This is a genomic window from Psychrobacillus sp. Z3-81, assembly GCF_056620325.1.
Window position 1 is genome coordinate 230,687 of sequence record NZ_JBWQPU010000001.1, and the last position, 54,217, is coordinate 284,903.

Consider the following 54,217-nt stretch of genomic DNA (forward strand, 5'->3'; position numbering starts at 1 on the left):
ATTATCTATTACGATTCATCCAGAGGACGAAGAAGCATATGCTATTTGGAGAGATGAAATTGGAATTCCTGAGGAGCGTATTATTCGTTTGGAAGGAAACTTCTGGGATATTGGGGAAGGACCAAGTGGGCCGAACTCTGAAATATTCTACGACCGTGGCGAAGAATATGGCAATGATCCAGAGGATCCTGAATTATATCCAGGTGGCGAAAATGAACGCTATTTAGAAATCTGGAATTTGGTATTCTCCGAGTTCAATCACAATCCTGATCATACGTATACTCCTCTTCCGAAGCAAAACATTGATACAGGAATGGGCCTAGAGCGTATGGCGAGTGTCGTACAAAATGTTCCTACTAACTTTGACACAGACCTTTTTATCCCGATTATCTCCAAGACAGAAGAGATCTCTGGGAACAAATATGGAGAGGATAAAGAAGCAGATGTGGCTTTCAAAGTTATCGCAGACCATATTCGTACGGTTGCTTTTGCAATTGGAGATGGTGCACTTCCATCCAATGAGGGAAGAGGCTATGTATTAAGAAGATTATTACGTCGTGCTGTTAGATTTGCCAAGCAATTAGGTATTGACCGTCCATTCTTACACGAGCTTGTACCGGTTGTTGGAGAGATTATGAAGGATTTTTATCCGGAAGTTACTGCGAAGCAGGACTTTATTATGCGAGTAATCAAGACAGAGGAAGAACGATTCCACGAAACCTTGCATGACGGCTTAGCAATTCTTGAAAAAGTAATAGAGGAGCAAAGAGCAAAGGGAGAATCCTTCATACCTGGTACTACTACCTTTACGCTGTATGATACGTACGGATTCCCAATTGAGCTTACAGAGGAATATGCAGAAGAAGCAAGCATGACTGTAGACCATGAAGGCTTTGAGAAAGAAATGGAAGCTCAGCGCTCAAGAGCTAGAGCAGCTCGCCAAAACGTAGATTCTATGCAAGTACAATCTGAGGTGTTCAGCAATATTCAAGATGATAGTGAATTTGTTGGATACGATACGCTAAGTGTTACGACGACTATCTCCACTATTGTTCTAGGGAACGAAGTAGTAAGCATTGCTCATGAAGGAGACGAGGTAAAGGTTGTCCTAGAGAAAACTCCTTTCTATGCAGAAAGTGGAGGTCAGATTGCAGACCATGGAGTAATTGAAAATGACAACTTCCGTGGATTTGTAAAGGATGTGCAAAAGGCACCTAATGGACAAAACCTTCATACCGTGTTAATAGAATCTGGTGAAATCACAGCTGGTGGAGAAGTGACAGCATCTGTTGATCAAACACTTCGCGGACATACGATTAAAAACCATTCTGCTACTCATTTGTTACACCAAGCGTTGAAGGATGTATTAGGAGGACATGTTAACCAAGCAGGTTCCTATGTAGGTCCTGACAGACTTCGTTTTGACTTCTCTCACTTTGGACAAGTTACAAAAGAAGAGCTAGAAACGATTGAACGAATAGTTAATGAAAAAGTGTGGGATAATATATCGGTAGTAACGGGCTATCACAGTCTCGACGAAGCAAAAAATATGGGCGCTATGGCACTATTCGGTGAAAAGTATGGTGATATAGTACGTGTCGTTCAAATGGGCCGCTATTCACTAGAACTATGTGGTGGAGTTCACGTTAAGAATACTTCGGAGATTGGCTTCTTCAAAATTCTATCAGAGAGTGGTATTGGAGCTGGTACTCGTCGTATAGAAGCAGTAACTGGCAAGGCCGCTTATGAAGCAGTAAAAGAAGAAGAGAAATTACTTCTAGAGGCTGGAAGCTTATTAAAGGCACAGCCAAAGGACTTACTAACAAAAGTTAACCAATTAATGACAGAACTAAAAAATGTTCAAAGAGAAAACGAATCATTGTCTGCAAAAATCGCAAACAGTCAAGCTGCTTCTGTTCTGGCTTCTGCTCAGACAGTCAACGATATAACCGCGCTTTCAGTGAAGGTTGATGCGAAAGATAATAACCAATTGCGTCAAATGATGGATGACTTAAAGCAAAAGCTTGATAAGGCAGTTATAGTATTAGGTGCAATAGATGGAGACAAAGTGATGATTTCTGCTGGAGTTACGAAGGATTTAGTTGGTGGAAGCTACCATGCAGGGAATATCGTAAAATTCGTTGCAGAGCAATGTGGAGGGAAAGGTGGAGGACGCCCTGACTTTGCTATGGCAGGTGCTAAAGACCCAGAAAATCTTGAGGCTGCATTAAGTTCTGTTTACGAATATATCAAAACTGTTTAAACTATTTTCAAAATAGGGTATAATTATAAAATAATTTCGTAACCTTGACAAAATTTTGAAAGCGAGGTGCTGATCATGAGTTCATTTGATAAAACGATGAAATTTAACTTTCCTGAAGAATCCATGGAGCAGGAAGTAAAACATGTGATGCTACAAGTTCATTCCGCACTAGAAGAAAAAGGGTATAACTCTATTAATCAAATTGTAGGCTACCTACTCTCTGGTGATCCAGCTTATATCCCTCGCCATCAAGATGCACGCAATATGATACGCAAATTGGAACGAGACGAAATCCTAGAGGAATTGGTAAAGTTCTATATCAAAAAGAATAACGAGGCATAAGCATGAGAATTATGGGATTAGATGTAGGCTCCAGAACAGTTGGAGTTGCAATAAGTGATGCTCTTGGGTGGACAGCCCAAGGAATTGAGACCATTAAAATCAATGAAGATGATTCAAACTTTGGTTTGGACCGAATTGATGAATTGGTAAAAAAACATCAAGTTACTGAATTTGTTGTCGGCTTTCCAAAAAACATGAATAATTCAGTGGGACCAAGAGCGGAGGCTTCCGAAAGATTTGCCGAACTATTAACGGAAAAATACAATATGCCTGTTACATTGTGGGATGAACGTTTGACAACAATGGCTGCTGAGCGTATGTTAATAGATGCGGACGTTAGTAGGAAAAAGCGTAAGCAAGTGATAGACAAGATGGCTGCAGTGATGATTTTACAAGGCTTTCTTGACAGAAAAAATAGATGAGGTGACGTTAAATGGATCACGGACAAGAAAATATTACAGTAGTAGACGAAAACGGAAACGAGCAGCTTTGTAACGTATTGTTTACTTTTGAATCAGAAGAATTTGGGAAATCATATGTTCTTTACTATCCAGTAGGAGCAGAAGAGGATGAAAACGAAGAAATTGAAATTCATGCTTCTTCCTTCACTCCAAACGAAAATGGAGAAGACGGAGATTTACTTCCAATCGAATCAGAAGCAGAGTGGGATATGATTGAAGAAATGCTAAACACTTTTTTAGCTGAAGAGGAAGAAGACGAAGAATAAGCCAGCTCCTTTTAAAGGGTGATGAGAAGGGATTCCTCTCATCACTCTTTTTCTTTTGGTTTTATTATTTGTTTCAAACAGTTTGAAATTAGAAATGTAGCTAGAAGGCTAGAGGAAGGAGACTTAGGTCTTCCTTGTATGACTATGTATTCTTGAACACAGTTTGCTGTTTTTCGAGTGAAATGGAGATTAACGAACTTTCTAAGACACTACCCTAACTTTGACTTAGAACCTTTCTTTTTAGCTTTTATTATGTATAATATAGGAGGACAAAGGGGGAGATCCCATGGAAAATGATAAGAAAAAAGAAATCATGCTGGAACGAATGAAACACAAGAAAAAAGAAGTGAAGCTTGTGAGAAAAATTGTTCTGATTATATCACTGGTTTTGTTCTTGATAATAGGTATTGGTGGCTTCCTTGGCTATAATTATGTAAAAAGTGCACTGCAACCAGTGGATCCTGAATCAGGAGAAAAGGTTACAGTTGAAATTCCAATCGGTTCTGGAATAGATAGCATTTCTTCTATCTTAGAGAAAAATGGAATTATTAAGAATGCAAGGATATTTAAATACTATGTAAAATTTAACAATGAATCTGATTTTCAAGCAGGAACGTATGACTTATCGAAGGATATGACGTTAGATGAAATTATCCAGAGTCTTAAAACAGGGAAAATATACAGAGAGCCATTATTTACACTAACGATTCCAGAGGGTCTTACTCTCGAGCAAATTGCTGAAGTGGTTGAGAAAAAGACTGGGAATTCCTCGGAAGACTTTTTTAAGCTTGTAACAAGTGAAAAATTCGTCGATGAAATGATACAGGCACATCCTGATTTACTGACTGAGGAAATTAAAGGGGAAAATATTCGATATTCTCTAGAAGGATATCTATTCCCATCCACCTATCCTTTTTATGAAGAAAATCCATCCAATCGGATACTTGCAGAAACAATGATTAAACAAACAAGCAAAGTAGTTGCAGAGTATCATGACATATTAGAGAGTGAAGAAAAATCTGTTCATTGGTTATTAACCTTTGCATCTCTTTTAGAAGAGGAGGCAACATCCAAAGCAGATAGAGAAATTATAGCCAGTGTCTTCTACAATCGCTTGAATACAAATATGCCATTGCAAACAGACCCTACCGTTCTTTATGCGCTAGGCAGTCATAAAGAAAGGGTACTATTTGAGGATTTGGAAGTGGACAATCCGTATAATACGTATAAAAACCAAGGTCTTACACCAGGTCCAATCGCAAATGCGGGTAAATCTTCTATTGAGGCAGTTTTAAACCCAGAGAGCACAAATTACTTCTATTTCCTTGCCGATAAAAATGGAGAAAATCATTTTGCAGAAACGTATGATGAGCATCTTCAAAATATAAACAAGTATCTTAAATAATATATGCAGGAGAAGGAAACGATATCGCTTTCCTTCTCCTGCTATGTTATTATTAGATGTGTTTTTTGTACGGTAACAATCTCAATTCTTTAAAAAGGGGGAAACCTTATATGCAAGTTAGCGATGAATTTCTTGGGAATTTAATAAAATCTCGCGATCCCATTTTTTTAGAGATGGAGAAATTTGCAGCTGAAAACCATGTGCCAATTATGCAGCTGCCTGGAATGGAGTCGTTGCTACAACTCTTGTTACTCCAAAAGCCTACTTCTATCCTAGAGATAGGTACAGCTATTGGCTATTCATCCATGCGAATGGCTAAAAAGTTAACAAATGTTCATATTACAACGATTGAAAGAGATCAAGAAAAATTTGAGATAGCAAAACAATATATTGCAAGGGAAAATCTTCAAGATAGAATTAATACGATTCATGGGGATGCTTTAGAAATAACTGCCGATAATTTAGGTAATCAAAAGTTTGATGCTATTTTTATCGATGCAGCCAAAGGTCAATACAAAAATTTTTTTGAAAAGTATGAGTCTTTTCTAAATGACCATGGAGTTATATATTGTGATAATATTCTTCTAAATGGACTTTCAGAGCTGCCATTAGAAGAAGTTCCAAAAAGGAAAAGAACAATGGTGCGAAACCAACATCATTTTATGAAATGGTTACTAGAGCATCCAAATTATGAAACAGCCTTCTTTCCAGTTGGAGATGGAATGCTAGTAAGTATAAAGAGGTGACAGATATGAAAAAAGCAGAATTACTAGTTACTCCAGTAAATGTAGAGCATATAGAAGCATTAATCGAAGCAGGAGCGGATGCTTTTCTAGTTGGTGAACAGTTTTTTGGTCTGCGTTTAGCTGGTGAATTTTCACTAGAGGATATCAAAAAAGCATCAGTTTTAACGGAAAAGCATGGTAAAAAGCTATATGTAGCGATGAATGCTTTATTTCATAACGAAAAGGTAGACGAGCTAGCTCCTTATATGCAAAAGCTTCAAGAAATCGGGGTAGATGGTATTGTATTTGGAGACCCTGCTGTAATTATTGCACGAAGAGAGGCAGGAGTGACAATTCCTTTACACTGGAATCCTGAGCAAACTGCAACGAACTATTTCACAGCAAATTATTGGGGTAAACGTGGAGCGACAAGAGCTGTTCTAGCACGTGAGCTTAGCTTAGAAGAGGTAATAGAAATAAAAGAAAATGCAGAGGTTGAAATTCAGGTGCAAGTTCATGGAATGACCTGCATGTTCCAGTCTAAGCGTTCCTTAATCGGAAATTACTTCTTATTCCAAGATAAAGCGATGAAGATTGAAAACAAAGAGCAAGGTTTTATGTTCTTGTATGATAAAGAGCGTGACAATAAGTATCCGATTTATGAAGATAAGAATGGTACTCATATTTTTAGTCCAAATGATATGTGTATGATCGATGAACTAGATGAGCTGTTAGATGCTGAAATTGACAGTTTGAAGATAGAGGGCGTCTTGCATGATCCGGACTATATAACTGCCATTACAGCATTATATAGACAGGCTATAGATGCTTATTATACAGGGCGTTCCACTTACCGCGAAATCAAGAAAGAGCTGTATAAAAAAGTGGAAGAGATACAACCAGCACTTAGACCATTGGACACTGGTTTTTATTTTAAGGAAACTGTTTATTAAGTCCAGATTGAGTATGTAGAAGGGATAGGTTAAGGTGACTATAAAAATCGATAAAATCAGCGAGCTGATAGATGGTAAGCGGGTTATTACAAAAAAGCCAGAATTATTAGCTCCCGCCGGCAATTTGGAGAAGCTGAAAATAGCCGTTCATTATGGTGCGGATGCCGTGTTTATTGGTGGTCAAGAGTTCGGCTTACGATCCAACGCTGGAAACTTTACGATAGAGGAAATGAAGGAAGGCGTAGAATTCGCAAACCGATATGGAGCGAAAATCTATGTGACAACCAATATTTTCGCGCACAATGAAAATATGGATGGGTTAGAGGAGTACTTACAGGCACTAGAATCAGCAGGAGTTACAGGAATCATCGTAGCGGACCCACTCATTATTGAAACCTGTCGAACTGCTGCACCGAAGCTAGAGCTTCATTTAAGTACACAGCAATCACTCTCTAACTGGAAGGCTGTTCAGTATTGGAAAGAGGAAGGGCTACATCGTGTAGTCCTAGCACGTGAGACAACAGGCGAAGAAATTCGCTTAATGAAAGAAAAGGTTGATATAGAAATTGAAACCTTCATACATGGTGCTATGTGTATCGCATACAGCGGGAGATGTACTCTTTCTAATCACATGACGGCTAGGGACTCCAACCGTGGAGGCTGCTGTCAATCCTGCAGATGGGATTACGATTTATACGAAGTAGCAAATGGTGAAGAAAAAGCACTTTTTGACGAAGATGACACTCCTTTTGCAATGAGTCCGAAGGATTTAAAGCTAGTTGAATCCATCCCTAAAATGATTGAAATGGGAATCGATTCCTTGAAAATAGAAGGCCGGATGAAATCTATCCATTATGTAGCAACGGTAGTAAGCGTATATCGAAAAGTAATTGATGCATATTGTGCAGATCCTGAAAATTTTCAAATTAAACAAGAGTGGCTAGATGAATTGGAAAAATGTGCAAACCGCGAAGCGGATACTGCCTTTTTTGAGGGTGAACCAGGCTATGAGCAGCAAATGTATGGAGTACATGACAAAAAGCTAGGCTGGGACTTTGTTGGGTTAGTATTAGATTACAACGAAGAAACGCAGGTAGTGACACTTCAGCAACGCAATTACTTTAAGCCAGGTGACGAGGTTGAATTTTTCGGTCCGGAAATTGACAATGTGCGTCTAACAATGGGCGAAATAAGAGATGAAAAAGACCAAGTATTGGATGCAGCAAGACACCCGTTACAAATTGTCCAATTTACTTGTCCTGTAAAGTTATACCCAAATAATATGATGAGAAAGGGGTTAAAATAATGAAAAAGCGTACTCCACTTATCATCGGAATTACTGGTGGTTCAGGTTCTGGTAAGACAAGTGTTACACATGCGATTAGTGAGGTCTTTAAGGATCATTCTGTGGTAGTAATAGAGCAGGATTATTATTATAAAGACCAAAGTCACTTAGAATTTGAGGAAAGATTAAATACGAATTATGATCACCCTTTTGCTTTTGATAATGATCTATTAATTCAGCACTTAACAGACTTGTTAAACGATAAAGCAATCGAGAAGCCGGTTTATGATTATGCACAGCATACACGCTCAAATGAAACCATCACCATTGAGCCAAAGGATGTTATCATTTTGGAGGGTATATTAGTGCTTGAGGACGAGAGGTTACGAAATCTGATGGATATCAAGCTATTCGTAGACACCGATTCCGATTTGCGAATTATTCGCCGAATACTAAGAGATATTCACGAACGTGGCCGCACGGTGGAATCTGTTGTAGAGCAATATATTAATGTAGTGCGTCCAATGCATAATCAGTTTATTGAACCTACCAAAAAATATGCAGATGTGATTATACCAGAAGGCGGTCAAAACGAAGTTGCGATTGATTTAATGGTAACAAAAATAAAAACTATTCTTGAAACTAATGCAATTGTATAATATGATGATGAAAGATTTACAAATATTTCATTGAATTCATATCTACTCATCATTTGGCATATGAATAAAAAATGATTATTGAATAGTGGGTATTTAAAGGAGTGTATAGAATTGTCAACAGAGAAACAATATCCGATGACTGCTGCGGGGAAGAGAAAATTAGAAGAAGAACTAGAAGTTCTAAAAACGGTTAAAAGAAAAGAAGTCGTGGAACGTATTAAAATAGCGCGTAGCTTCGGCGACTTATCTGAAAACTCGGAGTACGATTCAGCAAAAGAAGATCAGGCGTTTGTGGAAGGCAGAATTTCAACACTTGAATCAATGATTCGTAATGCAGTAATTATTGAAGAAGAAGATAATAACGACGTTGTAACACTAGGAAAAACAGTTACTTTTGTCGAAATTCCGGATGGCGATGAGGAAACTTATACGATCGTAGGATCGGCAGAAGCAGATCCTTTAGAGGGATTAATTTCCAACGATTCTCCAATTGCTAGAGGACTACTCGGAAAATCCACTGGTGACAAGGTTAAAATCATCACACCAGGTGGAGAAATGGATGTAGAAATTAAATCCATCTCTTAAGCGAACAATTAGAGATATGTAAATATGCAAGAAGCATATTTACTAATTATTTATTCACAGTTTTAGATGTAAGGTATTGATAGGCAATTATTTGCTCTCAATGCCTTTTTTCTTTGGAACAATAATGGTTTCTATTCACCTAAGGTGTGGAAGACTTTTTAACTATTTTTTTGTATGATAGGTTGAAATTATTGGTACAAGGAAACTTGTTTAAGGCTAAAGCGTCGCCATATGTAAAGAAGTTATTTTGAAAGTCTTGGTTTTTTCCTGGGAGTTATTGCTTGGAACCAGCATCGAAACTAGCCATTTTATTGGTAACTAAACCAAGATTATTTCGTAAACAACGTGCGTACCTTTTTGTTTTCCATGAAGCCCAAGGTGGTGTAATATCGTGTATATTAATCTATTGAATCATGTTTAGGGGGATTTCTATGTCACAGAATAGTAGGATGCTTTCGCGTCATAAAAGAAAAAAATCAAATACTATATTAAATATTCTTATTGGAGTTTTTTTAGTACTAATTGTAACGGTGGTATGGAACATTGTATCGGGTGATGAAAAGACGGTTAAAGAAGTAGAACAAGAAAATACCTCAGTGGAACCTACTGAACTAGAAAACAAAACTGAGGAGGAAGAAGAAAAGGAGCTTGTAACAGAGGAAATAAAAGAAGAGGAAGAGGAATCTACTTCAGAATCAGAAGAATCAGCTTCAGAATCAGCTGATACATCAAGTCAAACACCAGCCGAAGAGGAATCAATTCTTACAGAGGGCTCAGACGATCCGAATGTTATAGAAGTAGAAGTCGATCAGAATTGGCAGCCGATTGGAACCTCCCAATCTGGAGAGCATGTATCTATTTACGATAAGGATTCTATTGATTGGAAAGAAAAAGTTAGTGCGATTGCTTATGCAACTAAGCTAAATGAATCAGATATGTATATTAAGTATTTAGGAAATGGTGGTAGCCCACAAAAATCAGTTGGAACAGTCACCTCCAAAGATAGCAAAGAAATCTACCGTGTCTATCTTGAGTGGGTCGACGGTCAGGGCTGGAAGCCGACTAAGAAGGAAACATTAAAAACTCTGCCATGATACAATAAGAACATACTTTTCGTATAGAAAGCGGTGCTTGACGTATTGTACCGCTTTCCTATATTTTTAAATAAGTGTTTTAGAGAGGGGTAATAAAATGAAAATAGCAATTATCGGAGCAATGGAAGAAGAAGTGGAACTACTAAGAGGAAAACTAGATAATAGCGACTCTCAAATTATTGCAAATAGTGAGTACACTGTTGGAAGCTATAAAGGAAAAGAAATAGTACTTTTAAAAAGTGGGATTGGAAAAGTAAATGCTGCAATGTCAACGGCTATTCTTTTGCAGGAATATCAGCCTGATTATGTCATTAATACTGGTTCCGCTGGTGGCTATGACCCAAACTTAGAGGTAGGGGCAATTGTTATTTCGGATGAAGTAAGACATCACGATGTGGATGTGACGGCATTTGGATATGAAATGGGTCAGGTTCCTCAACTACCTGCAGCCTTTAAGGCGGACGCTGATTTAATGAAATTCGCAGAAGAAGCTGTGAAGGAAATTGGTGAGCACCAAGCTGCAACCGGTTTAATAGCTACTGGTGATGTATTTATGCATAATCCTGAAAGAGTGGAAGAGGTTCGAAAAAATTTCCCGCAAATGAAGGCATGTGAAATGGAAGCCGCAGCTGTTGCTCAAGTTTGTCATCAGTTTAACGTACCCTTTGTTGTAATTCGAGCATTGTCTGATATAGCAGGAAAAGAATCTTCCATTAGCTTTGATGAGTTTTTACCAACAGCTGCTAAGCATTCAACGGAAGTCGTTTTGCATGTGATAGAAAAGCTATAATATGTCATTAAATGGACAAACAGAAGAAAAAAATCATATTATTTGGCTCTACCCTATATGCTATGATGGAGAAAGAAGGAAATCATTTCGATCGTAGGGGGAAGGATTATGGTTTTTATTATGGCTATGTCGATTTTAGTAACAGCAGTGTTAAGTTTTATTATGATTGCAGAGACAAGTGAAGACTAAGTAAGCTTAGACTCTTTTGGTGTTCGCATCGAAAGAGTTTTTTTCATGGATATAAGATTGGTAGAGCTTGACTAACGCTCTCTTTTCAATACGAGATACATAGCTTCTAGATATTTTTAACTGCTTGGAAATTTCCTTTTGAGTCATTGGCTCATGTCCCTGGAGCCCATACCTTCTCACAATAATATCCAATTCCCTTTTATCTAAATTAGATAAATGAGTGTATAGTCGATTAGTATCTTCTTCATCTACTAATTGTTCATCTGTACTTTTTTCTAATCCTTGCAGCAGATCAGTAATTTCTAGGGAATGTCCATCCTTATCTGTTCCAATTGGCTCGTGCAAGGAAATATCTTTCTGTACTTTTTTTAAGGAACGCAGATACATTAGTATCTCATTTTCAATACACCTAGCTGCATAAGTGGCTAGCTTGGTTTTTTTGGTAGGTGTATAGCTATTAACAGCTTTCATTAACCCGATCGTACCGATAGAAATATAATCATCCAAGAGTTCATGCTTTGGATGAAATTTTTTCACAACGTGAGCTACTAGGCGCATGTTCCGCTCAATTAATTCATCTCTAGCAGTCATATCTCCATCTAAGAATCGTGCAATCATCACTTGTTCTTCTTCGGGCGTCAAGGGCTGATGGAATGCCTGGCCTTTCAAATAACCAAGAACAAGCGGAAGGTCTACAACAATATTGATAAATGCAGTCAATAGACCAGCGATCGAATTCACCTCCCTTTGCTTTAATGACTCATTATATGTCTAAAAAAGTCGGAATATACCCTGAGATAAAGCATAGGGAATAAGGAGATCTATTCAGGGAAAATAAAAAAGAGTGTCCAGATAGCAAAAATCTGAATACTCTTTTGCAATTTACACTTTCCGTAGAGTAAAAGTGCTAATCATTAAAAATGCTAAAATAATAAATAAGAACATATATGTCACCGGAGGAACATATTCAATAGCAAAATACGATAAGGTTAAGAGGACCCCTGCCACCGTAATTGGTAAGCCGGTAAAAAAACCATTTGATTCTGTAATGTTAAATCTTGCTAAGCGGAAAGCACCACATGCAATATAGATGACGGTTACTGCCATACCAGCAAAATTGAAATTTTGCAGAACTAGTGAATACATAAGTAATGCAGGCGCTATTCCAAATGAGATAATATCACTCATGGAATCTAACTGCTTACCAAGCTCTGATTCTAATTGAAAACGTCTTGCTACCATTCCATCAAAACGATCTAAAAGACCAGCTACAAATATAAATAAGACGCTAAATGAGTAATATTCATTCAAGGTAGCCATAATAGCAGCTCCACCAAAGGCTAAATTCCCTATCGTAATCATATTAGCGGTATGTGTTTTTAACTTTTTTATGGTTTGACTCATTGCATTCTGAAGGTACACTAAAAATCAACTCCTTTACAACTAGCATATTTGTTCATTATACTTCGATTAAGTAAAAATTGTAAGCATTATAAGGGAGAAAAAAAATGAAAGATAAAATTTATCAATCGATGATTGAACTGACGAATGGAAAGTGGTCATCAACTTTATTAAAGCATTTTGCTCATTCAAAAATAAGTAAAATGGTTATCCCTTTTTATATGAAGCATTTTAATATTACCACTAACGATATGATATGTCATGTGGACGATTATGCATGCCTTCATGAATTTTTTATTAGAGAAATTAACAAAGAAAATAGAAAAATCGACCTTGCTATTGAAAGTATCACTTCTCCTGTCGATGCCACCGTTGAAATATTTGGAGATATAACAGAAGAAGGTCTCTTTCTAGTTAAGGGGAAGACGTATACTCTAGCGAATATATTAGGCTCTGAAACTATTGGTAGACAATATACGAATGGGAAATACATCATTTTATATTTAAGTCCAGCCGAATATCATCGCATACATGCCCCTGTTGATGGGAAAATTAAAAGACAGTATATACAAGGAAATAAATCGTATCCAGTAAACAAATGGGGACTTCAGTATGGGAAAGAAACAATAAGTGGAAATTATAGACTCTTAACAGAACTAGAAATGCCTAATGGAAAAAATTGCTTTCATATTAAAGTTGGAGCTATGTTTATTAATTCAATCGAGTTAACTTGCTTGGACAAGCAATGGAAGAAAGGCCAGGAAGTTGGGTACTTTTCCTTTGGCTCCACGGTAGTTCTTTTGTTTGAAGAAGGCAGTGTTTGTTTTGCTGGAGACTTAGTTCCTGGAAAATTTGTAAGGATGGGTGAGAAAATAGCTAATATGCTATAATGGAACAAGAAATTGTGGAATTGGAGTGTTTTTAACTTGATCAATAAATTTATACCCAGTGAATTTGTGAAAAGTGTGTTTCACATAACCCCTGAGATGCTCCAAGAAAAGGGGATTAAAGCAATTATCACAGATTTGGACAACACACTTGTGGAATGGGATAGACCGGAGGCGACTCCTATGCTAATTGAATGGTTTGCTTCCATGAAGGCTGCAGGCATCCAGGTGACAATAGTCTCCAATAATAATGAATTAAGGGTAAAAACCTTTGCAGACCCTTTAAGTATTCCATTTATTTATAAAGCAAGAAAGCCATTTGGAAAAGCCTTTAGACAAGCACTTTCTATTATGTCTGTGAAAAAAGAAGAGGTTGTAGTAATAGGTGATCAATTACTTACGGACGTTTTCGGAGGAAATCGTCAAAAGCTACATACGATCTTAGTGATTCCAGTGGCAAAATCAGACGGCTTTGTTACTCGTTTTAATCGAATGGTTGAAAGAAGAATATTTAGTTACTTAGATAGAAAAGGTAAAGTGACATGGGAGGAAGAAGCGTGACAGAAGCGTTAAAATGTATCGGATGCGGTACTGTTATACAAACAGAATTTGTAGGTGAACCGGGATATGCCCCACCATCCTCTTTAGAAAAGGAGGAAATCATTTGTCAGCGTTGTTTTCGGTTGAAAAATTACAATGAGCTTCAGCCTGTCTCTTTAACAGACGATGATTTTTTAAGAATATTAAATGGCTTAGGAACTCGTAAAGGACTAATTGTAAAAATAGTAGATATTTTTGATTTTAATGGAAGCTGGTTGCCAGGTCTCCATCGCTTTGTAGGAAATAACCCCATCCTTTTAATTGCAAATAAAGCTGACTTATTACCAAAATCGGTGAAAAAAAATAAAGTAATCAATTGGATTAAGCAGGAATCAAAAAAATTAGGCTTGTCACCAATTGATGTTTTATTTGTAAGTGCGCATAAAGGCACAGGTATGCCTGAGGCAATGGAAGCTATTGAGCAATATCGAGAAGGCGAAGATGTATATGTGGTTGGGTGTACAAATGTAGGGAAATCTACATTCATCAATCGCATTATTAAGCAAGCTACCGGTGAAGATGCTATTATTACAACTTCTCATTTTCCTGGAACAACATTAGATATGATTGAAATTCCTTTAGATGATAAGAAGGCCCTGCACGATACTCCAGGTATTATTAATCATCATCAAATGGCTCATCATATTGATCCCTCCGAGTTGAAGTTCATTACACCGAAGAAAGAGATTAAGCCAAAAGTGTTTCAGCTAAACAGTGAGCAAACGCTGTATTTAGGTGGCTTATCGCGTTTTGACTTTATAAAAGGAGAGCGTGCGGCCTTTACTTACTATATTTCAAACGATATTCCAATTCACAGAACAAAACTTGAAAATGCCGATAAGCTCTGGGCAGAGCACCGTGGAACATTACTTTCTCCACCTTCGGAAAAGTTTGTAGAGAAGCTACCGCCACTTGTACGTCATGAGTTTAAAATTAAAGACGATAAGACGGACATTGTGTTTTCAGGGTTAGGTTGGATCACTGTACAAAAGGGTGGGTGTGTCGTAGCTGCTCATGCACCAGCCGGAGTACAAGTCTCCATTCGACCTTCCCTTATTTAGGAGGTAGTTCCATATGAAAAAATGGTTTGCAGTAATAGGCAACCCAATTAGCCACTCGCTGTCTCCTTTTATGCATGATACTTGGCTAAAGGAACAAAATATAGAGGCAAGCTATATTCCCATTCTGGTGGAAGAAAACAAGCTGTCTGAAGCAGTTCAAGCACTAAAATTATTAGGCTGCAGCGGTTGGAATGTGACAGTGCCATACAAGGAAGCAATTATTCCTTTTTTAGATGGAATAGACGAGTCGGCTCAAAATATCGGTGCAGTAAATACAGTTGTGAGAACAGAGCAGGGGAAGTATATAGGTTATAATACAGATGGTCTTGGCTTTCTCCATTCTATAGGATCTGTTCCCATAACTAGCAACATTCTATTAGTAGGGGCGGGCGGAGCAGCAAGAGGCATTGCCTATGCATTTAAGCAATCTGGTTATCGTTCTATCACTATTGCCAATAGAACATTAACGAATGCAGAAAGACTAGTACAGGAGCTTGGGGTAGGAAAAGCTGTTTCCTTGCAGGATGCAGAGAATCAGGTAGCGCAGTATGACTTAATCGTACAGACCACCTCTGTAGGTTTGGAAAAAGGACAACAGCTCCCTATTCAACTAAAGGGAGTCAAACAAGATGCAATTGTAGCGGATATTGTATATAATCCATTGGTTACTCCGTTTTTAGAGGAAGCAGCAAAATATCAAGCACGAACACTTAATGGTCTTGGAATGTTGGTCCATCAGGGGGCATTAGCCTTTTCTTATTGGAATGGCGTGCTGCCGGATGTTGATTCAATGATTGAAAGACTTACAGGTTTTTTAGGAGGAAATTATGTTAACAGGTAAACAAAAACGTTTTTTACGCAGTGAGGCTCACCATTTGTCACCAATTTTTCAGGTTGGTAAGGGTGGTATTAATGATGCAATGATTAAGCAAATAGGGGAAGCTTTAGAGGTCCGTGAATTAATAAAGGTGAGTATTTTACAAAACTGTGAAGAAGATAAACATGAAGTGGCAGAAACGTTGGCTAAGGGTGCAGATGCGGAGCTAGTTCAACTAATCGGTTTAACAGTTGTATTGTACAAGCCATCTAAAAATAACAAACGAATCGAGCTGCCAAAAGCAGGGCGATGAAAAAACGAGTGGGTATACTAGGTGGCACCTTTAATCCCCCCCATATAGGACATCTAATCATTGCGAATGAAGTTTACCATGCCTTAGGTTTAGAGGAAATCAGATTCATGCCGAATGCTATCCCTCCCCATAAAAAGCAGGACTTCCGGGTAACGGGCAAGCAAAGAGTTACCATGCTTGAGCTAGCGATTGGTAATTGTTCTTTTATGAAAGTGGAAGATATGGAACTAACAAAAGGCGGTACTTCTTATACATTCGACACAATAGAGCTGTTAAGGCAAAGAGAGCCCGACAGCGAGTTCTTTTTCATCATTGGAGGGGATCAGGTAGAGTACCTGCCTAACTGGTACCGTATTGATGAGCTTGTACAAATTGTTCAGCTGATTGGTGTTGCAAGACCGCATACAAGCTTGCAAACAGCATATCCTATCAAGATAGTAGAAATTCCTCAAATAGATGTTTCCTCTACCGAAATACGTCGTCGTTTTGAAAACGGAAACACGACTAAGTATCTGGTTCCAGATGCCGTAAGGGAGTACATTGAAAGGGAGAAGCTATATGAAATATGAACAGCTGCTGGAAGAAATGAAGGAACGCATGCCGGAGAAACGTTGGATTCATACGAAGGGTGTTACGTTAACAGCGATAAAACTAGCCCAAAAGTATGGAGTTGATCAGGAGAAGGCGGAGATAGCTGGAATTTTACATGATTGTGTAAAGTATGCGGAAAAAGAATGGTTAAAGGAAAAAATCATTACAGAGGGCATGGATCCTTTATTATTAGAGTTCCATCATGAGCTTTGGCATGCCCCGGTTGGCAGCTATGTTGCGGAGCATGAATATGATATAAAGGACCAGGACACCCTAAATGCTATTAAATATCACACGACAGGACGAGTAGGTATGTCGGATCTTGAAAAGATTATCTATATAGCGGATATGATTGAACCAAACCGACAGTATCCCGGGGTAGAAGTTCTTCGGGAAATAGCAGAAAAAGATTTAAACGACGCCATGCTTCAATGTGTTCAACACAGTATTGCGTTTCTGATAAATAAAAAACAATCGATATATCCAGATTCATTTCATTGTTATAATGATTTGGTAAGAAGAGAGGAAAAGTGAAAGAATGGATTCAAAAAAACTAGTGGAAATCGCTTATAAAGCCGCAGACGATAAAAGAGCAGAGGATATAGTAGTACTTAACATGCAAGGGGTGTCATTACTTGCAGACTATTTCCTTATCTGCCATGCAAATTCTGATCGTCAAGTTCAAGCGATTGCAAAAGAACTCTCTGAACAAGCGTTACTTGCTGGTTACAACGTGAAACGCTTAGAGGGCTTTGACGAAGCAAGATGGGTTCTAGTGGATATGGGAGATGTCGTTGCACATGTTTTCCATAAAGATGAGCGTGCGTATTATAACCTGGAAAGATTATGGGGAGATGCACCAATGATTCAAGTTGGGCAGGATGCATAATGTCTTCCTACCATCAATTCGCCTATATTTATGATTCCTTAATGAAGGATATTCCATATTCTAAATATGCAGAATGGGTAGCGGCCAATGCGCCTGCTGAAAAGGGTGCCAAGCTATTAGATGTGGGCTGTGGTACCGGTGTATTAAGTATGGAATTTGCTAAAATGGGTTATGAGGTCATCGGAGTGGATTTGTCAGAAGATATGCTTGCGGTGGCTCAGTCCAGATGTATAGAAAACAAGGTAGATATTACTTTCTTATGTCAATCTATGTCCAGACTAAATGGTCTAGGAGAAATAGATATTGCGGTAATTGCAATTGATTCCTTGAACTACCTGGAGGATTTGAAAGAGGTAAAAGAAACCTTTCAAGGAATATATGAATCACTAAACGAACATGGACATCTATTTTTTGATGTGCATTCCTTATATAAAATGGACGTCATCTATCCAGATGGCCCTTTTACTTATGAGGATGAGGATGTAGCCTATATATGGCATACGGAGCCAGGAGAGGAACAGCACTCTATCTATCATGACATCACCTTCTTTGTAAAAGGCCACTCAGGATACTATGAGAGATTTGAAGAATCACATTATCAAAGAACATTTCCTTTAGAAGAGTATAAGGAACTTCTAAAGGAAGTTGGTTTTCGTTCTATCTCTATAAGTGATTCAGTTTTTGAAGATTCCCATGAAGATGTACAACGTTATTTTTTCCACGCAATAAAATAATTCTTTTCAACAAGAGGTAAATTTGGTATATTTTGTATAACTCCATATAATTTACCTCTTTTGAAAGAGGATGATCCCCTTAAATAAACAATTCTTTCAACGTTATAAGAAACTCCTTTTCCCATTGGCTATCCTTCCGATTATCGTCCTATTATTTTTTTGGAAGAATACAGAAGCAGAACGTACACCTCTTACTAGTCCTATAGAAGTTCCCCCACCAAGTGTCATACAAGATGAACAAAATGTATCAGAAACGGAGAGCACTACTATTTTTGTAGAAATTAAAGGTGCTGTTCACAAACCAGGAGTATATGAGCTTGAAGAAGGCGAAAGAGTTTTAGCTCTTATACAGCTTGCAGGTGGCTATCTTTCCACAGCCAATAGCAGTACCATTAATCATGCTGAGCGTTTGACAGATGAGATGGTTCTTTCTATTCCTCTCATTGGAGAAGAACCAAGCGAAGAAATTGCTCCTCAGGAGAAGGAGCGTCTACTCAATTTAAACAAAGCAGATGCTATTTCCTTGACGTCTCTTCCAGGGATAGGGCCATCTAAAGCAGAAGCGATTTTGCAATATAGAGAGGAAAATGGTCCCTTTAAAGATGTAAAAGACCTCATGAATGTTCCGGGAATAGGGGAAAAAACCTATGAGCATCTAGAGCAGCTAATTACCGTAAAATAAGCAATATTGAACTTTGTCTTCTAAACTACTAAACTTAGTATAAAGCAAAATTTGGAGGTATTTATATGGAGCGTATAACATGGGACCAGTTTTTTATGGCACAAAGCCATTTATTAGCATTACGAAGTACTTGTGTTCGATTGGCGGTAGGGGCTACTATTGTCCGAGACAAGCGGATTATAGCAGGCGGGTATAATGGCTCTATTTCAGGTGGAGACCATTGTATTGATAACGGCTGCTATGTAGTGGACAACCATTGTGTACGTACGATTCATGCAGAGATGAATGCATTATTGCAATGCGCAAAGTATGGGATTGGTGCTAGTGGAGCTGATCTTTATGTAACGCATTTTCCGTGCCTACCTTGTACAAAATCTATCATTCAAAGTGGAATTGCTCGACTGTATTACGCACAGGATTATAAAAATAATCCCTATGCAGTAGAACTTCTGGAAACTGCTGGAGTAGAAGTATTCCATGTTCCTTTTGATCAAAGAAAAATTGATTTCCTTCAAGAAGACAAGGTTTCCTTATATATGGAGCTAATGGAGAAATTAAGAGAAAAAGGGGCTAGCCCTGAGGAGCTACAACCTTATGAAGAGAAGGTGGCAAGCCTATTCGGACTATAATTTTTAGAGGGACATGGATTTACGGAGCTATTTTTGTTCTATTAGGAACCCTGCTAGCTTATGAATTGAACGAATATTTAATTTTACTGATAGTATTATTACCCTTTCTGCTATATAAAAGGATGCACCTGGTTGTCTTATCTACCTATATCTTTCTTGGATTGCTTACTTTTGGACTTGTCAATGAAAGAATCCACCTCTCTGCAGAAACTGATATAAAAGAACTGACCTGGACAGAAGTTTATAAAATTAACGGCCAGACCATCAGAGGCTTTGCAGTTTCAGAGCATGGACAGAAGTGGTATGTTAAATGGAAGCTGAGAACGGAGGAGGAAAAAGTGTACTTTTCTTCTTATTCTCTGGCGGGCTCTCGTTTTGCTGTAGACGCATATCCTACTATGGAGGCTCCATATGCTCATCAGTATGCTTTTCGGATGGATGACTATATAAAGAGTAATGGAGCTTCTGGTCAGGTTGAGGTCGAGAATTATACATATATCGACAAGAATAATAGCTTTAGAACAATAATGGCCGATCAGCGCTTTCAACTGAAGGAGCACATTGGTAACACCTTTCCAAAGACGCTTCAAGCCGAGGCAGAGGCTCTTTTAATTGGAAGTAGGGAAGAGTTAGACGATGAGCTACAAGTTGCCTATCAAACGCTGGGGATTACTCATTTATTTGCAATCTCCGGTTTACATGTCGGTCTAATAGTGATGCTTTTATATGAAACTCTCTTGCGTGTTGGTGTTAGAAAGGAAGTTGCAAGTGTCCTTTTAATTGTCGCCTTGCCTCTTTATGCATTTATTGCTGGTGGAGCACCCTCTGTATGGAGAGCTGTTTCGGTTTCCTTAATTATACTAATCAGTGGGAGGGTCCGTAAGAAAATCCCGATAGAGGATGCCTTTGCAATAAGTATAATCGGCTTTATCTTTATAACTCCTTGGGTGATTTTCCAAATAGGCTTCCAATTATCTTATTTAGCAGCGTTTTCTTTAATTTTTTCTTCCAAGCTACTTCAACGTCAATCCTCCTATATCATTCAATCTTTCTTTATCACATTCCTTTGCCAGCTGATCGTCTTCCCCTTGTTACTCTTTCATTTTTTTGAAATTTCGATTTCCTCTTTTTTAGCAAATTTATTATTTGTACCTCTATTTTCTTTCATTATTCTTCCGATTAATCTGCTACTACTCTTTATCAGTTTTCTTTCTCCCCTTATTACTAGCATCTTGTTATCTGTTTATGAACCTTTTCGGTTGTTTCTGCAAGATGGGATACTCTTATTAGGAAGTCTGCCCTATCAGATGTGGAAACCTATGATGCCTCCTATTCCGATTGTTATTGCTGCATATATTGGTCTACTCTCTTTTTTGGTTATGTTCGAAGGGAAGAAAAAATGGAAGAGAGCTTTCTGTGTGCTCGTAATACCTATTATCCTTATACAGATTTATCCTTCTCTGGATTCTTCTACGAGAATTACCTTTTTAAATGTTGGGCAAGGTGATTGTATTGTTATCGAGCTGCCTTATCGGAATAAGACGATTATGATTGATACAGGAGGGCTACTTCGCTTTCAAAACGAAGAGGCGTGGAAAAACAGCAAAAACGAATATAAAGTGGGAGAGCAGGTAGTAGTGCCATTTTTGAAAGGAAAAGGAATTCATCAGCTGGATGCTTTGATCCTCACACACGCAGATGCAGACCATATGGAGGGAGCAGATGAAATTTTAGAGGCTATCAAGGTGAAGGAGATTCATATAAGTCCAGGCTCTTTGGAGGAAAAGACAATGGATGAGTTAAGAAAAGTAGCAAACCTTCACCAAGTGCCCATTTTGGAGAAGAGGGCAGGAGATTTTTTTCAGCTAAGTCCTTTCATCTTTACTTATCTATATCCGGAGAACAGCGATTATGAGGGAAATAACGATTCTTTAATCCTATCTATGTACAATAACTATTTTCATGGATTATTTTTAGGGGATTTAGAAAAGGAAGGGGAGCAGCGTTTACTTGAAATGTACGGAACATCCTTAAACGATCTCACATTAATCAAGCTAGGACATCATGGTAGTAAAACTTCGAGTGACCAGCAATTTTTAGAACACACGAAGCCAGATTTAGCAATTATTACAGCGGGCTTTCAAAATAGATATGGTCATCCTCACAAGGAAGTAACAGATAGATTAGATATGTTAAGCATCCCCTATTTTCAGACAGGAGAAGTAGGTGCGATAGAAGTAGAGATAACGAAAGAGGGGAAGGTCACTTATTTCATACATTAAAGCACTCGATATGTAGGCAGGTAAGTATCCGGTCTCATGGGAATTTTGAAAGGAAAAAAGAGTTGTCCCAGAAGTAAAAAACTCATGGGACAACCCTTTTCTATGACATTAGATATCTGCTATGTGGCATTGATCGTGCGGTGATCGCATTACAATGCCACCATCCTTGTCGTAAAGAGACCATCTCAACAAACTGTCCCTTTCTGGTTATTATCGAGCTAAAAACTCAATAACTACTGCAATTATAAACATAGTTGCAAAAAATCCAAAGGAGACTACAAAGCCTACGCCTGAGTCGATAGCGTCATTACGCTTCGACTGTACATTTTGTTCAAACTCATTCATTGCTACCCCTCCTATTTCCACCTAATTATATCGGATAGTACAAGAAAAATCTATATACATTACCTTCTTTTTCATCTAGCTGTCATTTTTTTCGCAAAACTTTCAACTGAAATACGTTATAATATACATATAATAAAAGCAAGGAGCTACGCAATGATCACAGAAAAATGGATGCAAATTGGAAAGGGAGAAATCTCACCGATATACTTATTATTTGGCTCTGAGGGCTATTTTATAGAGGAAACAATCAAAAGGCTTAAAGCTAACTTCTCTAAGGATTCAGAAAGAGAAGTTGTTACCTTTGATTTGGAGGAAACAACCATTGAGGAAGTAATATATGAGGCAGACACATTGCCTTTCTTTTCAGATAGTAAGCTTATTATTGCCAAAAATGCTTTCTTTCTTAAAGCGACAGAAAAAGGGAAGGAAAAGGTAGTACATAATCTTGCAATGCTAGAAGATTGGTTAAAAAATCCGTCTCCTACTGCTGTTACTGTATTTATAGCTCCTTACGAAAAATTGGATGAAAGAAAAAAAATTACGAAATCAATGAAACAGTATTCCAATGTAATAGAAGCTATTAGCCTTCAAGAGCATGACATAAAAAGCTGGATTGTCCAGGAAGCCGGTCGCCATGGAAAAACTATCTCGGATTCAGCAGTGCAAAGCTTGCTAGAGATGGGAGGCACTAACTTGGTCCATCTTCAAAATGAAATAGAGAAGCTAGCTACGTACATTGGAGAAGAGCATGAGATTGATGAGCAGACAGTTAGATTGCTTCTCGTTAGGACGCTAGAAGAGGATGTATTCGCTTTGGGGAATGCCTATTTATCTGGCAATAAAAGTGTGGCAATCGAGATTTATCATGATTTATTAAAAAGAAAAGAGGATCCGCTGAAGTTAAATGCTTTAATCGCCTCGCAAGTACGCTTGATGGCACAAATTAGTCATTTAAAGAAAAAAGGATACCATGCACAACAAATTGCCAACCAGTTAAAGGTGCATCCATATCGTGTGAAGCTTCTAATGGATCATCCTATGTTGCATCATGAACAGAAGCTTTTAAAAGCATTAAATGATATCGCAACGGTGGATTTACAGCTGAAGACATTAAGTGGTAACAGAGAGCGGATTCTAGAATTATTTCTATTAAGCTGAGGAAATGTTGAAGCAAGTGGTCCTTTAAAAAGAATTATAAATAAAGACTGGTCGATAAAATCGACCAGTCTTTTTTCAACTTACGCTTTTTTCATTAATTGAGCTTTTTTACGACTAGCTGCGTTTTTATGAATTAAACCTTTTGAAGCTGCTTTTTCAACTTGTTGAATTGCAACTTTAATAAGTTCTTTTGCGTTTTCATCGTTGTTAAGCACTGCAGTATCAGCTTTTTTCACAGCAGTACGCATAGCTGATTTAGCTTTTGCATTTTGAGCGTTTACGCTTTCCGCTTTCTTAACACGTTTAATAGCAGATTTAATGTTTGGCATACCTTTCACCTCCTAATAAGGTCTGAGATGATACAAGTTTTGTATACAGTTTTATACAACAAGCATTATTTTAACAAACGAAAAACTAAATTGCAATATATAAAGCCAAGAATATTTACTTGACAGTTAGACCAAACTAAATTTGAGGTGAAAATATATGTGGGGACGTACAGATTTATTAGATGAATCAGATGAAATGGTTAAACATCGTACGAAAAAACAAAAGGAAACATTAAAGGATTCTGAGGGTATAAAATTAGAGGAAACTCGTGATGGTGCAGTTCTTATCACATCTATTGAGGTAGATGAGGAAGGAGAAAAGAATATTGGGAAAAAGAAAGGGAAATATATTACCCTTACAGATTTAACCCTTTCTCCGGAGGATGAAAATAGTTTTAAGAATATCGCAAGAATATTTGTGGAAAAGCTGCATGAGCTTCAAAAATCCCTAAAGCTGAAGAAAAACCCAAAAATACTGATCATTGGCTTAGGAAATGCTTCAATAACCCCTGATGCAATTGGTCCGAAGGCTATTGAGTATTTGCAAGGCTCTGACTTAACCAACCAAGAGAACATGAAGGTTGTCATGTATGCCCCTGGTGTTACTGGTCAGACGGGATTTGAAACAAGTGATTTTGTGAAAGCGATTAGTGATGCTTTTCAACCAGACTTGATTGTCGTGATGGATGCTTTGGCTGCGAGAAACAGTGAAAGGCTTTGTAAGACAGTTCAAATTACGGATACAGGGATCCATCCGGGTTCAGGTGTTGGGAATCAAAGAAAAGAGATTTCGAAGGAAGTATATGGGGTTCCGGTAATAGCAATAGGAATACCAATGGTTGTAGACGGACCGGTTCTTTACGCGGATGCGATGGAGCAGGTAATACACCATATTGCTTCTAAGGTGGAAGAATCAAGCAAGCCATCTGCGGCATTGGCAGTTACACCCATGACTTCTAGTAAGAAATCTAATTTGGATAAGAAGGTGCTACAGCCAATTTTTGGAGAATGGGTACACTGGTCAACAGAAGAGAAGCGAAAATTATTTGCAGAAGTTTTTGCTGGAAAGAATCCTTCTTTATTCGTTACTCCCAAAGAAACAGATGCTTGGGTGGAAAACTATGCATATATGCTTTCAAGCAGTTTAAATACTTGGTTAACAGCTAATTAAGTTCTAAAATTCTCGCTCTCCTCATACGATTGTGTGAGGAGGGTGGATACTATGGCTAATTCCGTTAAAAAATTGATCAGTATTTTGTTACTTCTATTTTTGGCTCCTATTGTAATTGCGACACTCCAGACACCGCTTTCTACTGAACAGGTAATAGAAAAAGAGACGGTGAGAGAGAAAAAGAGCGAGGAGATACCTGTAGTCTATGCAGCACAAATTGATGCAAAACCAAAGGTAGAAGCTGTGGCAGAATTTATTCCGCCTAAAAAAGCGTTAGTCTATTTTACGCATTGGCAGGAAGCATTCAAGCCTATACTAGAGGACAAAGGTGAAAAGATTGCTACCTATCATCAAGAAACAAATATATCTGCCTTCGCAGAGCAAATAACTGCACAGTTTGCATTTAACCAGTTGGAAGCAGACTTTGTAGAAATAGATAAGCCATTTAATATTAAAAACTATCATGATATTCGACCTTATGTACAAAAAGCAATAGAAAAGGAACAATATGATTTTGTCATAGATTTTCATAGAGATGCCGCTAAGAGAAATATTACGACATTGCAGGTTGGGGAAGAATCCTATGCAAAGGTTATTTTTGTCATAGGTGAGGAGCATCCTAATTTTAAGTGGAATGCACAGATAGCCAAAGCAGTGTCAGATGAGATGAATAGACTCGTGCCTGGTATATCGAGAGGAACTTTGCCTAAGTATGGCAAGGGGGTAGATGGAGTTTATAATCAAGATCTTTCAAAGAATGCACTGTTAGTAGAGCTTGGAGGTCCCGATAATTCCGAAGTAGAATTAAATAGAACAATTGCAATCCTAGCGAGGGCTTTGTCAAATGTGTTTAATGAAAAGGTAACTTCTTAGGTATACGACCAATAATAGAGACAAAATACATGCAGAGGTTTTAGCCCTTGATGTATTTTGTCTTTTTTATATCTGTCTAGGGAGAAAATTATATAGCAGTGTTACATACTAATATCCACCCTTATATCCGCTATTTCCTGAAGTGATTACTGCACCTACAATAATTAGCAGTATGAAAAGCACAACAAGTAACGCAAATCCAGAATTGTTGTTCCCATACCCACTACGATTAGAATAGTTTTCTCCGTAGGACCCGCCTTGGTTATTTGACATAATTTAACACCTCCCAAATACTAGATATGATATAGTACGCAAATTATTTATAGTGAAATAGTTAATTAGTTTAGAAATGAGAGAGAAAATATAGATTTATATATGGGATAAATATTTATGGCTGTTTATTTTTGTAAAGTAGCCGGTTGTAATGACTGCTGGGCCAGCCATTCAATGAACTGTAAGGCATCTCTTTTTCTAGCTGTTGTAATATGCATTATCTTCATAGTATAATTCATAATAGTTTAATTTCCTCAAAAACCCTTATACATCAAGGGTTGAAGCCGTTAGGGCTATTGATTAGCCCCATTTTTAGCCCCAGCTGTGGCTAAGCTTTGGCTGAACAGTGAAACGGATTCCTGTTCCAACTCGATTAATACATGACCGTATATCTTATAAATCATATCAACAGTATTGCCTAACCTTTGGGCAATCTCTTTTACATTTTGCCCTTGGTTTAACAAAATCGTTGCATGTGTGTGTCTTAAACCATGAATAGTAAGATGACCAAGATTTGTTCTGTTCTTAATTTTGTTAAAGTGATACATACAATTGCTATTTGATATAGGCTCACCAGAGTCATGGTTTATAAATACAAAAGAATCATCATTTAATCTTTTTTGATTTTTCAGCAGAACCTGTTTACTCCAGACCTGATATGCTTTTAATTGTTTGATTACCAAATCGTCAACTAAAATAGTTCTATAACTATTTCGGGTTTTAGGTGGACGAACGCTTTTTTCATCTCTCGTCCTTTCAATGGTGATTGTTTTTTTCTTAAAGTTAATATTTTTCCACTGTAGACCTAATGCTTCCCCGCGTCTTATTCCTGTATAGGCAATTAATTGAAATAAACAATACATGTGTTCAGAGTGCTTTTTAGCATCATCAAGGAAAGTTATTAATTCCGATGGTGTTAAAAAGTTTTTTTGTTGTTCAGGGATAGAATCATCGGTGGATGTAATAGTTATTTTTGTGAAACGGTTACGAGAAAGTATTTCTTCTTCCACAGCTGCATTGATAGCAATTTTGAAGATGTTATGCCATAGATGTATGCTACTCGCCTTATATTTACCTTCTAAGGCGTTTAAAAACTCTCTTTGATAAATAGGTCTATCTAATTTTTGGAGCTTGTAATGGCCTAAAAAGGGCTTTAAATGAAGCCGTATAATTGTTTCCCTTTGTATCCGAGTGGTTAACTTCCATTTATGTTCATTCATTTCATACCAAATATCTAACCATTGCCCAACAGTCATAGCATCTTTTTCAATAATTTTTGATTCACCACGTAAAGTAGCTGCTTTTGTTTCCAAGAGGGCCATTAAAGCTACTTTTTCAGAAGTAAATCCACTTTTCTTCTTTTCTTTACGCCTTCCACTGGAATCAATATATTTATGTCTATACATCCACAATCTTTCTTCATTTGCATTTAGATAGGAATATAGCTCTGGATCCTTATTTGATTTTTGTAATTTCATTTATTACCATTCCTTTCATCACTTGGCGGCGCAATGTACAAGAATGGAAAAGAAACAAATGTTCTATTTATGTGTAAAAAAATATCGAATTAAAGATTGTTTTCTAATAATTTTAAGGGTACTCCATAATGCTGTACTGCCTCTTGAATAGTCAATCCATCACTAAAGTGTTCTTTAGAGAAAATCAATTGTATTGCAAAATAATTGGCTTCTAGTTCAATTAGGTCTGTTGAAAAGAAAGTATTTCTTCTCATAAAAGGTGTATGTGCATCTGGATGTAATAAGGCATGGCCTAGCTCATGCCCACAAATAAAGATTTTTTGCCCCTCAGTTGCATTTTCATTAATGTGAATGGATTTTATTCTATACGCTTTATTATAGTAGCCTAAGGTGTTCCCAAGATTCTCAGAAGTAACTTGGATATCCAAATAGGCTGCTATTTTAAATGGGTCATTAGTCTGATACTTTTTTATTAACTCATTAACCAAAGTAATGATAGATTGCATTTAACTCATTCCTGTTCGCGGTATTTATTAGGGGTGAATTTTTGTTTTGCTATTTTTTTTGCTACTCTTAATGAATTTTCCAAAGAAGATATTAATAATTCTCTATCCTCTTCATCCATATCCTCTAAAGTAGTCCCATCAAATGCTGCGAAACTGTTAGATCCTACTTCTTGAATCATTTTTTGTAGTTCTTTTTGGATATCTCTTTCATCTTTTGCTGTAAGTTCAATTTCCTTATGTTTCTTAACTTCTTCGCCGTTTGCCATTCTTTCTAACTCATCAGTAGTGATGTTTAGCTTTTTGCAAACTTTAAGAACGTTATCAACTGAAGCATTCCCGATACCTCTTTGAAGCATAGATCTTAGAGTTGTGTATGGCATATCTATACTCTCAGCAAAGGCTTTTTTATTAGGAAAGTTTTCTTCAATTAATTTTTCAATAATTTCAGTTCTAGTGTCTCTCAAAATTGTCTCCTCCGATTAGCAATGTACGATATTTCGTATTAACTAATTTCATTATATACATAATTATATGTTTGTAAACTAAAAAAATACGAAATTGAGAATTATTTTTAACTATTTAGTTGACTAAATACGAAATTGAGTATATTATGGTGTCAAGATACGAAATTGAGTATCAAAATTTGTAAGGAGGTGTCGAAGTGTTAAGAAATTTAAAGGCGGAAATGGTTAGAAACGGGATTAAAGCGAAAGATATTGCCGAATTTTTAGGTGTTAGAGATGCAACAGTTTATGACAAATTAAATGGGCACTACGTATTTTCTTTTAACGAAGCATTAGCCATTAAAAGACGTTTTTTTCCTGAACATGACCTGGAATATCTTTTTGCTAATAAAGAAAATAAGTCAGCATAAAACGGAAGGGGGTGATGATTCTGCCGATTGCTAATGTGCAAATAGAAGTTAACCAATCAGAGATTCGTGAGTACATTATGAAAAAAATTGATGAAGAAGCAAGAGAAACTCTGTGGTTTGTTGATGTAGACAAAATCGCCGAACTCACTTGTATGTCTAAAAGATATCTGGAACAAGAAATTCTATCCGATGTGCGTATGAGAGCTATTGAGCGCAGAAAAAATAAAAAGCGTTGGTATCCGGCAAAACAAGCTTTTGAAGTGATAGACGAAATTACAGCTAGTTGGTAAAAAATAATGCTTGGCGGCGTGATTATTAGAGGAAGGGAGAAAACTAATGAAAATAAAACCAAGTGAATGGTCAGCATTGTCACTGGAACAACGTCTTGCACTAATCAGTAATGCTATTAACAAGTCAGGGGGATTCAAGTGATGAAGAATACCATTTGGGAAGTCACTGTAAACACAGGTCAAAAATTCAGAATTGCTTCTGAAGGGTTCATGATTGATGAAGCTTTAAGCGAGTTCAGAAGGGTGCATGGTTATGAAGCAGTCATTTGTTCCATTAATTACTTTGCAAAGTTAGGTGAAATCAATGGTCCATCCACAAATTGAAAGGGCAATGCTAACCGGATATCCGACCAAGGAACATTTGGATTTTGAAAGAGAGGACCATCCTATTGAAGATTTCATGGGTACCGAGTTACAGGCTGGTGATCGTTACTTCCAGATAGATGATGACATCATCTATGAAGAGAATTTGGAAGATTACTTTATTGAGACATTAGGTGCACGTGCTTACGTAGCAAAATAAGGGGAGGTGAGTATGTGAGAACAACAGCGAAAGAGTGGTTATCTAAACCAGGTATTGAGCGCTACATGTTAATTTATGATGCTTATGTTAAAACACAAAAGAAAGGAAAGTGAAATTAATGGAACCAAACATTCCTACTCCACAATTCCTCGCTGATATATCAGAAAAGGGAAAGCGTGACTTCGAGCAAGAGGTCCTGAACGGTCCTATCTTTAAAAGATTTGTTAGAGCAATAGAAGATTCAGCGTTAGAGGGTTATACAGGTTATAAGCACCGGATCTATCCAGGAGAGGATATCAGAGCATTAAAAGTTATCCAAAAGGCATTAAAGGCAACTGGGTATCATTGTGAATTCGTGGATGTGAAAAAGAAAGGGCTCGTGTCAGATTATACTGAACGTTATTTTCATATCAAATGGAACAAATAAAAAGAACCTCTTGGCAGAGAGGTCCTTCACAATAACATTTTCCACAACATTATATCATAAGGAGGATAAATTATGAACAAACTTCAAGAAGTTGAACTTGCTGAAATGGAAGGTATCGATTTCTCAGCTAATGAGAAACCATACGAAATTAATAGCCTATCAAGTTTGAATTGGGCTTTCCGTATGTTGTCTGCATTGAAAGCAGAAGAAAAAACAACCAAACAACTCGCAGAAGAAGAACGTGCCCGTATAAATACTTGGGAACAAGGTGAGTTATCCAAATTAAACAGTCGTATTGAATACTTCCAGTTTGCTGTTTCTCATTATCACGCTAGACAGCTTGAAGAAAACCCTAAAGCAAAAACTATCAGTACACCTTACGGTAAAACAAAATCGACTACTAGCAAAGCTCAACCTGAAAAAGCTGATGAAACCCAGCTGCTTGCATTTGTGGAAGAGAACAAATTACCTTTCGTGAAAATAAAAAAAGAATTAGCATGGGGTGATTTGAAAAAGACACTGCAAGTCGTTGAAAAAGAAGGCAAACAAATTGTTATCAATGAAAATGGACAAGTCGTTCCAGGTGCTGCAGTAAAACCTCAAACTACTACTTTTAAAGTAGAAATAGAATAGGAGACAAATTCAAATGGCGAAAAAAATGTTATTTCAAAAAGAGCGTTGGTATGCAGATTCACATAAAGAAGCCGAGGAAATTGTAGCTGATGCAAAGCAAGATGAAGCATTAACTATGCAGAAGATCCATGAAAAGCATAACTCCAAAGGCTTCTATTACTTAGTGGATTTAGAACGCACATACAGCACTGCTAAAGAAGAAATGGAAAACCGTCCTGAAAAGGATGATACTGCAGAAGGTCAGTTATCTATTGAAGACGTAGAGGCTGAAGAAATTGTGGAAGACAAATCAGAAGAGGCACCATTTTAATAGAATAGGAGAGTCGAAGGATGAACATATCAAGCGCTAAAGATATTAAAACAGATGCTTCAACTTTTCTTATATACAGTTCTCCTGGAATGGGAAAAACAAGCACAATAAAGTATTTGGAAGGTAAAACCTTGTATGTGCCATTAGACAAAACACACAGTGTTTTAAAAGGCCAAGAGAACATCGATATTGTGGAATTTAACTCTCACCGAGCTTGGGAAGAATGGAACTCATTAATGAAAGATTTGGCAAAAGCGGATTTATCAAAATACGACAATCTAGTATTTGATAATATCTCGGAGCTTACTAGATCCATGCTAGCGAATTTAGGGCGAGATGGAAAAAACAATCGTGTTCCATCAATGGCTAACTATCAGCAAATAGATTTTTTCATTATCGATAGTGTGCGTTTCATACAGACACTAGGAAAACGTGTAGTGTTTACCGCTTGGGAAACAACAGATAAATGGGAGTTACCTTCTGGACAAGCTGTAAATAGAGCATATCCAGATATGCGTGACAAAATTTTAAATAACTTTATGGGATTATGCCAGGTAGTCGGTAAATTGGTCATTAATCCAGAAACGCAGAAAAGAGGGTTCTTGTTAGAGCCGACGGATTATCTCTTTGCTAAAAATCAATTAGACAATCGAAAAGCGTGTGCTCAAGAAGAACTTTTCAAGGTTGGTAATAAACCTTCCACAACTAAAGAAGAAAAAGGAGAGAAAAAATAATGTCATTCTTTAAATTTAATGAAGAAAACGCAAGTACAGGATTTGAGCTAGTAGCGGAAGGTAAATATGAAGCGGTGATTGTGAATGCCGAGGCTGGTAAGACACAGCAACAAAAACCAAAGTTATCAGTAGACTTTGAGATTCGTTCTGATGTTCCTCAAAATCATCAAGGGGCAAAGGTCCTTTATAATACATTCACTTTTGAACACGAAGTATCAGTAAGGATTGTAAATTCGCTGTTAAAGGCTTGTGGCTTTGCTCATAATCATGTCTTCACTTCACCAGAGGATATGGCTAAGCAGCTTATCAATAAAAATTTGAAAATTACTGTTAAGCACGAAGAATACGACAAGATGGTTGATGGGGTGAAACAGAAACGTACTGCTGCTAAAGCTAAGTATTATGATGTTTCTGATGTTAATCCTCCAGCTGCTACAGGTGGACCAATTACAGTCGGCGATTCTGATCTTCCTTTTTAAAGAAAATTTCATAGAGAGGTCTGTTTTTACGGACTTCTCTTTTTTATACCCAAAAACAATGAAATACATCAGTATCGGAGGGCAACATGAAAGAAAATCCATATAACTTTAATGAAATACCAGCTGAATTAAAAGCCCTTCCTCAATGGATTTTATGGAAATCGGAAACACGAGATGGCAAATATACAAAGGTACCTTACCAAGTGAACGGTGAGATGGCACAGGCAAATAATCGTCGTACATGGTCCACCTTTGCAACGGCTTTAAAATTCTACTTTGATGGTGAGTATGACGGCATAGGCTTTGTATTTAGTCGCCAGGACAACTACATCGGGATTGATATAGATAAGTGTGTAACGGACGGAAAGCCGAATACCTTTGCTACAGAAATCATTGATTCACTAGATAGCTATACTGAATTTTCTCCTTCTGGAAAAGGTATTCACATCATTATCAAAGGCAGCCTTCCACAAAATGTTGTTGGTACAGGTCGAAAAAACACCAAACATGGATTAGAAATTTACTCCTATGGTCGTTACTTTACCTTCACCGGTAATAAGGAAAATTCCAATGAGGTCTTTGATAGAACGGATGAACTTGCGGAGGTATTCGAGAAATACTTCGATGATAGTGACATTGTCGGTCGAGTAAATCTGGCAGACTTCGAAAAGGACGAAATTCAGATATCCAATGATTCATTGTGGGAGAAAATGTTCCGTTCGAAAAATGGTGACGAAATCCGCAGTTTATATAACGGTAACTTACTCAGAGACGATCACTCAGGTAGCGACTTGGCTCTATGTAATCACTTAGCATTCTGGACCGGAAAAAGTGCCACTCGAATGGATTCCATGTTTAGAGAAACAGCTCTCATGAGAGATAAGTGGGATATCATTCATCATTCAAGTGGAGAAACATATGGAGAACGAACAATTGCAGAAGCCATTTCCTCTACTACTTCCACAATATTAGATGACAAGCAGCAGTACGCTGAATTCTCTTTTGACTTCCACAATAGTGAGGTTGAAAGTGTGGAGGACAAGCCAAAGAAGAAATTCCGATTAACCGAGCTAGGGAACGCCGAACGGATCGCTTACGAATATGGCCATGTAATCAAATATGTATCCGATATGGGTTGGCTAATATGGGACGGCAAACGATGGAAGATTGATACGAAAAAAGAAATTGAACGGATAACAGCTAAGGTCCTTCGAAGTCTATATAAATCAGATGATGAAATGGAGACCAAATGGGCAAGGATGTGTGAACGTAGAAACATCCGAATGAATTCCATTAAGGACTTAATGCCACTGGTACCAGGAGAACGTGAAGAGTTTGATAGGCATAAATATCTGCTAAATGTCGATAACGGAGTTGTTGATTTACAAACTGGCAGGCTCCAACAACATGATCGTGAGTTAGGTTTAACCAAGATAACGAATGTAGAATTCGATGAAAAAGCAACATGCCCTACATGGTTAAACTTCTTAAATCAGATATTCAAACAAGATACTGATTTAATTGAGTACATGCAAAGGTTAATCGGTTATTCGCTTACTGGTGACATATCAGAGCAATCGATGTATTTCTTGGTCGGTGGTGGATCCAATGGGAAATCAACCTTTATTAATACAGTTAAAAAGATGATGGGTGACTATGGAGCTCAAACGAAGTCAGATACATTCATCAAGAAAAAAGAAACTGGCGCAAACAACGATATTGCTAGATTGGTAAATGCAAGGTTTGTATCTGCAGTGGAATCAGAGGAAGGGGAGAAGCTGCAGGAGTCACTTGTAAAAACAATCACAGGTGGAGAGCCAATACTAGCACGCTTCTTACGACAAGAGTATTTCGAATTTCTACCAGAGTTTAAGGTTTTCTTCACAACTAACCATAAACCAATCATTGGTGGTGTGGATGATGGTATCTGGAGACGTGTGAAAATCATTCCATTTACTTTAAGTCTTAAACCTCATGAGCGTGATAAAAAGCTAGAAGAAAAGCTCTCCCTCGAAATGTCAGGCATTTTAAACTGGGCGATTGAAGGATGCTTGAAATGGCAGCGTGACGGATTGAAGGAGCCTAGAGTGGTGGCCGAGGCAACTGGCAACTATAAAGAAGAAATGGATATCTTAGCACCATTCCTTAATGAAGCTTGCTATATAGACGAACCTAAAAATGAGGCAATAAGAATCGAAGCAAAAGAGTTATACAACGTGTACGACAGTTGGTGCTATAGATCAGGAGAGCGGACTTTGGGGAACAGAGCCTTTTATCGAATGTTGGAGACAAAAGGTTTCGGAAAAATGAAAGGTGCCGGCAACAAAACGTTTTTGACAGGTATTACCATAAAGGAGCGTGCACCAGTTACTAAACAAGTTACTGAAACTGAACAAAATGGCTTTTTTAAGGTCGTTCAGTAACTAATTTTAGGTTTCAGTAACTGTTCAGTAACTCTTAAGAATTCAGTAATACCAAGGGTTTAAGTTATCTTTTTGTAGTTATTAGTTACTTTAGTTATTGGGATATTAATTAAATAAAAAAATAAAAAAATATATAAGTATATTAGGAGAGTTAATACCCCTAGACCGATAACTTAAGTAACTTTTCCTCTCAATCCCTTGGGGCTCTAAGGTTTTAACGAGTTATCTTTAATAACTTTTACGTTTTTCAAACTAACTTTTTCGTTTTTTGATAACTCGAAAGGAGACTGATGATGCAAACATTAAAAATACTAGCTGCTATTTGGAAATCAGGCGCAAATATTTACCTGGACGAAAAAGACGGCCGTATTGCAATAGAAAATCCAAAGTTGATACCAGTGGAAGTAATGAAAGCAGCAGAGGAAAATTTTCAAGCTATTGATAGTTGGTTCCAGTCATGGAGAAATGAAAGTAGCGAGAATATCACACTCATGAAAATGGTCCATCAAATCAGTGGATGGCAGCATAACGAAAAGTTGAATGAATGGTTATGTGCTGATATTGATTCACTCATGATGTTTGATGAATGGATGGTTGCTCTTGCAAAGAACGGTTGGAAGGATATCTTTGAAGACTTTCGACAATATATGACAGATGAATCTATAAAACTTGGACAAGAATTATATAAGCGTGCAGTGGTGTATACGAAGAAAGGGGCATGAGATGATTTCCTACCATTACACAGAAACAGAGTTAAATAAAATACTCAAAACATTAACGATCGTCATAGATACTCGTGAAAACGTAAATGGCCATATTTTGGATTACCTACGACAAAAGGGAATTCCAGTAAAGATACAAAAATTAGACACAGGAGACTATGGCTGCATGATTCCTAAAAATGAAGAGCTTGGTATCCATCGCGACATCTTCCTGAATAGCCGAGTGGAACGTAAAGCACATATGGATGAAATCACAGGCAACTTACAAAAGGATACAGCGACAGCATTTGAGAATGAATTAATCCGCTCGAAGGACATTCCTTTTACTTTGATTGTGGAGGACCTGCACGGCTATGAAAAAATGCTAAAGGGTGAGTACCGTTCGAAATACAATCCCTTAGCATTGCTTGGCCGATTAAATACTTTTAAAGCAAAATACAACTTTGAAATCGTTTATCTTGATAAAAAATTCACTGGCAACTGGATCTATCACCATTTTTACTACCAGGCAAAGCATTATTTGAAATCCGGTGCCTTTTAAGGAGTGATTAGATGCAACAGATATTCAGGAAACGGAAAATCGCAAAGGCTCATACGCGGAAAGAGTTACAGGATACCATTCGGGAAAATGAAAAACGTGGTTGGAAACAAATCAGCGACATTAAAGATGAGTATGGAAATTATCAAGTGTTGATGGAGTTCACTAATTATAGTAAGACGTCCTAACTTCTCAACTAATCTAGCAACAAACTGAAAGGCGGGTGGCACATATGTACGAATGGTTAAGGGACTATCAAAGGTTAGAGGAAGAGATAGCGTATTTGGAATTTAACCTTGAACGAACTATTAAGGAACTAAAAAGGTGGACTAATGGCGACTTAGCTAAGGTTAAGTTAACTGAAGAAAGCAATGGGGCTAAATTAGAAGAATTTATTGAATGCATTGAATATGAATTAGCTCATAAAATGAATGATCTACTGGATATGAAGAAAATGATTAACACATTCAAAGGGCTTGAACACAAAATACTTTATATGAAATATATAGAGGGTATGACGTTAGAAAGGATTGCAGAAGAATTAAAATACAGTGCTCAATATATTTACAATAAACATGCTCAAATCAAACGCATGATTGAATATGCACAAAACGCAATTTATTAACATACATTTAGCTTAACCTATAACTATGTTAAGTGTTGATTATATTGATTAAAGTAAGAGTATAAAGAACCGTGGTTGGTGCCTTTATAATTTTCTCCCTTCAAGAGAGCATCCGTAATGGGTGCTCTTTTATTTGCAGGAAAATATCCCTTTTTTGTCGAATGTTAGATATTGAAATGATAAATAGGGGGATTAAGAATGGAAAAAGATAAGAAAATATTACCTTGGCTTCGAAGAAGGGATTTAGTTTATTTAGTGATTGTAATTTTTATTTTTTGGTTATTGACATCTGACTTTGGGAAAGAGAATCCCTTAGTTATGGATAATTGGAATTTTGCGGCAACTATTATTTCAATAATACTCGCTGTATTAACAATTATTTATGCATTTACCCAAAGTGCAATGACTATTCAATCAACAAATATGTTAGAAAAAACAACTAGAAAAATTGAACAGGTAACTAGTGAGCTTGAAAATATTAGTGTTAATGACTTATTTAAAGAATTAGAAAATAAAATACACAGTTTAGAATCAAATGTTGATGCTAATATAGGAAAGCATTTTGAAAGATACACCGAGCAACTAACAATGTTTAAATCACCTGGAGAAATTGATAGCCCTTTTACAAGTCATGACTTAATAAGTAAGGAACAGTGGAAAGAGTATCTAACAAGGTTTGTATATGAAGAATTAACCATTGTTGGGGTAGTTCTAACGTATTTATATTACGCATATAGAAACCAAAAAACCTCTAATGTAATATTCCTTCATGAATTTTTAATGAAGAAAACATCTGTAGAACATAATGACGCGTACTTTGAAGGATATTTTATGGCAATTAGAACAGTGTTTGAAACATTAAATGTAGTGAAATTAAATGATTCATCAATGGTAGAAACCTTTTCTTCAACATGTGAATTGGCCTTTATTGAATTGAGTGAAAAACAAACATCGACCACTATACTAATGATAGAAGATTTCTTTAAGAGAAATTAAGGAATTTTATTATCTCATTCTATTAACAATCATTACCATTTAAATTATGATTATTGTGGGAGGAGGTGTTTTAGATGGAGAAAAGGGATTTAATTTTAACAATACTAATTACATTAGAAGAAGGACGAGAACCCACTTTTAATGAGTTAGGAGTTGATAAAGATTTCTTTGGTGATACAGTTGATATGATGCAAAATGATGAATTGATTTCTAATGCTTCTGTAAGCCGAGGTGGGATTGGTAACAAAGTAGCTTTTGTAACCCTTAAGCATGCAAAAGTTGAGATTAAAGGGCTAGAGTATATAGAAAACAATAAAAAGTAAAATAGAAAGTTTAGTCACATCCAATCGGGTGTGGCTTTTTATTATGCCTTAAAGGTGGTGATTATTGTGAAGCTGAAAGAAAAACTAGACCCAGAGTCTGTCAGAAAACTGAGTACAATCAAGAAACAAGAAAAACTAAGCACAAGTCAATGGCTAGAGGTCATGGGCGCTAACAGGGACACATATAAAAGGCACCGAGGGGCAATTAGAAGAAAATAAAAAGGAGAGATGATCAATGAGAGTAGAAGTAAGAAAGACTGCAGTTGGAACAGAGTATTGGGATAACGGGGAGAAACGCACGGTGTTTGTACCTGCAGGTAAAGAGCCTGACTTTGAAGTGACAGAGAATCCGAAGAGTATGGTTTTTGGTGTTGATTTAGCAACAGGAAAAGACATGACAAGTGTGGATGGAAAGGTTAATGAAAATCCTTTTGGTGTAAATGATGGCGAAATGGATTATCCATTAAGCGAAATGACAATCAAAGACTTGAAGGAACTAGCTGCTGAAAAGTCCATTGACTTACCATCTGAAGTGAGAAAACAAAAGGATATTGCCCAATACATCTTTGTCAACTGGACTACAGATGAAGAGCTAGAAGCTGATGAGTAATGAAGTACTGTGGTGAACAGGGATGTAAGGTAATGATATCTTCAGGTCGATATTGCATTGACCACAAACGGAAGATGAAACAGGGAAAGGCTTCTGATAATAAATGGTTCTACAATTCAAGGGCATGGCGTGACCTAAAGGCATACTGTTATGAACGAGACAAAGGTTGCTGTACTAGATGTGGAAAGTTTGTCTTTAAAAAGACAGCACAACATCATCACATCATTCCCATTGTTGTTAGACCAGACCTTAAGTTGAAGGCGAGCAATGTGACGACTGTCTGTCCGTCATGTCATACCATCTTAGAACAGGAAGCTAATGAGGAATACAATCATTTATTCAAAAAGAAGAAGTCTTCCTCATTTGATTGGAAGTTATAGCCCCCCTGTCTAATCGTGTTTTTGGCCAAATAAGGCTAGACCGGTTGTAGCATGTAAATGCGCACCTCAAAAAAATTTTTTGAATTATTTTAGTACTGCAAAAGGGAGGTGAATAGGTGTGGCAAGAAAACGTGATCCGAATCGAGACAGAGCATTTGAATTATATAAAGAACACGGTGGAGGCATTACCAACCGTGAGATTGCAAGTAAATTGGATGTTTTAGAAAAAACGATTTCAGCTTGGAAAAATCGCGACAAATGGAATGCTAGATTAGGAGCTAAAGTTTGTAGTACTACAAAACAGAAACGTAGTACTACACAAAATAAATCACAAGAGAGCAATCGGTCCAAAAAGCGAAAACAGGTCATAGAAGCACTCGTGGAAGCTGGCACCTATTCACCTGCCTTAGATTTGCTAATTGAAATATATCTTGATGCTTATGAAGAATATTTACAGGATCGAACTGAGAAGTTAAGGAAAGAACTTGCAAAGCTACTTGGACAACTTGGACTGGATGGGAAGAATAAGGAGCTTGTTAAAAAATCAGGTACATTACTGGCAAAAGGTGATGAAGAAAAAGAGAAGGACAAAGAACCGTCATCAACAGAAAGTAGTAAGTTGGTCCAGTTTAGGCAGAGGATGCAACGATGATTGATTTTGAAACCAACTATGCAGATATTTTTGCTGAAGAGGTAGAAAAGGATCCTAAACTTTTTCCTGATTCCGTCCACAAGGCCATTAAACGTTATCGAAAGTGGCAAAAACGAAAAGATATTTGGTTCGATGTTGAAAAGGCAAATGCCATGCTGTATTTTACAGAGACTTTTCTAAAGCATGCTAAAGGGAAATGGGCAGGGGAACCACTCATTTTAGAATCATGGCAGCGTTTCTATTTTGCCAATATTTATGGTTGGCAAAAATATAACGCAAAGGGTAAAGCGGTTCGGGTAATCCGGACGGCTTATTTACAGGTTCCAAAGAAAAATGGAAAGACAATCATGGGCGGAAGCCCCGTTATCTATGGAATGTATGGCGAGGGTGTAAAAGGTGCTGATATTTATATATCAGCTAACACATTCGAGCAATGCCAGAACGCAGCTATACCGATTGCACTGACCATTGAAAACAGTCCTGACCTAAGACCAGGAACAAGGATTTATAAAGGTAAGGAAGATACAGTTCGATCCGTCAAGTATACATTTGTGGAAGACGGTATTAAGTTTGCGAACACATTAAAAATCCTTACGAAAGACAATGCAGGAAACGAAGGTAAAAATCCATACATCAATTACTTTGACGAAGTGCATGCTCAAATGGACCGTGAACAATTCGACAATTTACGTTCGGCACAGATAGCGCAAGAAGAACCACTCAACATCATCACATCCACTGCAGGGAAACAATCCGGGTCACTGGGCTCACAAATCTACACTTATGCAAAAGAGGCCCTGAAGAACGATAATGATGATTCTTGGTTCGCTATGATCTATGAACCTAATAAGGGATTTGATTGGACCGACCGTGAAGTTTGGAGAATGGTTAATCCCAATATGGGCATTTCGGTAAGCATGGAATTTTTGGAGGATGCGTTCAAGGAAGCCCAAAATAACAGCTTCAATAAGGCAGAGTTTATGTCCAAACATCTAGACGTATTTGTTAACTATGCTGAAACTTACTTTGAAAAAGACCAACTGGATAAAATTTTAATCGAAAAACTGGGTGAACTTGAAGGACTTCCATGCGTGGCAGGTGTCGATTTATCTAGGAGGACGGACTTGACCTGTGTGAGTCTCAACTTTCCAACCTTTGATGAGGAAGGTGAGCCGATACTAAAAATTAAGCAGATGTATTTCATTCCGGAATTCGGTATTGAGGAAAAAGAGCAACAACGAAACATCCCGTATCGAGCACTTGCAGAAAAAGGATTTGTAACATTATGTCCTGGTAAGACGATTGATGAGGATTTAATTAATGAATACATTGAATGGGCATTCGAACAATTCGATTTAAGGCAGATCAATTATGACCCTGCACTTGCTGCTAAGCTTGTGGAAGGTTGGGAGATGCTTGGTATTACCTGTGTGGAAGTACCACAGTATCCAACTCATATGAACGAGCCTTTTGATGACTTCGAAATGTTATTGTTGCAAGAAAGAGTAGTGACGGATAATCCACTACTTATTTTTTGTGCTTCCAATGCAAAAATCATCACGAACATCAACAACTTAAAGACACCATCAAAGCGGAAATCACCGGAACATATCGATGGTTTCGTGGCCATGTTGATTGGACATAAAGAAACGCTCAATATGATGGGTGAAAGTGTAGATGGATTGGATGAATTGATTGGTAGTATTTACAGATAAGCCACGAAAGGCGGTGAAAAATTGGGATTACGTGATGCAATATCAAACTTTATTTATAGGCAGGCAGAGAAACGAGGATACTTCACTGATGTTTATGGGCGGTCTGCTCGATATGGAGGCTGGCATATCAATGATGAAAGTGTCCTGGAGTCCAGCGATGTCTATGAACTTCTGCAGGACATATCCAATCAAATGATGTTGGCTGAAATAGTTGTGGAGGACAGGGATGGAACCGAAATTAAAAATCATCCAATTTTAAAAGTGTTAAGAAACCCTAATCATTATTTGACCGGTTCCGAATTCATTAAGCTTATGACCAATACCTATCTTCTTCAAGGGGAAGTGTATCCAGTCTACGATTCGAATCAACTTCATTTGGCTACCAACGTCCAAACGGAATTGGACGATAGACTGATTGAGCATTTCAAAATAGGTGGACAAGAGATTCCAGCCTTTATGATAAGGCATATCAAAAATATAGGGAGCGACCATCTGCGTGGGGTTGGAATATTGGGACTCGGTAAAAGCACCCTAGAAGGCGTTATGAGCGCTGAAAAGGTTTTGACAGGGAAATACTCAAAAGGTGGTTTACTTGCGTACCTGCTGAAGCTGGATGCCCATATCAATTCACAGAATGCTGCCCAATCGAAATTAATTAACGCTGTCTTGGACCAGCTTGAATCCATAGACGAGTCAAGGACCGTCAAAATGATTCCACTCGGTAAGGGATATAGCATAGATACAATGAAAAGTCCGATTGAGGATGAAAAGATATTAGGATATCTGAATGTATATAAGAAGGACCTGGGCAAATTTCTTGGAATCAATGTGGATACATACACGGCATTAACTAAGTCTGATCTAGAAAAAGCCATGATGTACCTCCACAACAAAGCCGTGCGACCAATAATGAAAAACTTCGAAGACCATTTGAGTCTTCTTTTTTTCGGTCAAAATTCGGACAAGCGAATTAAATTTAAGATTAATATCTTGGACTTTGTTCCATACAGCACCAAGACAAACATTGCATACAACATTGTCCGTACTGGTATCACCTCACCAGATACAGTAGCGGTCCACTTTTTGGGATTGCCTGCACAAAACACACCAGAGACACAGGCTGTCTATATCTCTAATGACTTATCCAAGATTGGAGAGAAGAATGCGACTGATGATAGCTTGAAGGGAGGTGATGTGAATGACAAAGAAAAAGGAACTGAGGACAATTGACATCACCAATTTGAAGACTCGTGATGCTATCAATGATCAGCCAGCTGTAATCAGTGGCTATGCAGCCGTATTTAATTCTAAAACACTTATCGGTGATTACTTTGAGGAAATTATAGCACCTGGGGCTTTCAGCAATGCTATAGCCACAGGAAGTGACATTAGAGCATTGTTCAACCATAACTGGGACAATGTGTTGGGCAGAACCAAGAACGGCACTCTGAGGCTCTCAGAGGACGACAGAGGGCTACGCTTTGAAGTAGAGCTGCCTAATACTTCTTTAGCTCGAGATTTAGCTGAGAGTATGGCTAGAGGTGATATCAATCAATGTTCGTTTGGTTTCTTCGCAACGAATGATGAATGGGATTACTCAACAGAACCTGCCATTCGAACCATTAAAGAAGTGGAGCTTTATGAAATATCGGTTGTTTCCATACCAGCCTATGATGACACCGAGGTTGCGTTGGTGAGAAGTAAAGAGATTGATAAGACTGTTGAATTGAGATTGAAACTAATAAATCAAATAAAAGGGGTTTTGGAAAATGAATAAAAAACAATTACTTGCAATGCAAAAAAGAAATAAAGCACGCTTAACTGAACTGCGCACTAAGCTTGAAAAAGACGAGGTGCGTGCTGAAGACCTGGAAACTGTTAAGCAAGAGGTACAGGAGCTTTCCGAAGAGGCACAAGCAATCGCTGATGCACTAGCCAATATCGCTGATGATAGCGGAGATGGTGAAGGCGAAGGAGAAAGAGATGGAGAAGGTTCTGGCTCTGACGAAGGTGAAGAAGGTCGTAGCGGAGATCAGGAAGGAGAAAAAGGTGCCGAAGGTGAGGGCGAGGGAGACAAAGAAGGCGAAGGGCAACGCACTCAATCAATCTCTGGGGAACAGCGTTCTGCTGTAATGTCTGCTATAGGTAAAGGTCTTTCCACTCGTGGGGCTAAGAGTACAAAGAATAAGGAGAAAGAAGTACGTTCAGCATTTGCCAAGTATGTTGTCGGCCAAATCACTGAAGCGGAAGCTCGTGCTCTTGGTGTAGAGACTCAAAATGGCTCTGTTACTATCCCAGAAGTCATTGCTTCAGAGGTTATCACCTATGCTCAGGAAGAAAACTTGTTGCGTAGATATGGTACCAAGGTAAGAACAAAAGGAAACGTAAAATACCCTGTTCTTGTGAAGAAGGCACAAGCAAATGTGGTTAAGAAAGAGCGCCATATTGGACCAAATCCAATCCCTGAGACAGATATCGAATTCGATGAAATCTATCTATCTCCAGTAGAATTTGATGCGCTTGCCACTATCTCTAAGAAGTTGATCAATATGAGTGGTGTGGATGTAGAGAATATTGTTATTGAGGAATTGAAAAAGGCTTATGTTCGTAAAGAAACAAATTACATGTTCAATGGCGATGATGCAGGCAATGAAAACCCAGGAGCACTTGCGAAGAAAGCGGTGGCTTACTATGAATCTACTCCTGTTGATATTACTGCTTCAGGCTATTCACAAGGACTGTATCAACAACTTGTGAAAATGAAAAATCAACCGGTTACTGAAGTGTTGAAAAAATCAATTTGGATCGTCAATCGTGCTGCACTTTCCCTGTTAGAGGGTATGACTGATACAACTGGTCGTCCACTGCTGCACGTGGATGCAACTGACGGAGTGAGTTATAAATTGTTAGGCCATAAATTAGACTTTACTGATGCAGCTGACGGTGCAGATCCAGACAAGCCAGTATTCTATTTTGGTGATTTCAAAGCTTTCCACATACAAGATGTTATTGGGGGGCTTCAAATCCAAAAGTTGGTTGAAGCTTTTGCTTCCACAAATCGAATCGGTTTCCAAATCTATAATCTATTAGATGGCCAACTAGTTTATTCTCCATTCGAGCCGGCTGTTTACCGTTACGAAGTTGGTGCAACTGCACCGGTGGCACCATAAAATGAACGATTTGACTGAAAAACTAAAAAGTCATTTGCGTATAGAAGAGGACATGGATTCGTCCATGCTCTCTTTTTATATTAATCAGGCTAAGACATACGTACAAAATGCGACAGGCAAACAAACCGAATATCTTGTGATTATGGTGGCCGGCATTTTTTATGAATACCGTGTGTCGGAAAAAGAATTAAATGATGCCCTTGATGCCTTGACTCCGTTTTTCGTCCAGGAGGCCTTTAGTGATGCCGAAACGACAGACTAATAGATTGAAACATAAGGTTGATGTCTTCATGAATGTTAAAACCATAAATCGGATGAATGAGGATACTTACAAATTTGAAAAAGTTAAATCTGTCTATGCAGAGATTGTTCCACAAACCGGCAGCTTGCAGAAGCAACAAGCTGACACTGTCTTGACGAACGTAACCCATAAAATTATTGTTCGCTATGGTGCTGGGAAGGACATCACGAAAGACATGCAGATTCACTTTCGTGGGCATCGGTTTGAAATCAGGTACATTTTGAATCCATACTTCGCTAACGAGACATTGGAGATTTTCTGTCAGGAGTTGATTGACTAATGGAAATGAAGATTGATGGTTTAACCGATTTCCAAAAGGACCTCCTTGAAGTTGCACAACGTAAACTGCCAAAGGAAAGTTTCAAGATCATGAGAAAGATTGGTTCCAAGGCACGAACACAAGTTGCCCGACATGCCCGTAGCGAAGTCAAAAAGAAAAACAATGTTTACCATAAGCGTTTCAAACGAGGAAAAGTATTTAAAGATGAGGATGGACAAATTGTGGTGCGTGTCATCAACAGTGCCCCTCATGCCCACTTGATTGAACACGGCCACAGGCAAGTGACTAAAGATGGTCGAGAAGTCGGATTCACACCAGGAAAAAAAGTAATGGCAACTGGCATACAAAAATTTGATAACAGTGGAGAATTCGAAACAATGTTATCAGATTGGTTAGATGATCTATTGGACAAAGGTGATTTGTGATGATTACGTATATAGATTTAAAAAATGAGATAAATACAAGACTTCGTGAAACTGGAGTACCAGTAAACAGTCGAGATGTGACAGAAGGTTTTGATAGACCTTCTTTTTTTGTTCAGTTCGAGAATAACAATCGTTCTTCTACTGAAAGCCAAGTATACAAATCACTCACTGTCCAGATTTATTATTTTCCGAAGGATAGATATGACTATTCCGAAGATGTATTAGACATGCAGGAACGCTTGGAGAATATGTTTGACCTGACACTTAAGGTCCAGGATCGGTTGTTACACATCAATGAAGTAAATTCCATGGTTGTGGATGGTGTATTGAACTCCTCCTTCGATTTGGAGTTTTATGAAGGTCGAGAGTATGAGGGAGAAGTGAATACCATCATTGAAGAAATAAAAAAAGGCAAAGATTTTTATACCAAATATCCAATTGAGAAGATGGCTGAATTGGAATTAGAGGAGGAGTGAATCAAATGGGTCTACCTGAAATAAACATAGAATTTGTCGGTAAAGCAGTGTCAGCCATCAAGCGTAGCCAGCTTGGTATTGTGGCACTTGTATTGGAAGATGATACAAATTCCCAAGACACTATGGTTTATAAGAGTGTGGAGGAAATTGTATCAACTGACTGGACTCCTGAAAACTTGGATTTAATCCAAAAAACTTTTTTAGAAGCACCAAGTAAAGTGATTGTGGAGCGAAAGCCCACAACTGCTACGGACTATAACGATGTACTTAAGCGGTTGAATAATAAACGTTTTAACTACTTGGCCATTCCACAAATTAAAGATACCGACACGACTTTGATTGCCACATGGATCAAAACCAAGCGTGAAAATGATAAACGTACATTCAGGGTTGTACTTCCCAATACGGATGCAGACCATGAAGGGGTTATCAACTTTACTGCAGAGGACATAAAAGTCGGTGAAAAGGTCTATTCAACTGCTGAATACACGGTTAGGATAGCTGGTATCTTGGCAGCGTTGCCGTTTACACGGTCCTCCACGTATTTTGTTCTACCTGAAGTGGAATCGATTAAAGAAGTGGACGATCCAAATGCAACAATTGATGATGGGGAACTAATTCTCATTAATGATGGAGAAAAGGTGAAGATTGGACGAGGTGTAAACAGTCTTGTAACTACATCGAGTGGTAAGACAGAAGATTTTAAGTCAATTCGGATTGTGGAAATCATGGATCTGATTAAAGATGATATCCGTTCCACTTACAATGACCACTATGTTGGCAAATATCCAAACATCTATGATAATCAAGTGCTCTTTATTACTGCGGTTAACGCTTATCTGAGCGGATTAGCAGCTGAAGATATCTTAGACCCAAATGCGTTAAATAGAGCTGAAATCAATGTAGTTAAGCAACGACTAGCATGGGAAAGAATCGGGATAGATACGTCAGGTTGGGACGACCAGACAGTAAAAGTAAATTCATTTAAACGCAATGTGTTCTTGCGCGGAAACAATATAAAAATTGTGGATGCCATGGAAGACCTTGATTTTGAAATCGAGATTTAAGGAGGGTTAGCATGAAAAACAAACTACCATCTAATCGTGTGATTAACGGAACATTTGGCAGTGTATGGGTGAACGGTGAAAAGTGGCTGGATGTTGATAGCTTTGAAGCAAAGGTCACTCTAAACTTCGAAGATGTGAATATGGCAGAAGACTTGGCGACCCATAAGAAATACACTGGTTGGGCAGGGGAAGGTTCAATGACCGTGAAAAAGGTTTATAGTCGCGGTGCTTCATTAATGGCTCGTGCTGCTAAAACTGGAATAATGCCAGAAATTAATATCGTTGGGAAACTCGCAGACCCTGCTGCTTTTGGTGCTGAACGTGTCGCTATCAACGAAGTGACATTTAATGAATTCACCTTGTTATCATTCGAGCAAAAGACGAATATGACAGAAGAATTGCCGTTTAACTTTGCGGACTATGACCCAATTGACTTAATTTCAGCATAAAGGAGCATATAGGATGACTAAAAAAATTACAGTTACTGATCTACTTAAAGAAAAAGAGAAGTACCAGGTTAAAAAAGATGTTACGGAGGAAGTCTTTATAAAACGTCTTGGTGGAAATATCGCCATTCAAAAACCAGAGCGTTCTTTGGTATTGGAAGCAATTAGTTTAACTGGTAATCCAGATACAGAGAACCAAGCAGATCCATTTCTGGTTTATAACATTGTGACAGAGCCGAATTTAAAGGATCCTGAGCTGAAATCAGTATATGGTTGTGCAGAACCGATGGACATTGTTGAGAAGATTTTTGAGCCTGGTGAAATTGCACAACTTGCTCAACTTGGGATGGAGTTGGCTGGTTACACAGGTAAAGGTGTTGGATTGGTAAAAGACCTAAAAAACTAATGAAAAGTGATGGTGACTTTGAGTTGGTCCATCACTATCTGCAGAGAGGGTTTGCATTACCATATTTACTAAACATGCCAGTCGATGAAAAAATAGTTATGAAGGCCAGTATGGAAAAATATTATGAAGATGAGAAGGCTAAGTGGGGAACCTCTTAGTCTTTTTTCTTTGGGGGTGAATGAATGGCAGGAAATCGTGTCATATCAGCGGTCCTTACTTTAAAAGACAGGAACTTTGCTAGTGGCGTTAAAAAGGCTACTGACAGCACAAAAGATATGGAACGTAAGGTAAAGTCCACTGGAAACTCTATACGAGAGTTTGGAAGAAATGCCAAAAGTCAATTCTTGGCAGTAGGTGGAGTAATAGGGACTGTGTTTGCCGTAGATAAAATCAAAGACTTTACTGTCTCAATTATTGAGTCTGCAGCTGCAGCCAATGCTTTAGGTGCACAATTTGACCAGGTATTTGGTGCCGATGCAGGGAAGGCCAGCGGTGTGGTAGAAGACCTGGGGAATGCTTTCGGCATGTTGCCTAATCGAATTAAGCCTGCTTACACCTCTGCAACATCCATGTTCAAAGGATTAGGTCTTGAAACTGGTGAAGCAATGGATGTTGCGGAACGATCCGTCACAGCTGTGGCAGATGCAGCTGCCTTCTATGACAAATCTTTTGAAGATGCGAATGGTGCACTTAATTCCTTCATCAAAGGTAACTATGAGGGCGGTGAATCAATAGGACTCTTTGCAAGTGAAACGCAATTAGCTTCATGGGCTTCTAAGGAGTTAGGGGTTGATTGGAAGAAGCTTGGGGAAGCAGACAAGCAGATTGCCCGATTATCATACGCAGAATCGATGATGAAGGCTGCAGGGGCAACTGGCCAAGCTATGCGTGAATCTGAATCCTATGAAAACCAGTTAGGCAACATGAAGCAGAGCTGGACAGATTTAAAGGCTGGGTTAGGACAAGCGGTATTGGAACCAGCGATAAAAGGAATCCAAAGATTAACAAAATATATACAGGGCGTTGATCCAGAAGCAGTAACAAGTAAGGTAAAATCATTTGGTACCTATATGACTGGCACATTTGGACCGATTCTTACGACCACCAAGGATATTGCTGTAGGATTATGGAACACATTCAAGGATGCCGGAGGTATAGAAGTTGCTAAAGGTATTTTGGATGGGGTCAAAGGAACCCTAACATGGATAAGAGATAATTCTACACTAATCATTGCAGGCTTGGCAGGTGTATACGGTGGACTCCTAGCATTCAAAGTTATTACTGGCATTACCACAGCGATTAAGACGTTTAACCTTGTTATGACTGCTATGAAGGCAGGGACGGTTGCGCAGACACTTGCTCAATTAGGTCTTAATACTGCCATGCTTGCAAGTCCTTTAACATGGATTGTTGTGGGTATAGGAGCTGTGATTGCAATAGGTATTCTCTTGTGGAAGAACTGGGATACTGTATCGGCTAAGGCAAAGGCACTTTGGTCAGTAACGAAGGCTGTCTTTGGGAAGTTCAAGGATTGGATGGGTGAAAAATTACAACCTGTCATTGTATTCTTTGCAGATTTGAAGGCGAAATGGGACTCCTTCAAAAATGCTATCTCTAAATTCAAGCCTCCTGCATGGCTTTCTAAAATTGGTGGAGCAATAAGTAACGCTGCAAGTAAGGTAAAAGGCTGGGTTGATGGTTCTCACGCAACAGGGTTGAACCGAGTACCGCATGATGGGTATGTAGCGGAGTTGCATAAAGGTGAAATGGTGGTACCTGCAGCTCAATCCGAAAACCTTCGTAAACAGGGAAGGAATATTAATAACCTTGATAAACAGGTATCAGTTAATGTTCCTTCACAGTCTTCAGGACCAAGTGCATCACCTGACATAAAAATTATTATTCAAGGTTATAACAAATCAGTGAATGAGATTCTTAATGAATTAGTTCCACCGCTAAAATTAAGACTACAAAACTTATAGGAGGTTGAGTGAATGGATATTTTTTTATCTGTAAACAATAGAGCACAAGTCATTCAACTTCCTATTGTCCCAGCGGAATTTAAAATTTCAAGTCCAGTCAATAATGAAGTGTTTACAACTATAAATCAAGGTGACATTAAGATATTTGGAGAAAGAGGATTAAAGGCTTTGACCATAGATTCTTTTTTTCCTCATCATGAGAAGAATTATCCCTTCGTTCGTGATCGTAGTTATAAAAGATGGGAGTATGTTGAAATCATAGAGAGTTGGATAGAGAGGAAGTTACGTGTCCGACTTATAGTTACTGGATCTCCTATCAACATGGTTGTAGCCATTGATAATTTTGAATATGGCTATCAAGATGGTTCAGGCGACATTTATTACACGCTTACCCTATCGGAATTCAAAGATATTAAGTTACAGAAAAAGAAGGTGACTTGATGCCACATGAATTATGGCTTTTAAAAGGAGCTGCAATGACCAATATCACACCTTTGATTGGAATACTGAATTGGCGAAGTAATAAGGATGAATTAGGGGAAGAAATTAATTTTAATATTGCATTCAATGATGCCAAGCACTTCCCAAAAAATCCATGTGAGTTGGGAGATGTGGTTATATTAAAAAACAAGAGCGAATTAAATCGTTTTGTATTGGTTGAAGAGAACAGAAACGGTAGAGGACCGATTTCTTATATTGGATTTGACTATGCATTTTATCTCAACAAATCGGATGCAATCTACCAATTCAATAAAGTATCTGCTGAGCAGGCCATCCAAAAGATATGCAAAGACTTTGGTATTCCGATAGGAAAGATTGATTCGATGCCGACTAAGATTGACCGGCTATTTGATAAAGAAAAAGTCAGTGATATCATCCGACAGATCATAGACCTTGTGCGAAGGAAAACAGGTACTAAATATTTGTTGGAAATGCGAAAAGGTAAGCTATACATTGAAAAACAGTCAAACCTTATTGTTAAAGGTTCTTTCAACATGTACACAAATGGTCCATCTTACGATATTACTTCTGCAATCTCTAATCCTTCTAGAAGTAGAAGCATTTCTGACATGATCAACACCATACAAGTTGTGGGTAACAATGACAAGGTAGTGTTGGTAAAGTCGGATGCAAAGATGGTAGATAAATACGGTAAGTTACAGAAGGTAGTCACACTTGATCAGAATGAAAAACTGAGTGCAGCTAGAATTGCACAAAATGAGTTGAATGCCCTATCTAAAATTGTGGAAGAAACAAGTGTTGAATTGCTTGGAGATGATCGTGTTCGAGCAAATAGGATGTTGGAGCTTGAGGAACCAATAACCGGGATTAAAGGAACCTTACTGATTAAGGATGCGGAACATACTGTTTCCGGTGGTATTCACAAAATGAAGTTGAATTTGGAGGTGGTCTGATGCCTGAAGATAGCTTGACGGAGCTTGCAAAATTGTTTAGGGAACGTGAGAACTCTGTACCAAAGTCCATGACAACAGGTATTGTTCTCACAGGACCACCTAACCCTTCCATTCGTTTGAATGAGGTCATTATTTTATATCCACATCAAATGGTATTTGCGGCACATTTGCTCTCTGGTTATTCAAGGGAAGTTCAAATAAACAATGGCTCAACAGCAACATTGGTTATGAATGATACCTTGAAGGCTGATGATGAGGTCATAATCATGCCAGTTGCAGATGGCCAATTATATTATGTTTTGGATAAGGCGGTGAGGTTTTAGTGCTTCCTAAAATTACAGAACTCGAATTTGATACAACAGAACTACCAGAAGACTTACCGCCAATAGGGAAGTCTTTTTTATTTGATTTTGATAAGAATGACTTTGTGCTTGTGGACGGCAAAACGGTAGAGCTACATGGCCTTGAGTCACTGAAGATGTGGATTGTAAAAGCAATTAAAACTGAAAGGTTTCAGTTTAAGATTTACAAAGATATTCCCTACGGAGTGTTGATTGAAGATTTAATCGGCTCCAACTTTCCTAGAGCATTTATAGAAGCTGAGATTCAAAGGGAAGTCACAAGTGCCTTACTGGGTCATCCACACATTCTAGGTATAGAGAATTGGACCTTTACCCGTGATGGAAAGCGGATGGTAATTTACTTCCGTGTTCGTACTGCTGAAGAAACATTTGAACAGGAGATGGTATTCTGATGTTCGAAAATAAGACATCTAAAGCAATTGAAGAAGAAATGCTAGCTGGGATATCAAATGAGTATGACAAGACAGAAGGGTCTTTCATTTACGATGCAACTAAGCCTGCAGCTGACCAATTCGAAATAGCCTATCAAGAGATGGGCAAAGTGGTCAATCTCTTTGATGTTGAAAACCAGTTCGGGGATGAATTATCAAAATTCATTGCTCAAAGGACAGGTATATCCAGACGACAAGCTACTCATGCAATTGGAGAGGTAACGGTCACTGGAACTGGGTTAATCAGTATAGGGGATCTTTTTCAAACACCCTCGGGTGTACAATTTGAATCCACTGAGAACATTCAAATAGTATCAAGTGGAACTGTAAGTATCAAAGCAGTTGTTCCAGGGAGTTCAGGAAACGTACCTGCAAATCAAATAACAGAAATAGCAATATCTATTGAAGGAATTAACACAGTGACTAATCCAATGCCTACAAGGGATGGATATGAAAGTGAATCGGATGATGAACTTCGTACTCGTTACTATGAACGCCTTCGCACTCCAGCCACTAGTGGGAATAAACATCATTACTATAACTGGGCCAAGGAAGTGTCGGGAGTAGGAAATGCTAAAGTGTTCCCTCTTTGGAATGGTGACAATACGGTAAAGGTTGTCATCATTGATTCAAATGCTGAGCCAGCTTCCCCAGAATTGGTTTCAGAAGTCCAGGAACACATAGATCCAGGAGTAAGAGGATTGGGGGAAGGGGTTGCAGGAATAGGGGCCTTTTGTACGGTTGAGAGTGCAAAATCCAAGGTACTTGATTTAGACTTTGCATCCTTGACGGTCATGGATGGCTATTCGATTGATGATGTAATTTCAAACATCCGAGTAAGTATCACCAACTATTTACGTTCAATTGCTTTTAAGCAAAGCTTTGTTTCCTATGCTCAGATAGGGAATTTCATTTTGGATAGTGAAGGGGTATTAGACTATTCTGGTTTAGCTGTTAATGGTGGAAATACAAATATACTAATAGCTGAAGATGAAGTGGCAGTTTTAGGCGGTGTTAATGTTGCGTGAGGAAATGTTAAAAAGTCTCCCCTTATATGAACGGAAAAGCAAGGTTTTCCAAGAGATATTCGAAGCAGAAGGAGAACAATTCAGCGTTCTTCATACCGATATTACCGATATTCGAAAACAATTGATTATTGATACAGCAACATGGGGATTGGCATTTTATGAAAAGGAATTAGGGATTAAAACTGATTCAAAAAAGCCTTTGGAAGAAAGAAGATCAGTCATTAAATCAAAAATGCGTGGTCATGGAAAAGTGGATGCAGCACTTATTAAGTTGGTTGTTGATGCTTTTACAAATGGAGGTGTAGATGTCACTTTTGATGGAAAAATTAACATCCGATTTGTCAGTGTTCGAGGTATCCCTTCAAATCTAACAGATGTCTATAAAGCTGTGGAAGAAATCAAACCTGCTCATTTAGACGTAGTTTATATATTCCTATATACAACTTGGAACAGATTTGATTCTTTTAATCTTACGTGGGATGAAATTGATGCTCTAAATAAAACATGGAATGAAATAGAGGTGATGTAGAATGCCAGAAATTACACCGAGATTGAAAATACCAAAGCCTGCTGGGAATGAATATCTAACTCGCGTTAATTACAATTCAGTGTTAGATGCAATTGAAGAAAATGCAGCTACAAAAGAGGACGTAGAAAATATTGAAGTACCAGTCTCATCGGTTAACGCCAAAAAAGGGGCGGTTGTTTTAACTGCTGCAGATGTAGGTGCTGAAACTCCTTCGGGAGCTCAAGGAAAAGTGGATACTCATGCTAACAGGAAGGATAATCCACACACAGTTACGAAAGTGCAAGTGGGATTAGGAAATGTAGACAATGTTAAGCAGGCCACTAAAGAAGAATTTGCTAACCACATAACAGAGAATGCTTCATTAACCCAAAAAGGCCATGTACAGCTTTCAAATGATGTTGACAGTGAGAGTGAAACTTTAGCTGCAACACCAAAAGCAGTAAAAGCAGCTTACGATAGAGCAGATGAGGCTTTTACGCTTGGCAATAGCAGAAAACAACAAATGGTAGACGGGCTATTGCTAATAAATCCAGGTCTACCACTTACGCATAATTCGACATGGGAAGAAATAAACGATGTATTGTTAAGCGGAAATGTGAATGTCGGAAA

General features: G+C 38.0%; 73 protein-coding genes and 1 pseudogene (2 of these 74 cut by a window edge). 66 read left to right on the top strand and 8 right to left on the bottom strand.

Annotated features, from left to right (window positions below; genetic code table 11):
* From alaS to mtnN, 12 genes are all read left to right on the top strand, one after another.
* Window positions 1-2,263, top strand: partial view of an alanine--tRNA ligase gene (alaS, locus tag AC1ECF_RS01120; RefSeq protein WP_480387542.1) — the 3' portion only. The gene continues 371 nt to the left of window position 1, outside the view; only the last 2,263 of its 2,634 coding nucleotides appear in the window; its start codon lies off the left edge, out of view; its stop codon occupies window positions 2,261-2,263.
* A 75-nt stretch (window positions 2,264-2,338) separates the two neighbouring features.
* The gene (locus AC1ECF_RS01125) at window positions 2,339-2,605 is read left to right on the top strand and encodes an IreB family regulatory phosphoprotein (RefSeq protein WP_053588802.1); all 267 of its coding nucleotides are present in this window, start codon (window positions 2,339-2,341) and stop codon (window positions 2,603-2,605) included.
* Window positions 2,606-2,607: 2 nt separating this feature from the next.
* Window positions 2,608-3,027 (top strand): Holliday junction resolvase RuvX, encoded by a 420-nt coding sequence (gene ruvX, locus AC1ECF_RS01130; RefSeq protein ID WP_480387543.1) that lies wholly within the window; start codon window positions 2,608-2,610, stop codon window positions 3,025-3,027.
* An 11-nt stretch (window positions 3,028-3,038) separates the two neighbouring features.
* Window positions 3,039-3,332, top strand: a complete 294-nt coding sequence (locus AC1ECF_RS01135; protein ID WP_480387544.1) for a DUF1292 domain-containing protein — start codon at window positions 3,039-3,041, stop codon at window positions 3,330-3,332.
* Between the two features lie 286 nt (window positions 3,333-3,618).
* Entirely contained in the window at window positions 3,619-4,737 is a 1,119-nt protein-coding gene (gene mltG / locus AC1ECF_RS01140; RefSeq protein ID WP_480387545.1) for an endolytic transglycosylase MltG, read from the top strand.
* A gap of 110 nt (window positions 4,738-4,847) precedes the next feature.
* Window positions 4,848-5,483, top strand: coding sequence for an O-methyltransferase (locus tag AC1ECF_RS01145; RefSeq protein ID WP_480387546.1), 636 nt, complete (start codon window positions 4,848-4,850; stop codon window positions 5,481-5,483).
* A gap of 5 nt (window positions 5,484-5,488) precedes the next feature.
* A complete protein-coding gene (locus AC1ECF_RS01150) occupies window positions 5,489-6,415 on the top strand; it encodes a peptidase U32 family protein (protein WP_480387547.1) in 927 nt (308 codons plus the stop codon).
* A 34-nt stretch (window positions 6,416-6,449) separates the two neighbouring features.
* Entirely contained in the window at window positions 6,450-7,721 is a 1,272-nt protein-coding gene (locus AC1ECF_RS01155) for a peptidase U32 family protein (RefSeq protein ID WP_480387548.1), read from the top strand.
* A complete protein-coding gene (udk, locus tag AC1ECF_RS01160) occupies window positions 7,721-8,359 on the top strand; it encodes a uridine kinase (protein WP_480387549.1) in 639 nt (212 codons plus the stop codon). Before AC1ECF_RS01155 ends, udk begins: the two co-directional genes overlap by 1 nt.
* Before the next feature lie 111 nt (window positions 8,360-8,470).
* Window positions 8,471-8,944, top strand: coding sequence for a transcription elongation factor GreA (gene greA / locus AC1ECF_RS01165; RefSeq protein ID WP_480387550.1), 474 nt, complete (start codon window positions 8,471-8,473; stop codon window positions 8,942-8,944).
* Between the two features lie 431 nt (window positions 8,945-9,375).
* The gene (locus tag AC1ECF_RS01170; protein WP_480387551.1) at window positions 9,376-10,038 is read left to right on the top strand and encodes a YrrS family protein; all 663 of its coding nucleotides are present in this window, start codon (window positions 9,376-9,378) and stop codon (window positions 10,036-10,038) included.
* A 97-nt stretch (window positions 10,039-10,135) separates the two neighbouring features.
* Complete coding sequence (gene mtnN / locus AC1ECF_RS01175; protein ID WP_480387552.1) at window positions 10,136-10,828, top strand: 5'-methylthioadenosine/S-adenosylhomocysteine nucleosidase; 693 nt, start codon at window positions 10,136-10,138, stop codon at window positions 10,826-10,828.
* 195 nt (window positions 10,829-11,023) lie between these two features.
* On the opposite strand, the gene sigK is transcribed toward mtnN, so the two are convergent.
* On the bottom strand, window positions 11,024-11,749 hold the full coding sequence (gene sigK / locus AC1ECF_RS01180; protein ID WP_480387722.1) for an RNA polymerase sporulation sigma factor SigK: 726 nt from the start codon (window positions 11,747-11,749) through the stop codon (window positions 11,024-11,026).
* A gap of 150 nt (window positions 11,750-11,899) precedes the next feature.
* The gene (gene pssA / locus AC1ECF_RS01185) at window positions 11,900-12,421 is read right to left on the bottom strand and encodes a CDP-diacylglycerol--serine O-phosphatidyltransferase (protein ID WP_480387723.1); all 522 of its coding nucleotides are present in this window, start codon (window positions 12,419-12,421) and stop codon (window positions 11,900-11,902) included.
* 104 nt (window positions 12,422-12,525) lie between these two features.
* On the opposite strand from pssA, the gene AC1ECF_RS01190 reads away from it, so the two are divergent.
* The 12 genes from AC1ECF_RS01190 (at window position 12,526) to AC1ECF_RS01245 (ending at window position 21,903) form a co-directional block, all read left to right on the top strand.
* Entirely contained in the window at window positions 12,526-13,308 is a 783-nt protein-coding gene (locus AC1ECF_RS01190; RefSeq protein ID WP_480387553.1) for a phosphatidylserine decarboxylase, read from the top strand.
* A gap of 36 nt (window positions 13,309-13,344) precedes the next feature.
* Entirely contained in the window at window positions 13,345-13,866 is a 522-nt protein-coding gene (locus AC1ECF_RS01195; RefSeq protein WP_480387554.1) for a YqeG family HAD IIIA-type phosphatase, read from the top strand.
* Window positions 13,848-14,966 (top strand): ribosome biogenesis GTPase YqeH, encoded by a 1,119-nt coding sequence (gene yqeH / locus AC1ECF_RS01200; RefSeq protein WP_480387555.1) that lies wholly within the window; start codon window positions 13,848-13,850, stop codon window positions 14,964-14,966. Before AC1ECF_RS01195 ends, yqeH begins: the two co-directional genes overlap by 19 nt.
* A gap of 13 nt (window positions 14,967-14,979) precedes the next feature.
* Complete coding sequence (aroE, locus tag AC1ECF_RS01205; RefSeq protein WP_480387556.1) at window positions 14,980-15,807, top strand: shikimate dehydrogenase; 828 nt, start codon at window positions 14,980-14,982, stop codon at window positions 15,805-15,807.
* Window positions 15,794-16,096, top strand: a complete 303-nt coding sequence (gene yhbY, locus AC1ECF_RS01210; protein ID WP_480387557.1) for a ribosome assembly RNA-binding protein YhbY — start codon at window positions 15,794-15,796, stop codon at window positions 16,094-16,096. Before aroE ends, yhbY begins: the two co-directional genes overlap by 14 nt.
* Window positions 16,093-16,665 carry a nicotinate-nucleotide adenylyltransferase gene (locus tag AC1ECF_RS01215; RefSeq protein ID WP_480387558.1) on the top strand — a complete coding sequence of 191 codons (573 nt, stop codon included), beginning with the start codon at window positions 16,093-16,095 and terminating at the stop codon, window positions 16,663-16,665. Before yhbY ends, AC1ECF_RS01215 begins: the two co-directional genes overlap by 4 nt.
* The gene (yqeK, locus tag AC1ECF_RS01220) at window positions 16,655-17,221 is read left to right on the top strand and encodes a bis(5'-nucleosyl)-tetraphosphatase (symmetrical) YqeK (protein ID WP_480387559.1); all 567 of its coding nucleotides are present in this window, start codon (window positions 16,655-16,657) and stop codon (window positions 17,219-17,221) included. The genes AC1ECF_RS01215 and yqeK overlap by 11 nt, the downstream gene beginning before the upstream one ends.
* 4 nt (window positions 17,222-17,225) lie before the next feature.
* The gene (gene rsfS / locus AC1ECF_RS01225; protein WP_480387560.1) at window positions 17,226-17,576 is read left to right on the top strand and encodes a ribosome silencing factor; all 351 of its coding nucleotides are present in this window, start codon (window positions 17,226-17,228) and stop codon (window positions 17,574-17,576) included.
* Entirely contained in the window at window positions 17,576-18,310 is a 735-nt protein-coding gene (locus AC1ECF_RS01230) for a class I SAM-dependent DNA methyltransferase (RefSeq protein WP_480387561.1), read from the top strand. The genes rsfS and AC1ECF_RS01230 overlap by 1 nt, the downstream gene beginning before the upstream one ends.
* A gap of 70 nt (window positions 18,311-18,380) precedes the next feature.
* Window positions 18,381-18,992, top strand: a complete 612-nt coding sequence (locus AC1ECF_RS01235) for a helix-hairpin-helix domain-containing protein (protein ID WP_480387562.1) — start codon at window positions 18,381-18,383, stop codon at window positions 18,990-18,992.
* 65 nt (window positions 18,993-19,057) lie between these two features.
* Window positions 19,058-19,621, top strand: coding sequence for a ComE operon protein 2 (locus AC1ECF_RS01240; RefSeq protein ID WP_480387563.1), 564 nt, complete (start codon window positions 19,058-19,060; stop codon window positions 19,619-19,621).
* A 122-nt stretch (window positions 19,622-19,743) separates the two neighbouring features.
* Window positions 19,744-21,903, top strand: a complete 2,160-nt coding sequence (locus AC1ECF_RS01245) for a DNA internalization-related competence protein ComEC/Rec2 (protein WP_480387564.1) — start codon at window positions 19,744-19,746, stop codon at window positions 21,901-21,903.
* 210 nt (window positions 21,904-22,113) lie between these two features.
* Here AC1ECF_RS01245 and AC1ECF_RS01250 read toward each other — a convergent pair whose 3' ends face one another.
* Window positions 22,114-22,248 carry a YqzM family protein gene (locus AC1ECF_RS01250; RefSeq protein ID WP_480387565.1) on the bottom strand — a complete coding sequence of 45 codons (135 nt, stop codon included), beginning with the start codon at window positions 22,246-22,248 and terminating at the stop codon, window positions 22,114-22,116.
* Between the two features lie 153 nt (window positions 22,249-22,401).
* On the opposite strand from AC1ECF_RS01250, the gene holA reads away from it, so the two are divergent.
* Complete coding sequence (holA, locus tag AC1ECF_RS01255) at window positions 22,402-23,406, top strand: DNA polymerase III subunit delta (protein ID WP_480387566.1); 1,005 nt, start codon at window positions 22,402-22,404, stop codon at window positions 23,404-23,406.
* Between the two features lie 80 nt (window positions 23,407-23,486).
* Here holA and rpsT read toward each other — a convergent pair whose 3' ends face one another.
* A complete protein-coding gene (rpsT, locus tag AC1ECF_RS01260) occupies window positions 23,487-23,735 on the bottom strand; it encodes a 30S ribosomal protein S20 (RefSeq protein WP_480387567.1) in 249 nt (82 codons plus the stop codon).
* Between the two features lie 157 nt (window positions 23,736-23,892).
* Between rpsT and gpr the strand changes: the two genes are divergently transcribed.
* Window positions 23,893-24,906: a GPR endopeptidase gene (gene gpr / locus AC1ECF_RS01265; protein ID WP_480387568.1), complete on the top strand. Its 1,014-nt coding sequence runs from the start codon at window positions 23,893-23,895 to the stop codon at window positions 24,904-24,906.
* Window positions 24,907-24,957: 51 nt separating this feature from the next.
* A complete protein-coding gene (gene spoIIP, locus AC1ECF_RS01270) occupies window positions 24,958-25,779 on the top strand; it encodes a stage II sporulation protein P (RefSeq protein WP_480387569.1) in 822 nt (273 codons plus the stop codon).
* 108 nt (window positions 25,780-25,887) lie between these two features.
* On the opposite strand, the pseudogene AC1ECF_RS01275 reads toward spoIIP, so the two are convergent.
* From AC1ECF_RS01275 to AC1ECF_RS01290, 4 genes and pseudogenes are all read right to left on the bottom strand, one after another.
* Window positions 25,888-26,001 (bottom strand): annotated as a pseudogene (locus AC1ECF_RS01275) (YjcZ family sporulation protein); the annotation flags it as partial.
* A 344-nt stretch (window positions 26,002-26,345) separates the two neighbouring features.
* Complete coding sequence (locus tag AC1ECF_RS01280) at window positions 26,346-27,530, bottom strand: tyrosine-type recombinase/integrase (RefSeq protein WP_480387570.1); 1,185 nt, start codon at window positions 27,528-27,530, stop codon at window positions 26,346-26,348.
* Between the two features lie 89 nt (window positions 27,531-27,619).
* Complete coding sequence (locus tag AC1ECF_RS01285; protein WP_480387571.1) at window positions 27,620-28,036, bottom strand: ImmA/IrrE family metallo-endopeptidase; 417 nt, start codon at window positions 28,034-28,036, stop codon at window positions 27,620-27,622.
* 5 nt (window positions 28,037-28,041) lie between these two features.
* On the bottom strand, window positions 28,042-28,500 hold the full coding sequence (locus tag AC1ECF_RS01290) for a transcriptional regulator (protein WP_480387572.1): 459 nt from the start codon (window positions 28,498-28,500) through the stop codon (window positions 28,042-28,044).
* Between the two features lie 197 nt (window positions 28,501-28,697).
* Here AC1ECF_RS01290 and AC1ECF_RS01295 point away from each other — a divergent pair, with 197 nt between their 5' ends.
* From AC1ECF_RS01295 to AC1ECF_RS01485, 39 genes are all read left to right on the top strand, one after another.
* Window positions 28,698-28,910, top strand: a complete 213-nt coding sequence (locus tag AC1ECF_RS01295) for an XRE family transcriptional regulator (protein WP_480387573.1) — start codon at window positions 28,698-28,700, stop codon at window positions 28,908-28,910.
* Between the two features lie 14 nt (window positions 28,911-28,924).
* Window positions 28,925-29,200 carry a hypothetical protein gene (locus AC1ECF_RS01300; RefSeq protein WP_480387574.1) on the top strand — a complete coding sequence of 92 codons (276 nt, stop codon included), beginning with the start codon at window positions 28,925-28,927 and terminating at the stop codon, window positions 29,198-29,200.
* 141 nt (window positions 29,201-29,341) lie between these two features.
* Complete coding sequence (locus tag AC1ECF_RS01305; protein ID WP_480387575.1) at window positions 29,342-29,524, top strand: hypothetical protein; 183 nt, start codon at window positions 29,342-29,344, stop codon at window positions 29,522-29,524.
* Window positions 29,505-29,723 (top strand): YqaI family protein, encoded by a 219-nt coding sequence (locus AC1ECF_RS01310; protein ID WP_480387576.1) that lies wholly within the window; start codon window positions 29,505-29,507, stop codon window positions 29,721-29,723. The genes AC1ECF_RS01305 and AC1ECF_RS01310 overlap by 20 nt, the downstream gene beginning before the upstream one ends.
* 118 nt (window positions 29,724-29,841) lie before the next feature.
* Entirely contained in the window at window positions 29,842-30,150 is a 309-nt protein-coding gene (locus AC1ECF_RS01315) for a hypothetical protein (RefSeq protein ID WP_480387577.1), read from the top strand.
* A gap of 72 nt (window positions 30,151-30,222) precedes the next feature.
* The gene (locus AC1ECF_RS01320) at window positions 30,223-30,783 is read left to right on the top strand and encodes a host-nuclease inhibitor Gam family protein (RefSeq protein ID WP_480387578.1); all 561 of its coding nucleotides are present in this window, start codon (window positions 30,223-30,225) and stop codon (window positions 30,781-30,783) included.
* Window positions 30,784-30,796: 13 nt separating this feature from the next.
* Complete coding sequence (locus tag AC1ECF_RS01325; RefSeq protein WP_480387579.1) at window positions 30,797-31,093, top strand: hypothetical protein; 297 nt, start codon at window positions 30,797-30,799, stop codon at window positions 31,091-31,093.
* Between the two features lie 20 nt (window positions 31,094-31,113).
* Window positions 31,114-31,827, top strand: coding sequence for an AAA family ATPase (locus AC1ECF_RS01330; protein WP_480387580.1), 714 nt, complete (start codon window positions 31,114-31,116; stop codon window positions 31,825-31,827).
* Window positions 31,827-32,306: a DUF669 domain-containing protein gene (locus AC1ECF_RS01335; RefSeq protein WP_480387581.1), complete on the top strand. Its 480-nt coding sequence runs from the start codon at window positions 31,827-31,829 to the stop codon at window positions 32,304-32,306. Before AC1ECF_RS01330 ends, AC1ECF_RS01335 begins: the two co-directional genes overlap by 1 nt.
* Before the next feature lie 86 nt (window positions 32,307-32,392).
* A complete protein-coding gene (locus AC1ECF_RS01340; protein ID WP_480387582.1) occupies window positions 32,393-34,729 on the top strand; it encodes a phage/plasmid primase, P4 family in 2,337 nt (778 codons plus the stop codon).
* Window positions 34,730-35,022: 293 nt separating this feature from the next.
* A complete protein-coding gene (locus AC1ECF_RS01345) occupies window positions 35,023-35,451 on the top strand; it encodes a hypothetical protein (RefSeq protein WP_480387583.1) in 429 nt (142 codons plus the stop codon).
* A gap of 1 nt (window position 35,452) precedes the next feature.
* Window positions 35,453-35,992: an ERCC4 domain-containing protein gene (locus tag AC1ECF_RS01350; RefSeq protein ID WP_480387584.1), complete on the top strand. Its 540-nt coding sequence runs from the start codon at window positions 35,453-35,455 to the stop codon at window positions 35,990-35,992.
* Between the two features lie 11 nt (window positions 35,993-36,003).
* Complete coding sequence (locus tag AC1ECF_RS01355) at window positions 36,004-36,177, top strand: hypothetical protein (RefSeq protein WP_480387585.1); 174 nt, start codon at window positions 36,004-36,006, stop codon at window positions 36,175-36,177.
* Between the two features lie 44 nt (window positions 36,178-36,221).
* The gene (locus tag AC1ECF_RS01360; protein ID WP_480387586.1) at window positions 36,222-36,614 is read left to right on the top strand and encodes a hypothetical protein; all 393 of its coding nucleotides are present in this window, start codon (window positions 36,222-36,224) and stop codon (window positions 36,612-36,614) included.
* 198 nt (window positions 36,615-36,812) lie between these two features.
* Window positions 36,813-37,610: a hypothetical protein gene (locus AC1ECF_RS01365; RefSeq protein WP_480387587.1), complete on the top strand. Its 798-nt coding sequence runs from the start codon at window positions 36,813-36,815 to the stop codon at window positions 37,608-37,610.
* 74 nt (window positions 37,611-37,684) lie between these two features.
* Window positions 37,685-37,933: a YjcQ family protein gene (locus tag AC1ECF_RS01370; RefSeq protein WP_480387588.1), complete on the top strand. Its 249-nt coding sequence runs from the start codon at window positions 37,685-37,687 to the stop codon at window positions 37,931-37,933.
* A 66-nt stretch (window positions 37,934-37,999) separates the two neighbouring features.
* The gene (locus AC1ECF_RS01375) at window positions 38,000-38,152 is read left to right on the top strand and encodes a hypothetical protein (RefSeq protein ID WP_480387589.1); all 153 of its coding nucleotides are present in this window, start codon (window positions 38,000-38,002) and stop codon (window positions 38,150-38,152) included.
* Between the two features lie 16 nt (window positions 38,153-38,168).
* Window positions 38,169-38,543, top strand: coding sequence for a hypothetical protein (locus AC1ECF_RS01380; RefSeq protein ID WP_480387590.1), 375 nt, complete (start codon window positions 38,169-38,171; stop codon window positions 38,541-38,543).
* A 74-nt stretch (window positions 38,544-38,617) separates the two neighbouring features.
* Window positions 38,618-38,923 carry an HNH endonuclease gene (locus tag AC1ECF_RS01385; protein WP_480387724.1) on the top strand — a complete coding sequence of 102 codons (306 nt, stop codon included), beginning with the start codon at window positions 38,618-38,620 and terminating at the stop codon, window positions 38,921-38,923.
* Between the two features lie 118 nt (window positions 38,924-39,041).
* Window positions 39,042-39,575 carry a phage terminase small subunit-related protein gene (locus tag AC1ECF_RS01390; protein ID WP_480387591.1) on the top strand — a complete coding sequence of 178 codons (534 nt, stop codon included), beginning with the start codon at window positions 39,042-39,044 and terminating at the stop codon, window positions 39,573-39,575.
* The gene (locus tag AC1ECF_RS01395; protein WP_480387592.1) at window positions 39,572-41,290 is read left to right on the top strand and encodes a terminase large subunit; all 1,719 of its coding nucleotides are present in this window, start codon (window positions 39,572-39,574) and stop codon (window positions 41,288-41,290) included. Before AC1ECF_RS01390 ends, AC1ECF_RS01395 begins: the two co-directional genes overlap by 4 nt.
* 21 nt (window positions 41,291-41,311) lie before the next feature.
* Window positions 41,312-42,520, top strand: coding sequence for a phage portal protein (locus AC1ECF_RS01400; RefSeq protein ID WP_480387593.1), 1,209 nt, complete (start codon window positions 41,312-41,314; stop codon window positions 42,518-42,520).
* Complete coding sequence (locus tag AC1ECF_RS01405; RefSeq protein ID WP_480387594.1) at window positions 42,489-43,067, top strand: HK97 family phage prohead protease; 579 nt, start codon at window positions 42,489-42,491, stop codon at window positions 43,065-43,067. The genes AC1ECF_RS01400 and AC1ECF_RS01405 overlap by 32 nt, the downstream gene beginning before the upstream one ends.
* Window positions 43,060-44,460, top strand: coding sequence for a phage major capsid protein (locus tag AC1ECF_RS01410; protein ID WP_480387595.1), 1,401 nt, complete (start codon window positions 43,060-43,062; stop codon window positions 44,458-44,460). The genes AC1ECF_RS01405 and AC1ECF_RS01410 overlap by 8 nt, the downstream gene beginning before the upstream one ends.
* 1 nt (window position 44,461) lies before the next feature.
* Window positions 44,462-44,722, top strand: coding sequence for a head-tail connector protein (locus AC1ECF_RS01415; RefSeq protein ID WP_480387596.1), 261 nt, complete (start codon window positions 44,462-44,464; stop codon window positions 44,720-44,722).
* Window positions 44,703-45,041, top strand: coding sequence for a phage head closure protein (locus AC1ECF_RS01420; RefSeq protein WP_480387597.1), 339 nt, complete (start codon window positions 44,703-44,705; stop codon window positions 45,039-45,041). The genes AC1ECF_RS01415 and AC1ECF_RS01420 overlap by 20 nt, the downstream gene beginning before the upstream one ends.
* On the top strand, window positions 45,041-45,466 hold the full coding sequence (locus AC1ECF_RS01425; protein ID WP_480387598.1) for an HK97 gp10 family phage protein: 426 nt from the start codon (window positions 45,041-45,043) through the stop codon (window positions 45,464-45,466). The genes AC1ECF_RS01420 and AC1ECF_RS01425 overlap by 1 nt, the downstream gene beginning before the upstream one ends.
* A complete protein-coding gene (locus AC1ECF_RS01430) occupies window positions 45,466-45,942 on the top strand; it encodes a phage tail terminator family protein (protein WP_480387599.1) in 477 nt (158 codons plus the stop codon). The genes AC1ECF_RS01425 and AC1ECF_RS01430 overlap by 1 nt, the downstream gene beginning before the upstream one ends.
* 5 nt (window positions 45,943-45,947) lie before the next feature.
* Window positions 45,948-47,009, top strand: coding sequence for a phage tail sheath C-terminal domain-containing protein (locus tag AC1ECF_RS01435; protein WP_480387600.1), 1,062 nt, complete (start codon window positions 45,948-45,950; stop codon window positions 47,007-47,009).
* Between the two features lie 11 nt (window positions 47,010-47,020).
* Window positions 47,021-47,458: a phage tail tube protein gene (locus AC1ECF_RS01440; protein ID WP_480387601.1), complete on the top strand. Its 438-nt coding sequence runs from the start codon at window positions 47,021-47,023 to the stop codon at window positions 47,456-47,458.
* A 13-nt stretch (window positions 47,459-47,471) separates the two neighbouring features.
* The gene (locus tag AC1ECF_RS01445; protein WP_480387602.1) at window positions 47,472-47,861 is read left to right on the top strand and encodes a phage tail assembly chaperone; all 390 of its coding nucleotides are present in this window, start codon (window positions 47,472-47,474) and stop codon (window positions 47,859-47,861) included.
* A gap of 182 nt (window positions 47,862-48,043) precedes the next feature.
* Window positions 48,044-49,843, top strand: a complete 1,800-nt coding sequence (locus AC1ECF_RS01450; protein WP_480387603.1) for a hypothetical protein — start codon at window positions 48,044-48,046, stop codon at window positions 49,841-49,843.
* Window positions 49,844-49,855: 12 nt separating this feature from the next.
* The gene (locus tag AC1ECF_RS01455) at window positions 49,856-50,284 is read left to right on the top strand and encodes a hypothetical protein (protein ID WP_480387604.1); all 429 of its coding nucleotides are present in this window, start codon (window positions 49,856-49,858) and stop codon (window positions 50,282-50,284) included.
* Window positions 50,284-51,258: an XkdQ/YqbQ family protein gene (locus AC1ECF_RS01460; RefSeq protein ID WP_480387605.1), complete on the top strand. Its 975-nt coding sequence runs from the start codon at window positions 50,284-50,286 to the stop codon at window positions 51,256-51,258. Before AC1ECF_RS01455 ends, AC1ECF_RS01460 begins: the two co-directional genes overlap by 1 nt.
* Window positions 51,258-51,581 carry a DUF2577 family protein gene (locus tag AC1ECF_RS01465; RefSeq protein WP_480387606.1) on the top strand — a complete coding sequence of 108 codons (324 nt, stop codon included), beginning with the start codon at window positions 51,258-51,260 and terminating at the stop codon, window positions 51,579-51,581. Before AC1ECF_RS01460 ends, AC1ECF_RS01465 begins: the two co-directional genes overlap by 1 nt.
* Window positions 51,581-52,012 carry a DUF2634 domain-containing protein gene (locus AC1ECF_RS01470; RefSeq protein WP_480387607.1) on the top strand — a complete coding sequence of 144 codons (432 nt, stop codon included), beginning with the start codon at window positions 51,581-51,583 and terminating at the stop codon, window positions 52,010-52,012. The genes AC1ECF_RS01465 and AC1ECF_RS01470 overlap by 1 nt, the downstream gene beginning before the upstream one ends.
* Window positions 52,012-53,079, top strand: coding sequence for a baseplate J/gp47 family protein (locus AC1ECF_RS01475; RefSeq protein WP_480387608.1), 1,068 nt, complete (start codon window positions 52,012-52,014; stop codon window positions 53,077-53,079). The genes AC1ECF_RS01470 and AC1ECF_RS01475 overlap by 1 nt, the downstream gene beginning before the upstream one ends.
* Complete coding sequence (locus AC1ECF_RS01480; RefSeq protein WP_480387609.1) at window positions 53,072-53,608, top strand: YmfQ family protein; 537 nt, start codon at window positions 53,072-53,074, stop codon at window positions 53,606-53,608. Before AC1ECF_RS01475 ends, AC1ECF_RS01480 begins: the two co-directional genes overlap by 8 nt.
* 1 nt (window position 53,609) lies before the next feature.
* A protein-coding gene (locus AC1ECF_RS01485) for a tail fiber protein (protein ID WP_480387610.1) crosses the window boundary here: on the top strand, window positions 53,610-54,217 show its 5' portion. Its footprint extends 331 nt past the window's final position; only the first 608 of its 939 coding nucleotides appear in the window; its start codon is at window positions 53,610-53,612; its stop codon lies off the right edge, out of view.

Excerpts from the sequence above, each read along its gene's own strand:
- AC1ECF_RS01370 (WP_480387588.1), top strand. The coding sequence starts at position 37,685 with ATGGAGAAAAGGGATTTAATTTTAACAATACTAATTACATTAGAAGAA.
- AC1ECF_RS01345 (WP_480387583.1), top strand. The coding sequence starts at position 35,023 with ATGCAAACATTAAAAATACTAGCTGCTATTTGGAAATCAGGCGCAAAT.
- AC1ECF_RS01125 (WP_053588802.1), top strand. The coding sequence starts at position 2,339 with ATGAGTTCATTTGATAAAACGATGAAATTTAACTTTCCTGAAGAATCC.
- gpr (WP_480387568.1), top strand. The coding sequence starts at position 23,893 with ATGTGGGGACGTACAGATTTATTAGATGAATCAGATGAAATGGTTAAA.
- AC1ECF_RS01355 (WP_480387585.1), top strand. The coding sequence starts at position 36,004 with ATGCAACAGATATTCAGGAAACGGAAAATCGCAAAGGCTCATACGCGG.
- AC1ECF_RS01300 (WP_480387574.1), top strand. The coding sequence starts at position 28,925 with ATGATTCTGCCGATTGCTAATGTGCAAATAGAAGTTAACCAATCAGAG.
- AC1ECF_RS01280 (WP_480387570.1), bottom strand. The coding sequence starts at position 27,530 with ATGAAATTACAAAAATCAAATAAGGATCCAGAGCTATATTCCTATCTA.
- AC1ECF_RS01310 (WP_480387576.1), top strand. The coding sequence starts at position 29,505 with ATGGTCCATCCACAAATTGAAAGGGCAATGCTAACCGGATATCCGACC.
- AC1ECF_RS01445 (WP_480387602.1), top strand. The coding sequence starts at position 47,472 with ATGACTAAAAAAATTACAGTTACTGATCTACTTAAAGAAAAAGAGAAG.
- AC1ECF_RS01135 (WP_480387544.1), top strand. The coding sequence starts at position 3,039 with ATGGATCACGGACAAGAAAATATTACAGTAGTAGACGAAAACGGAAAC.
- AC1ECF_RS01440 (WP_480387601.1), top strand. The coding sequence starts at position 47,021 with ATGAAAAACAAACTACCATCTAATCGTGTGATTAACGGAACATTTGGC.
- rsfS (WP_480387560.1), top strand. The coding sequence starts at position 17,226 with ATGGATTCAAAAAAACTAGTGGAAATCGCTTATAAAGCCGCAGACGAT.
- AC1ECF_RS01325 (WP_480387579.1), top strand. The coding sequence starts at position 30,797 with ATGGCGAAAAAAATGTTATTTCAAAAAGAGCGTTGGTATGCAGATTCA.
- AC1ECF_RS01145 (WP_480387546.1), top strand. The coding sequence starts at position 4,848 with ATGCAAGTTAGCGATGAATTTCTTGGGAATTTAATAAAATCTCGCGAT.
- AC1ECF_RS01395 (WP_480387592.1), top strand. The coding sequence starts at position 39,572 with ATGATTGATTTTGAAACCAACTATGCAGATATTTTTGCTGAAGAGGTA.
- AC1ECF_RS01475 (WP_480387608.1), top strand. The coding sequence starts at position 52,012 with ATGTTCGAAAATAAGACATCTAAAGCAATTGAAGAAGAAATGCTAGCT.
- rpsT (WP_480387567.1), bottom strand. The coding sequence starts at position 23,735 with ATGCCAAACATTAAATCTGCTATTAAACGTGTTAAGAAAGCGGAAAGC.
- AC1ECF_RS01435 (WP_480387600.1), top strand. The coding sequence starts at position 45,948 with ATGGGTCTACCTGAAATAAACATAGAATTTGTCGGTAAAGCAGTGTCA.
- AC1ECF_RS01450 (WP_480387603.1), top strand. The coding sequence starts at position 48,044 with ATGGCAGGAAATCGTGTCATATCAGCGGTCCTTACTTTAAAAGACAGG.
- AC1ECF_RS01425 (WP_480387598.1), top strand. The coding sequence starts at position 45,041 with ATGGAAATGAAGATTGATGGTTTAACCGATTTCCAAAAGGACCTCCTT.
- AC1ECF_RS01465 (WP_480387606.1), top strand. The coding sequence starts at position 51,258 with ATGCCTGAAGATAGCTTGACGGAGCTTGCAAAATTGTTTAGGGAACGT.
- AC1ECF_RS01230 (WP_480387561.1), top strand. The coding sequence starts at position 17,576 with ATGTCTTCCTACCATCAATTCGCCTATATTTATGATTCCTTAATGAAG.
- AC1ECF_RS01285 (WP_480387571.1), bottom strand. The coding sequence starts at position 28,036 with ATGCAATCTATCATTACTTTGGTTAATGAGTTAATAAAAAAGTATCAG.
- AC1ECF_RS01320 (WP_480387578.1), top strand. The coding sequence starts at position 30,223 with ATGAACAAACTTCAAGAAGTTGAACTTGCTGAAATGGAAGGTATCGAT.
- yqeH (WP_480387555.1), top strand. The coding sequence starts at position 13,848 with ATGGGAGGAAGAAGCGTGACAGAAGCGTTAAAATGTATCGGATGCGGT.
- AC1ECF_RS01315 (WP_480387577.1), top strand. The coding sequence starts at position 29,842 with ATGGAACCAAACATTCCTACTCCACAATTCCTCGCTGATATATCAGAA.
- AC1ECF_RS01455 (WP_480387604.1), top strand. The coding sequence starts at position 49,856 with ATGGATATTTTTTTATCTGTAAACAATAGAGCACAAGTCATTCAACTT.
- mltG (WP_480387545.1), top strand. The coding sequence starts at position 3,619 with ATGGAAAATGATAAGAAAAAAGAAATCATGCTGGAACGAATGAAACAC.
- AC1ECF_RS01150 (WP_480387547.1), top strand. The coding sequence starts at position 5,489 with ATGAAAAAAGCAGAATTACTAGTTACTCCAGTAAATGTAGAGCATATA.
- AC1ECF_RS01410 (WP_480387595.1), top strand. The coding sequence starts at position 43,060 with ATGAATAAAAAACAATTACTTGCAATGCAAAAAAGAAATAAAGCACGC.
- AC1ECF_RS01360 (WP_480387586.1), top strand. The coding sequence starts at position 36,222 with ATGTACGAATGGTTAAGGGACTATCAAAGGTTAGAGGAAGAGATAGCG.
- udk (WP_480387549.1), top strand. The coding sequence starts at position 7,721 with ATGAAAAAGCGTACTCCACTTATCATCGGAATTACTGGTGGTTCAGGT.
- AC1ECF_RS01330 (WP_480387580.1), top strand. The coding sequence starts at position 31,114 with ATGAACATATCAAGCGCTAAAGATATTAAAACAGATGCTTCAACTTTT.
- AC1ECF_RS01350 (WP_480387584.1), top strand. The coding sequence starts at position 35,453 with ATGATTTCCTACCATTACACAGAAACAGAGTTAAATAAAATACTCAAA.
- yqeK (WP_480387559.1), top strand. The coding sequence starts at position 16,655 with ATGAAATATGAACAGCTGCTGGAAGAAATGAAGGAACGCATGCCGGAG.
- AC1ECF_RS01430 (WP_480387599.1), top strand. The coding sequence starts at position 45,466 with ATGATTACGTATATAGATTTAAAAAATGAGATAAATACAAGACTTCGT.
- spoIIP (WP_480387569.1), top strand. The coding sequence starts at position 24,958 with ATGGCTAATTCCGTTAAAAAATTGATCAGTATTTTGTTACTTCTATTT.
- AC1ECF_RS01250 (WP_480387565.1), bottom strand. The coding sequence starts at position 22,248 with ATGAATGAGTTTGAACAAAATGTACAGTCGAAGCGTAATGACGCTATC.
- AC1ECF_RS01235 (WP_480387562.1), top strand. The coding sequence starts at position 18,381 with ATGATCCCCTTAAATAAACAATTCTTTCAACGTTATAAGAAACTCCTT.
- AC1ECF_RS01420 (WP_480387597.1), top strand. The coding sequence starts at position 44,703 with ATGCCGAAACGACAGACTAATAGATTGAAACATAAGGTTGATGTCTTC.
- AC1ECF_RS01340 (WP_480387582.1), top strand. The coding sequence starts at position 32,393 with ATGAAAGAAAATCCATATAACTTTAATGAAATACCAGCTGAATTAAAA.
- AC1ECF_RS01190 (WP_480387553.1), top strand. The coding sequence starts at position 12,526 with ATGAAAGATAAAATTTATCAATCGATGATTGAACTGACGAATGGAAAG.
- pssA (WP_480387723.1), bottom strand. The coding sequence starts at position 12,421 with ATGAGTCAAACCATAAAAAAGTTAAAAACACATACCGCTAATATGATT.
- AC1ECF_RS01405 (WP_480387594.1), top strand. The coding sequence starts at position 42,489 with ATGACAAAGAAAAAGGAACTGAGGACAATTGACATCACCAATTTGAAG.
- mtnN (WP_480387552.1), top strand. The coding sequence starts at position 10,136 with ATGAAAATAGCAATTATCGGAGCAATGGAAGAAGAAGTGGAACTACTA.
- holA (WP_480387566.1), top strand. The coding sequence starts at position 22,402 with ATGATCACAGAAAAATGGATGCAAATTGGAAAGGGAGAAATCTCACCG.
- AC1ECF_RS01245 (WP_480387564.1), top strand. The coding sequence starts at position 19,744 with ATGCACCTGGTTGTCTTATCTACCTATATCTTTCTTGGATTGCTTACT.
- yhbY (WP_480387557.1), top strand. The coding sequence starts at position 15,794 with ATGTTAACAGGTAAACAAAAACGTTTTTTACGCAGTGAGGCTCACCAT.
- AC1ECF_RS01240 (WP_480387563.1), top strand. The coding sequence starts at position 19,058 with ATGGAGCGTATAACATGGGACCAGTTTTTTATGGCACAAAGCCATTTA.
- AC1ECF_RS01170 (WP_480387551.1), top strand. The coding sequence starts at position 9,376 with ATGTCACAGAATAGTAGGATGCTTTCGCGTCATAAAAGAAAAAAATCA.
- AC1ECF_RS01215 (WP_480387558.1), top strand. The coding sequence starts at position 16,093 with ATGAAAAAACGAGTGGGTATACTAGGTGGCACCTTTAATCCCCCCCAT.
- AC1ECF_RS01385 (WP_480387724.1), top strand. The coding sequence starts at position 38,618 with ATGAAACAGGGAAAGGCTTCTGATAATAAATGGTTCTACAATTCAAGG.
- AC1ECF_RS01415 (WP_480387596.1), top strand. The coding sequence starts at position 44,462 with ATGAACGATTTGACTGAAAAACTAAAAAGTCATTTGCGTATAGAAGAG.
- AC1ECF_RS01305 (WP_480387575.1), top strand. The coding sequence starts at position 29,342 with ATGAAGAATACCATTTGGGAAGTCACTGTAAACACAGGTCAAAAATTC.
- aroE (WP_480387556.1), top strand. The coding sequence starts at position 14,980 with ATGAAAAAATGGTTTGCAGTAATAGGCAACCCAATTAGCCACTCGCTG.
- AC1ECF_RS01335 (WP_480387581.1), top strand. The coding sequence starts at position 31,827 with ATGTCATTCTTTAAATTTAATGAAGAAAACGCAAGTACAGGATTTGAG.
- ruvX (WP_480387543.1), top strand. The coding sequence starts at position 2,608 with ATGAGAATTATGGGATTAGATGTAGGCTCCAGAACAGTTGGAGTTGCA.
- AC1ECF_RS01380 (WP_480387590.1), top strand. The coding sequence starts at position 38,169 with ATGAGAGTAGAAGTAAGAAAGACTGCAGTTGGAACAGAGTATTGGGAT.
- AC1ECF_RS01365 (WP_480387587.1), top strand. The coding sequence starts at position 36,813 with ATGGAAAAAGATAAGAAAATATTACCTTGGCTTCGAAGAAGGGATTTA.
- AC1ECF_RS01460 (WP_480387605.1), top strand. The coding sequence starts at position 50,284 with ATGCCACATGAATTATGGCTTTTAAAAGGAGCTGCAATGACCAATATC.